This window comes from Eubacterium pyruvativorans, from assembly GCF_900102225.1.
Taxonomy (GTDB): Bacteria; Bacillota; Clostridia; order Peptostreptococcales; family Anaerovoracaceae; genus Aminicella; species Aminicella pyruvativorans.
In genome coordinates this window covers 1-51,750 of the sequence record NZ_FNBF01000012.1, presented here as the reverse complement: position 1 = coordinate 51,750, position 51,750 = coordinate 1, and the positions used below count along the sequence as shown (strand labels likewise).

Annotated in this window: 49 protein-coding genes and 2 tRNA genes; 11 read left to right on the top strand and 40 right to left on the bottom strand. The window is 55.0% G+C overall.

What is annotated here, in order from left to right; all coding sequences use genetic code 11:
* Positions 1 to 134: 134 nt before the first annotated feature.
* The 3 genes from BLQ24_RS05770 to BLQ24_RS05760 form a co-directional block, all read right to left on the bottom strand.
* Complete coding sequence (locus BLQ24_RS05770) at positions 135 to 722, bottom strand: PIN domain-containing protein (RefSeq protein ID WP_090163604.1); 588 nt, start codon at positions 720 to 722, stop codon at positions 135 to 137.
* A gap of 10 nt (positions 723 to 732) precedes the next feature.
* Positions 733 to 1,083: a hypothetical protein gene (locus BLQ24_RS05765; protein ID WP_090163603.1), complete on the bottom strand. Its 351-nt coding sequence runs from the start codon at positions 1,081 to 1,083 to the stop codon at positions 733 to 735.
* Positions 1,084 to 1,184: 101 nt separating this feature from the next.
* Entirely contained in the window at positions 1,185 to 2,321 is a 1,137-nt protein-coding gene (locus BLQ24_RS05760) for a D-alanyl-D-alanine carboxypeptidase family protein (protein WP_090163601.1), read from the bottom strand.
* Positions 2,322 to 2,519: 198 nt separating this feature from the next.
* Here BLQ24_RS05760 and BLQ24_RS05755 point away from each other — a divergent pair, with 198 nt between their 5' ends.
* The 3 genes from BLQ24_RS05755 (at position 2,520) to BLQ24_RS05745 (ending at position 7,493) form a co-directional block, all read left to right on the top strand.
* On the top strand, positions 2,520 to 3,023 hold the full coding sequence (locus BLQ24_RS05755) for an NUDIX hydrolase (protein ID WP_090163598.1): 504 nt from the start codon (positions 2,520 to 2,522) through the stop codon (positions 3,021 to 3,023).
* A 31-nt stretch (positions 3,024 to 3,054) separates the two neighbouring features.
* Entirely contained in the window at positions 3,055 to 6,408 is a 3,354-nt protein-coding gene (locus tag BLQ24_RS05750) for a glycosyltransferase family 2 protein (protein WP_176755868.1), read from the top strand.
* 287 nt (positions 6,409 to 6,695) lie between these two features.
* Positions 6,696 to 7,493, top strand: a complete 798-nt coding sequence (locus BLQ24_RS05745) for a S1C family serine protease (RefSeq protein ID WP_090163594.1) — start codon at positions 6,696 to 6,698, stop codon at positions 7,491 to 7,493.
* 50 nt (positions 7,494 to 7,543) lie between these two features.
* On the opposite strand, the gene BLQ24_RS05740 is transcribed toward BLQ24_RS05745, so the two are convergent.
* The 8 genes from BLQ24_RS05740 to BLQ24_RS05705 all read right to left on the bottom strand — a co-directional run bounded on the left by BLQ24_RS05740 (position 7,544) and on the right by BLQ24_RS05705 (position 14,238).
* On the bottom strand, positions 7,544 to 8,419 hold the full coding sequence (locus BLQ24_RS05740) for a response regulator (RefSeq protein WP_090163591.1): 876 nt from the start codon (positions 8,417 to 8,419) through the stop codon (positions 7,544 to 7,546).
* Positions 8,416 to 9,690 carry a sensor histidine kinase gene (locus BLQ24_RS05735; protein WP_090163589.1) on the bottom strand — a complete coding sequence of 425 codons (1,275 nt, stop codon included), beginning with the start codon at positions 9,688 to 9,690 and terminating at the stop codon, positions 8,416 to 8,418. The genes BLQ24_RS05740 and BLQ24_RS05735 overlap by 4 nt, the downstream gene beginning before the upstream one ends.
* Positions 9,691 to 9,921: 231 nt before the next feature.
* Positions 9,922 to 11,055 carry a YkvI family membrane protein gene (locus BLQ24_RS05730; RefSeq protein ID WP_090163587.1) on the bottom strand — a complete coding sequence of 378 codons (1,134 nt, stop codon included), beginning with the start codon at positions 11,053 to 11,055 and terminating at the stop codon, positions 9,922 to 9,924.
* A gap of 343 nt (positions 11,056 to 11,398) precedes the next feature.
* The gene (locus BLQ24_RS05725; RefSeq protein WP_090163585.1) at positions 11,399 to 12,100 is read right to left on the bottom strand and encodes a ferredoxin--NADP reductase; all 702 of its coding nucleotides are present in this window, start codon (positions 12,098 to 12,100) and stop codon (positions 11,399 to 11,401) included.
* 122 nt (positions 12,101 to 12,222) lie between these two features.
* Positions 12,223 to 12,843: a recombinase zinc ribbon domain-containing protein gene (locus BLQ24_RS05720; RefSeq protein ID WP_090163583.1), complete on the bottom strand. Its 621-nt coding sequence runs from the start codon at positions 12,841 to 12,843 to the stop codon at positions 12,223 to 12,225.
* Positions 12,785 to 13,606, bottom strand: a complete 822-nt coding sequence (locus tag BLQ24_RS05715; protein WP_090163581.1) for a recombinase family protein — start codon at positions 13,604 to 13,606, stop codon at positions 12,785 to 12,787. Before BLQ24_RS05715 ends, BLQ24_RS05720 begins: the two co-directional genes overlap by 59 nt.
* 2 nt (positions 13,607 to 13,608) lie before the next feature.
* On the bottom strand, positions 13,609 to 13,986 hold the full coding sequence (locus tag BLQ24_RS05710) for a hypothetical protein (protein ID WP_090163579.1): 378 nt from the start codon (positions 13,984 to 13,986) through the stop codon (positions 13,609 to 13,611).
* 3 nt (positions 13,987 to 13,989) lie between these two features.
* Entirely contained in the window at positions 13,990 to 14,238 is a 249-nt protein-coding gene (locus BLQ24_RS05705) for a hypothetical protein (RefSeq protein WP_090163577.1), read from the bottom strand.
* 859 nt (positions 14,239 to 15,097) lie between these two features.
* Between BLQ24_RS05705 and BLQ24_RS05700 the strand changes: the two genes are divergently transcribed.
* The 4 genes from BLQ24_RS05700 to BLQ24_RS09965 all read left to right on the top strand — a co-directional run bounded on the left by BLQ24_RS05700 (position 15,098) and on the right by BLQ24_RS09965 (position 18,126).
* Complete coding sequence (locus BLQ24_RS05700) at positions 15,098 to 15,376, top strand: hypothetical protein (RefSeq protein WP_090163575.1); 279 nt, start codon at positions 15,098 to 15,100, stop codon at positions 15,374 to 15,376.
* Positions 15,351 to 16,091, top strand: a complete 741-nt coding sequence (locus BLQ24_RS05695; protein WP_090163573.1) for a DUF6017 domain-containing protein — start codon at positions 15,351 to 15,353, stop codon at positions 16,089 to 16,091. The genes BLQ24_RS05700 and BLQ24_RS05695 overlap by 26 nt, the downstream gene beginning before the upstream one ends.
* Positions 16,092 to 17,177: 1,086 nt before the next feature.
* Positions 17,178 to 17,678 (top strand): helix-turn-helix domain-containing protein, encoded by a 501-nt coding sequence (locus tag BLQ24_RS05685; RefSeq protein ID WP_143004261.1) that lies wholly within the window; start codon positions 17,178 to 17,180, stop codon positions 17,676 to 17,678.
* Positions 17,668 to 18,126, top strand: coding sequence for a hypothetical protein (locus BLQ24_RS09965; protein WP_143004260.1), 459 nt, complete (start codon positions 17,668 to 17,670; stop codon positions 18,124 to 18,126). The genes BLQ24_RS05685 and BLQ24_RS09965 overlap by 11 nt, the downstream gene beginning before the upstream one ends.
* 446 nt (positions 18,127 to 18,572) lie before the next feature.
* On the opposite strand, the gene BLQ24_RS05680 is transcribed toward BLQ24_RS09965, so the two are convergent.
* From BLQ24_RS05680 to BLQ24_RS05640, 9 genes are all read right to left on the bottom strand, one after another.
* A tRNA-Lys gene (locus BLQ24_RS05680) sits at positions 18,573 to 18,648 on the bottom strand.
* Positions 18,649 to 18,855: 207 nt separating this feature from the next.
* Entirely contained in the window at positions 18,856 to 20,253 is a 1,398-nt protein-coding gene (locus tag BLQ24_RS05675) for a sodium-dependent transporter (RefSeq protein ID WP_090163567.1), read from the bottom strand.
* Between the two features lie 341 nt (positions 20,254 to 20,594).
* Positions 20,595 to 20,670 (bottom strand) — tRNA-Lys (locus BLQ24_RS05670).
* A gap of 166 nt (positions 20,671 to 20,836) precedes the next feature.
* Positions 20,837 to 21,580 (bottom strand): beta/alpha barrel domain-containing protein, encoded by a 744-nt coding sequence (locus BLQ24_RS05665; RefSeq protein ID WP_242869599.1) that lies wholly within the window; start codon positions 21,578 to 21,580, stop codon positions 20,837 to 20,839.
* A 54-nt stretch (positions 21,581 to 21,634) separates the two neighbouring features.
* Entirely contained in the window at positions 21,635 to 23,320 is a 1,686-nt protein-coding gene (locus BLQ24_RS05660) for a HAMP domain-containing sensor histidine kinase (RefSeq protein ID WP_090163565.1), read from the bottom strand.
* On the bottom strand, positions 23,313 to 24,014 hold the full coding sequence (locus tag BLQ24_RS05655; protein ID WP_090163563.1) for a response regulator transcription factor: 702 nt from the start codon (positions 24,012 to 24,014) through the stop codon (positions 23,313 to 23,315). Before BLQ24_RS05655 ends, BLQ24_RS05660 begins: the two co-directional genes overlap by 8 nt.
* A 90-nt stretch (positions 24,015 to 24,104) precedes the next feature.
* Entirely contained in the window at positions 24,105 to 24,767 is a 663-nt protein-coding gene (locus BLQ24_RS05650; protein ID WP_090163561.1) for an HAD family hydrolase, read from the bottom strand.
* A gap of 45 nt (positions 24,768 to 24,812) precedes the next feature.
* Entirely contained in the window at positions 24,813 to 25,394 is a 582-nt protein-coding gene (locus tag BLQ24_RS05645; RefSeq protein WP_090163559.1) for a hypothetical protein, read from the bottom strand.
* Between the two features lie 39 nt (positions 25,395 to 25,433).
* On the bottom strand, positions 25,434 to 26,060 hold the full coding sequence (locus BLQ24_RS05640) for a cysteine hydrolase family protein (protein ID WP_090163557.1): 627 nt from the start codon (positions 26,058 to 26,060) through the stop codon (positions 25,434 to 25,436).
* A gap of 153 nt (positions 26,061 to 26,213) precedes the next feature.
* On the opposite strand from BLQ24_RS05640, the gene BLQ24_RS05635 reads away from it, so the two are divergent.
* Positions 26,214 to 27,401 carry an aminotransferase class V-fold PLP-dependent enzyme gene (locus BLQ24_RS05635; RefSeq protein ID WP_176755867.1) on the top strand — a complete coding sequence of 396 codons (1,188 nt, stop codon included), beginning with the start codon at positions 26,214 to 26,216 and terminating at the stop codon, positions 27,399 to 27,401.
* Between the two features lie 289 nt (positions 27,402 to 27,690).
* Here BLQ24_RS05635 and BLQ24_RS05630 read toward each other — a convergent pair whose 3' ends face one another.
* From BLQ24_RS05630 to BLQ24_RS05540, 18 genes are all read right to left on the bottom strand, one after another.
* A complete protein-coding gene (locus BLQ24_RS05630) occupies positions 27,691 to 28,299 on the bottom strand; it encodes a peroxidase-related enzyme (protein WP_090163553.1) in 609 nt (202 codons plus the stop codon).
* A gap of 33 nt (positions 28,300 to 28,332) precedes the next feature.
* The gene (locus BLQ24_RS05625) at positions 28,333 to 29,103 is read right to left on the bottom strand and encodes a cyclase family protein (protein WP_090163552.1); all 771 of its coding nucleotides are present in this window, start codon (positions 29,101 to 29,103) and stop codon (positions 28,333 to 28,335) included.
* An 878-nt stretch (positions 29,104 to 29,981) separates the two neighbouring features.
* Positions 29,982 to 31,952 (bottom strand): oxidoreductase, encoded by a 1,971-nt coding sequence (locus tag BLQ24_RS05615; protein ID WP_090163548.1) that lies wholly within the window; start codon positions 31,950 to 31,952, stop codon positions 29,982 to 29,984.
* 30 nt (positions 31,953 to 31,982) lie between these two features.
* The gene (locus BLQ24_RS05610; RefSeq protein ID WP_090163546.1) at positions 31,983 to 32,432 is read right to left on the bottom strand and encodes a hypothetical protein; all 450 of its coding nucleotides are present in this window, start codon (positions 32,430 to 32,432) and stop codon (positions 31,983 to 31,985) included.
* Between the two features lie 228 nt (positions 32,433 to 32,660).
* Positions 32,661 to 33,056 carry a 30S ribosomal protein S9 gene (gene rpsI / locus BLQ24_RS05605; protein WP_090163544.1) on the bottom strand — a complete coding sequence of 132 codons (396 nt, stop codon included), beginning with the start codon at positions 33,054 to 33,056 and terminating at the stop codon, positions 32,661 to 32,663.
* A 20-nt stretch (positions 33,057 to 33,076) separates the two neighbouring features.
* Positions 33,077 to 33,505: a 50S ribosomal protein L13 gene (gene rplM, locus BLQ24_RS05600; protein ID WP_090163542.1), complete on the bottom strand. Its 429-nt coding sequence runs from the start codon at positions 33,503 to 33,505 to the stop codon at positions 33,077 to 33,079.
* A 309-nt stretch (positions 33,506 to 33,814) separates the two neighbouring features.
* Positions 33,815 to 36,187, bottom strand: a complete 2,373-nt coding sequence (locus tag BLQ24_RS05595) for an HAD-IC family P-type ATPase (protein ID WP_090163540.1) — start codon at positions 36,185 to 36,187, stop codon at positions 33,815 to 33,817.
* Between the two features lie 33 nt (positions 36,188 to 36,220).
* Positions 36,221 to 36,769: a TetR/AcrR family transcriptional regulator gene (locus BLQ24_RS05590; RefSeq protein WP_090163538.1), complete on the bottom strand. Its 549-nt coding sequence runs from the start codon at positions 36,767 to 36,769 to the stop codon at positions 36,221 to 36,223.
* A gap of 198 nt (positions 36,770 to 36,967) precedes the next feature.
* Positions 36,968 to 38,299 carry a tyrosine--tRNA ligase gene (gene tyrS / locus BLQ24_RS05585; protein ID WP_090163537.1) on the bottom strand — a complete coding sequence of 444 codons (1,332 nt, stop codon included), beginning with the start codon at positions 38,297 to 38,299 and terminating at the stop codon, positions 36,968 to 36,970.
* A gap of 54 nt (positions 38,300 to 38,353) precedes the next feature.
* Positions 38,354 to 38,992 carry a uracil phosphoribosyltransferase gene (upp, locus tag BLQ24_RS05580; protein WP_090163535.1) on the bottom strand — a complete coding sequence of 213 codons (639 nt, stop codon included), beginning with the start codon at positions 38,990 to 38,992 and terminating at the stop codon, positions 38,354 to 38,356.
* A 35-nt stretch (positions 38,993 to 39,027) separates the two neighbouring features.
* Positions 39,028 to 39,474, bottom strand: a complete 447-nt coding sequence (rpiB, locus tag BLQ24_RS05575) for a ribose 5-phosphate isomerase B (protein WP_090163533.1) — start codon at positions 39,472 to 39,474, stop codon at positions 39,028 to 39,030.
* Between the two features lie 80 nt (positions 39,475 to 39,554).
* Complete coding sequence (locus BLQ24_RS05570) at positions 39,555 to 40,565, bottom strand: L-threonylcarbamoyladenylate synthase (protein ID WP_090163531.1); 1,011 nt, start codon at positions 40,563 to 40,565, stop codon at positions 39,555 to 39,557.
* 25 nt (positions 40,566 to 40,590) lie between these two features.
* Positions 40,591 to 41,655: a peptide chain release factor 1 gene (prfA, locus tag BLQ24_RS05565; RefSeq protein WP_090163529.1), complete on the bottom strand. Its 1,065-nt coding sequence runs from the start codon at positions 41,653 to 41,655 to the stop codon at positions 40,591 to 40,593.
* A gap of 481 nt (positions 41,656 to 42,136) precedes the next feature.
* Positions 42,137 to 42,337 carry a 50S ribosomal protein L31 gene (gene rpmE / locus BLQ24_RS05560; RefSeq protein ID WP_090163527.1) on the bottom strand — a complete coding sequence of 67 codons (201 nt, stop codon included), beginning with the start codon at positions 42,335 to 42,337 and terminating at the stop codon, positions 42,137 to 42,139.
* 187 nt (positions 42,338 to 42,524) lie between these two features.
* Entirely contained in the window at positions 42,525 to 43,424 is a 900-nt protein-coding gene (gene prmC, locus BLQ24_RS05555; protein WP_090163525.1) for a peptide chain release factor N(5)-glutamine methyltransferase, read from the bottom strand.
* Positions 43,425 to 43,490: 66 nt separating this feature from the next.
* On the bottom strand, positions 43,491 to 44,522 hold the full coding sequence (locus BLQ24_RS05550) for a DUF1385 domain-containing protein (RefSeq protein WP_090163523.1): 1,032 nt from the start codon (positions 44,520 to 44,522) through the stop codon (positions 43,491 to 43,493).
* Positions 44,523 to 44,534: 12 nt separating this feature from the next.
* A complete protein-coding gene (gene rho, locus BLQ24_RS05545; protein WP_090163521.1) occupies positions 44,535 to 46,229 on the bottom strand; it encodes a transcription termination factor Rho in 1,695 nt (564 codons plus the stop codon).
* Between the two features lie 316 nt (positions 46,230 to 46,545).
* Positions 46,546 to 46,983 (bottom strand): helix-turn-helix transcriptional regulator, encoded by a 438-nt coding sequence (locus BLQ24_RS05540; RefSeq protein WP_090163520.1) that lies wholly within the window; start codon positions 46,981 to 46,983, stop codon positions 46,546 to 46,548.
* A gap of 236 nt (positions 46,984 to 47,219) precedes the next feature.
* On the opposite strand from BLQ24_RS05540, the gene BLQ24_RS05535 reads away from it, so the two are divergent.
* Positions 47,220 to 47,477, top strand: coding sequence for a helix-turn-helix transcriptional regulator (locus BLQ24_RS05535; protein ID WP_163427833.1), 258 nt, complete (start codon positions 47,220 to 47,222; stop codon positions 47,475 to 47,477).
* A gap of 91 nt (positions 47,478 to 47,568) precedes the next feature.
* Here BLQ24_RS05535 and BLQ24_RS05530 read toward each other — a convergent pair whose 3' ends face one another.
* On the bottom strand, positions 47,569 to 49,161 hold the full coding sequence (locus BLQ24_RS05530; RefSeq protein WP_090163516.1) for a ClC family H(+)/Cl(-) exchange transporter: 1,593 nt from the start codon (positions 49,159 to 49,161) through the stop codon (positions 47,569 to 47,571).
* A 16-nt stretch (positions 49,162 to 49,177) separates the two neighbouring features.
* Positions 49,178 to 49,621 carry a YwiB family protein gene (locus tag BLQ24_RS05525; protein ID WP_176755866.1) on the bottom strand — a complete coding sequence of 148 codons (444 nt, stop codon included), beginning with the start codon at positions 49,619 to 49,621 and terminating at the stop codon, positions 49,178 to 49,180.
* 172 nt (positions 49,622 to 49,793) lie between these two features.
* Here BLQ24_RS05525 and BLQ24_RS05520 point away from each other — a divergent pair, with 172 nt between their 5' ends.
* Together BLQ24_RS05520 and BLQ24_RS05515 are read left to right on the top strand one after the other, a co-directional pair.
* Positions 49,794 to 51,365, top strand: a complete 1,572-nt coding sequence (locus tag BLQ24_RS05520; RefSeq protein ID WP_090163513.1) for a S1C family serine protease — start codon at positions 49,794 to 49,796, stop codon at positions 51,363 to 51,365.
* An 81-nt stretch (positions 51,366 to 51,446) separates the two neighbouring features.
* Positions 51,447 to 51,750: transposase (locus tag BLQ24_RS05515; protein WP_143004259.1), on the top strand; the 304-nt coding region annotated here is incomplete at its 3' end.

Below are 51,750 nucleotides of genomic sequence, written 5' to 3'. Positions count from 1 at the left end.
AGGTCAATCGCACCCCAGGCTTCCGCACCCGCCCGGACGACCGACTGTTGCCAGGTCGATCGCACCCCAGGCTTCCGCACCCGCCCGGACGACCGTTTCCAGAACAGATCGCCGCCCGGGCAGGCCATGCAGAATTACTTTCCTTTCTTGTTCTTGATGAACGGTTTAATCGCCTTGTAGTACTCGCTGGACAGTTTGTTGTCCTGGCTCTGGAAGGCGCGCATCAGGGCGTTATTGATGCCCTGCTTGGTCTTGTAGCGCTGGATGATGGTGACGATTTTCGACGCAGTCTCCGCATCGCCAATAACCGATTCCACCGAATGGAGGAGGGATTCTCTCTCGTCCTCTGCGCTGGTGCCGGTCAGATCCGCCGCCATGGACACCATGTAGCCCCGGTCGCTCCAGAAACGGCAGACACTCTGATAACCTTTGTCCTTGCTGACGATGTAGTACTGTTCTGTCTGTTCGTTGGCATCATTTTCGGCAATGACATAGCCCAGATAGGTGGCCAGCTGGAAGTCCAGTGCGTTCTTCGAACCCACCCCCACGTCCTGGAACCGGAAATCGGCCCGGCAGTCGTTGATTTTCCGGTGCATGCGGAACGTCATTGTGTTGGCGTTTTCGCTGTAGAACAGGCAGACCACATCATCCTTCGTCAGTTCGTCGATGCCGTTCATACCCTCGGACTTAATATTTTCGTAATCAATTAAATATACACTCATAATCTCGCAATCAGTCGATATGGACGACGCCCTTTCTGCCTTCCTTCATCCGGGCGGCACGGCTCTTCAGGCCTGCTGCCGCTTCTTCGAAGGCGTCCCGGGCGGCGTAGATATCCACACTGTTCTTTGCCTCCTTCACTTTCGCAATGTATTTCTCGGAAAGAGCCTTCAGGGCAGACCGGTCCGCCTTCCGGAACGCCTGCGGCTTCACCGAACGGATCGCATTGATCGCCCGGTTCCTCAGTTTCTTCTGCTCCGCCACTTTCTGATGATGGCGCAGCGCCAGATAGATGATCAGTGCCGCACCGCCCGTCAGAACGCCGGCAGTAACCAGCCCGATGATCAGATTTTTCTTTTCCATGTCCTCATCTCCTGTCCGAATGACAACGATTTCCGATACGTCGATAAGATAATTAAAGATATTTTACCAAATACGGCGGACAGGGTCAATGCAGGCCCGTGCTACCGGACGCCGGAGGTCCGGATGTAGCTGTAGAGTTTCCGGGTCGCCTTCCAGCGGTTTTTTGCATTCAGCACCACGGTGATATACTTCCGGCCTTTGTACTCATACACGCCGGCATAGCAGTCTCCGGCGCCGTAAGTCGTTCCGGTCTTCCCGCCCAGGTATCCCGGAATGTTCTTCTTCAGCAGGTCGTTGGTGGTGGTGATGTAATTGATCCGCTCCGGATGATTCAGCGCCCGGAACTGGTACTTCTGCATCCTGACAATTTTCCGGAACGCAGCGAAATCCATGGCCCGCCGGTCAATCAGAGCCAGGTCATACGCTGAGGAATAGTGCCCCGCTGTGTCCATGCCGTGAGGGTTCATGAAGTGGGTGTCCTTCAGTCCCATCTCTCCGGCGGTGCGGTTCATGAGGTTGACAAAGGTGGAAATGTCCCCGGTCGTCCCGTATGCAACCCCCGCAGCGGCGTCATTGCAGGACATGATCAGCATGGCCTTCCAGAGGTCGCTCATCAGGAAGACGTCTCCCTTCTTCTTCCACATGAGACCCTCCGGCGTATCCACCACTTCCTTCGTGAACCGGACCCGCTCGCTGCCGGTGGCCCGGCTCATGGAAACGATGGCGGTCATCATTTTCGTGGTACTGGCATTCGGGAGACGCTGGTGCATGTTCTGCCCGTAGATCACCTGCTTCGTCTTCATGTCCATGATCACCGCCGCCTTCGTGTTCAGCCCTTCAATGGAGCGGAGATTCATGGCCGTGATCCGGATCTTCTCACTGTCATACCCCCGGGCGCCCAGCACCCGCGGCAGATGAATGCGCCATGTGGTGTACGTACGGTCCGCCCAGTTCCGGGGGAACACAACCGTCAGTTTCGTTACATTCCGGCCCTTTGTCCGGAACGTCTTCCGGGTGACCCAGGTCTTCCTTTTGGAATCATATTCCTGAAGTTCCACCTTCCGGTTCTTCGCCGGAGAGATGGTGATCCGGTCCCGGATGATCCGGCCGGCGTCAATGTTCCATTTTGTCTCCACCCCTGTGACCACCGTCTTGGCCTGGAGCAGAAAGAAATAGGTTCCGCCGACGATCAGGCCCAGGACAACCAGCGTTATACCGATCAGATTCTTGCTTTTCATTCGATCTATTCTCCCAAAAGGGTGAAGACACCCTGTTCTGATTTCTGAAACTCATGATACAATCTAATATAATATCGCTTCCGGGCGGGAAAGTAAAGTCCGGCGAACATGCGGGACAGCTTCCCGGGAAGCACAGATTCCGAATCGCATTCGGATTGCAATTGAGAAAGCAGGAATATTCCGGGAAGGAAGGTATATATGAACGCAGGACTCAGCACATTGTGCTATATCGAACAGGACGGGAAGTGGCTGATGCTCCACCGCACCGTGAAGGAGAACGATGTGAATCACGACAAATGGATCGGGGTGGGCGGCCACTTCGAGCAGGATGAAAGCCCGGAAGAATGTATTCTCCGGGAAGTGCGGGAGGAGACGGGCTACACGCTGACGTCCTGGCGTTTCCGTGGCCTGGTCACCTTCATATCCGGCAGCGGCGTCACCGAGTACATGCACCTCTTCACGGCCGATGCCTTCACCGGCACCCCGATCCCCTGTGATGAGGGCGTGCTGGAGTGGGTTCCGAAAGAAGAGGTGCCGTCGCTGGAGCTGTGGGAAGGCGACCGGATCTTCTTCCGCCTGCTGGACGAAGACCGTCCGTTCTTTTCCCTGAAGCTGGTTTATGACGGCGGTGACAGGCTGGTGTCCGCCGCCCTGGACGGAAATCCGATGCCGCTTCCCGCCGGACACGGAAATGCGGTATAATGAACATATATATGGTTTCGGAGGTAAATGCATGAGATTATCAGTCATCATACCGGTATACAACAGTGAGAAGACCCTCAGGGCCGCACTGTCCTCACTGAAACGCCAGCGCTACGGCGATTTCGAGGTTCTCTGTGTGAACGACGGATCTACGGACGGATCCGCCGAATTGATCGACTCCTTCGTACAGGCGGACGACCGGTTCCGGAGAATCGATCAGAAGCACACCGGAGCCTGGGCCGCCCGCAATGCGGGACTTCGGGCAGCGAAGGGCGAATTCGTCACCTTCCTGGATGCCGATGATATCCTGCCGGAGGACAGTTTTTTTCACATGCATCAGGTCGTCACGGTCTACGACTGCGACCTGGTGATCGGCGGCGTGACCCGGGTGGACGGCGTCACAGCACGGCGGGACCGGCCGGACAGCCTTCTGCCGAAGATCGTTTCCCGCCTGGATCCCCGGCGCCTCACGTTCCGCCAGCTGGAAACCCTGTCCACAGACGGAAAGTGGTTCCGCCGGGCATTCCTTCTGGAGAACCGGCTGTCCTTCCAGCCTTATTCCTACCTGGGGGACGGAGTATTCCTGATTGATGCGATCCGGTGCACAGAGAAGATCTTCACATCGGCGGGCACGGCTGTTCTGAGCCGCACCGTCATTCCGTCCATGGGGCGAAATGTGCTGCAGTCCGTGAACCGGGATCTGATTCAGAGTGCGGCGGATGCGTACCGGGAACTTCAGGCCCGGACGGCGTTCCTGGGGCCGAAGTTCCGGGAGGAGCTGCAGTTCCGGTTCCTGCGGGATGTGCTGCTGGACCGGTTTTATCGCAGAATGTGGAAGCTGCCCCAGGACTGTCTGGACGAACTGGCCGCACTCATCAATGATCAGTTCCGGAAACTGAACGAGGCGGCCCGCACCCGGCTGATCTACCACGAATCGGACATCATGACCTACGACGGCGTCATCACCCGCCGGGAGATGACGGCGAACCCGCTGATCACAGTGGCGGTGAGCGAAGAAATGTCTCTTCCTTATGTTCCTGACTTTCTGGCGAACCTGTATGACCAGGCGGAGCCGTCTTTCCGCATCGTGCTGGACCGTTCCCTGGAGCCGAAAGTCAGCGAATTCTACCGGCAGCAGCCCAATTTAACCTTTGCCGATCAGTATGCCATCCGGGAAGCCCTGGAAACCGCCAGCAGCCGCTTCATCAGTTTCGTGGACTGCGACGTGTACTACGATCACTGGTCTCTGTATGCCATGATGCGGGCCATGCAGCAGGACGATGCCCTGGATTTCACCGGACTTCAGCTGAAGAATGTGGACCTGTACGGGCATGCCGCACCGGGTCCGGTTATGGAATGGGCGTTCCAGAACAACATCCGGGCGCTGGACCTCTTCTTCGCCGGAAAGATGTTCCGCACCGCCGCCATCCGGGAACTGCCTCTGGACATGAAGGCGTTCTATCAGCATCTGCACCACCGGAAGATGCCGGAACCGGCCATGATCTCCATGATGTCCGACGCAGAGCTGCTGGATGTGGCGGAGGAATTCGATCCGGCTTCCGTCAAAAAATACCGGCAGGCGCACCGGGTTTCCGACGAGAAGGCGAATCCGTTCCAGAACCTGGTTTCTGAGGCTGTGACCGCCCTGAAGAAAATGGGATCCCACAGTCCTGATGCAGAAGAGAAGACAGACCGGGAAGACCGGGAAACACCGGTGGGATATTATCTGAATGAAGATATCGATCCGTCTGTGATTCTGATTGACACCGAAGACGGTGACCTGAACTGGTGCGTCCTGAACCTGCTCTACCAGCTGGAAAAGCCGGAATTCGACGGAATCCGGGCCTGGTTCGCCCTCCACGGAAAGAAGCGGGACGTGTCCGAATCCATTCTGTGCGCCGGCTTCTCCCGCACACAGCCGGTGCGGAAGGATTCTTCTGAATATGTGCAGCTGGCCTTCTCCGCCGGCACGATTCTGTCCGACGGTTCCATGCCGGACTGGTGGATCCGGAAACACCGCCAGAACTACGTCTGCCTGTTTTACCGCACCTACCCTTCCCGGGTGGAGGACGGCACCCGGTCCGTACTGGAGGAACACAGCTTCGCTTTTCCGACGCTGACAGATCCCGCTCCGAAAATCGACGGCCGCACCGCCGATACCGCCCATGACATGGTCATGGCACAGACCCTGGTCTTCGAGGGCACCGAACCGGCTGCCCGGCTGACGAGGGATTGTGATGCCTTCCGCCTGACGCCGGCCCGGGCCATTGTGCTGGACCGGAAGGAGTCCTGGCAGACAAAATCCGAGACGCTGCTCCGGTCGCTCTTCCCGGACCGGTTCCCGGAAGGAGAGTACGACGGAAGCACACCACTTCCGGAAGGCCCGCAGGAGGATGGATCCGGGCCGGAGGGCGGAGTCCCTTCCGTCAGAAAGGAGCCGCTGCAGGTGACCCCTGTCAACGACGAGGTTCCGCCGTCGCTGTTCCTGATCCTGGACAGCCTCAAGCCGGGAGACGCCGTCAACCTGCTGGCGGAACTCTATCCGTACACCCGGTTCAATGAGCACGTATTCGTGTCCTTCCCGGAGGATTACATGAGCGTTCACGCCTACGAAGCGGCGGACCGAAAGGCCGCCGAGCAGGCCGAAGCCGCCCGGGCCGAACGGATTGAGGCCGCTATGAGCGGTGCCGAAGCCTGGAGCGGCGGAACGCCGGAGGAAGCCGGAAGCCAGGCGGAAGACCGGGCAGAGGGCTCGGATGATGAAACGCCGGACGATCAGGAGAGCCCACTCATTCGAAAAGGGGCGGACAGTCAGGCGGAAACTGCCCCGCAGGAAAGCGCCGGAAGCCAGGCGGAAACCGCCCCGCAGAAGGATCAGGCGCCGGAAGAAGAACCGGCGATCGATGCGATGGCCGATACGCTGCAGCTGACCGACACGGAACTGGACCGCATCGTCCATGCCGAAATGCTCCGGGGATATGCGGAGGATACGCTGGAAGAATACCAGAACAACGTGGAAATCATCCGAAAGTCCAACATCTTCATGACGAAGGGACTGCCGCTGAATGAACAGATCGAACGCCGGCGCCTCTTCGGCGATCTGCCGGTCCGTCAGTTCGTGCTGATGGATACGGCGGATCCGGAGAGAATCCGGTCATTCTCCCGGACTGGTGATGCAGCGGCGCTGATGATTCAGTCTGAAGCAGCACGCAGGATCACCAACGACGATCAGGAACTGATCGAGGCCATTCAGTTGATGTACCGCTGCGGCGGCGGCATTTACACCATGAGCCGGGAGATGGCGGAAGCCGTGGGCGGAACATTGAAAATCAAGATTCATATCCTGGCGGATGCCGGAGCGTTTTTCCGCTGCTTCATACGGTGAGGCGGGGCGGAAAGCCGGATTGCCCGACCACAACAGAGAGAAACCGGTGCCTGAACGATCAAATTATCCTTCGGGCACCGGTTTCTCTCATCAGTCAATGATCAGCATTTTTTCACCGAAATAACAGAATATGAAGCGACGTGAACAGACGGTGGATGTTTTCTGACCATTCTCTCGCAGACGTACCACGGCCGCTTCATCCTCCTGCAGTATGATGATGTCATCCGAAACAGCAGACATTATTCAGCAGGCGCTGCGGGCGCACAGAATACATCAGGAGGTTTCTTATGACAATGGGAAAGATGCAGCTAAAAAAACGCACTCTCGCTCTGATTCTTGCGGGATGCATGACGACCAGCGCGGCAGCGTCCGTCGGCGGGATGGTTCTCTATTCGAAATTCGGCAGCAGCGGAAGCAGCGGCAACACCGGGAACTACACCCTGACCGCCGCCAAGACCACCCTTTCCACCGACAGCATCGTAAAAAAAGCGAAGAACTCCGTAGTTTCCATTACGGTAGAATCCCAGTCTTCCGGTCCGTTCGTCTCCGCAGGAAGCACTTCGAGCAGCGCCGGATCCGGAGTGATCATCAGCTCAGACGGTTACATACTGACCTGCGAACACGTGGTGGACGGGGCGACCCGGATCACGGTGACGTTAAACAACAAGAAGGAGTACCAGGCCACTCTGGTGGGAACCGACTCCTCCAATGACCTGGCCGTGATCAAGATCCGCGCTGCCGGCCTCACCGCCGCCACCTACGGCGACAGCAGCAAACTGGAGGTGGGAGACACTGCCGTGGCCATCGGCAATCCGCTGGGGCAGCTGAGCAACACCGCCACCACCGGCATCATCAGCGCACTGGACCGCAAACTGACCATCGGCAATCAGAAACTGACCCTGCTGCAGACCGACGCCGCAGTGAATCCGGGGAACTCCGGCGGAGGACTCTTCGATGCCTCCGGCAACCTGATCGGCATCGTGGAATCGAAATCAACCGGCTCTGACGTGGAGGGTCTGGGCTTCGCCGTTCCGATCCGCACCGCCGCAGCATCGGCAAAGAAAATCATTCAGGCGGCCCGCTAACTGCCTCCGGCGGCACAGGCTCCTGACGCAGCGGCGGATACACTGCCTGCTTAGTGGCTGCACATACTGACCAGCGCAGTGAGGAACTTCTTGATTTTCACATTCCCCCGCTGGTCGGACTTTCCCTGAATATAGTCCATCTCCTTCCGGACCTGTTCGAAATCGAACAGGCTTCCGGAATAATCGGTGAACACCGGATTCGTGAAGTCGTCTGCGCCCATGCTGGCGATGGTGGTCAGCCCCGAAGCCGCTGTGCGCCGGATCCGCTGCTCCATGGATTTCGGAGAGTCTGAGAAGGCTTCGCAGATTTTTTTCACCGTCAGGCCGGCCATTTCCTCTTCATGATTCGCATACCGCTCCACCACCCGGATGATATCGTCATATCCCACGGCACCGATCATCCCGAGCTCCTGAAGAATCCGGCGGGCCCGGTCCCGGGCATCCTGCCGGGCAGCGAGTTCGCCGGAAGCCGCTTCTTTCGAATCCGCTCCTTCCGACCTGTCCGGTTCTCCGGCGCCGGCGAACAGATGCTTCATCTGATCCATGGTGCGCTTCATCCGCTGCTCGTCCACCACATTCTCGATCACTTTCGTCACTTCAATCGCATTCACCGGCTTCTGGATGAAATACCGGACCCCTGCTTCATAGGCCTTCGCAATCATGTCCTTGGAGGAAACCTGGGAAAGCATGATGAACTCCGTATCCCGGAAGGACTGCCGTGCCCGCTTCACGAATGTGATGCCGTCCATTTCCGGCATCAGCAGGTCCACGATCACAATGTCCGGCCGGGAATACGCCAGGTCATCCATCGCTTCCTCCGGCGATTCGGACATGCCGCAGACCTCCCCCAGTTTCTTCCCTTCGATGATAATCTTCAGAATGCCGGTAACGGACACATCATCATCCAGCAGATAGAAACGGGTCATTCCACCACCTCCATGGCATCCTTCGGAATCCGGATCTCGAAGGCGGCACCGCCGGATCCCTGCCGGAGGCGGATGGTGCCGTGGAGAGATTCTTCCACAATGTCCTTCACAAGGCTCAGTCCCAGCCCCCGGTTCACCATGCCGGTTTCCTCATTGAATTTCGTGGAGAAACGAGGTTCGAAAACCTTGTCACGGAACTCTTCCGGTACCCCCGGCCCGTTGTCCTGAACCGTATACAGATAATGATCTCCGCCGTTCTGTTCGGAAATGGTAATCACACACCTGCGATTATCCGACGCCTCCACCGCATTCGCAATCAGATTGTGGAACACAGACAGGAACAGGTACGGTTCCTTCGCCGCCAGTTCATCCTCCTTGGACAGCGTGATGATCGGCCGCTTCCCCTGGGCTTCGAATTCATCATTGACCGAATGGATCAGTATGACGAACAGCTCTGTCATTTTCAGCACATCCGATTCCGTCTCGTCCTCCATGGATTCCGAAAGCCCCCGCAGAATCAGCAGATACTCTTTCTTTACTTCATGAATGTCCTTCGCCACCTTCAGCGCACGGTCCGCATAGGCGTCCTGCCCCCCGTCCTTCAATTCACTGTACAGACGGTAGGAGGTATCCATGGTCTTCTCGATCTGGTCCACATTCTTCTTCATCCAGAGCATTTCTCCGTTCAGCCGGGAGATCAGCATGATCAGACGCTGATAACGTTCCGCATGATTCCGGTTCAGCAGCAGCACCCGGTACTGATTCAGGGAGCCCAGAATGATCAGAAGCAGCATCCCCCTGATGAAAGCAACCAGCATCAGACTCAGCTGGTTATTCATCGTATACGCCGTCGTTTTCATACGGGCGAACAGTTCCAGGGAGTTCGCTCCGTAATCAATCACCATCACCAGCGGAATGAAATACCGAAGCCGGATATTCTGGCTCCGCAGACGGTCGAAGATGAACAGTGCGATGCCGAACACAACATAGAACATGGTTTCCGGCAGATACTGTGCCGCCACATCAGCTATGCCGGCCCCCGTCACATAGTCCCTGAGCACACGGGTCCCGAATACACCGAAACCCGACAGGATGGAAACCGGGAGAATCTCCGCATCATCCAGCAGATACAGGAAGGCCGGAAGACACACCGGCGCCACGGAAATCAGAAACCGGGTGGAAGAAAAAATATGAATGTTGATCTGTGCCATTACGATGACGATCAGTGTCAGAAACACAGTGTTCTGGACTGTTGTCCGGATGGATTTCATGTCATTACCCTCTTTTCTTTCGCTGCGCCGGACCGGAGTGCCCGGCTGTCCCTGAAATTATCTCATTCTGCGCCTGCATGGTCAACCCCGGAGGCAAAACCTGGGAGAGAACGCCTGCACGTATTTTTTGTCCTCCAGATAGGGAAAAGCCCCGGAAGCTCACACTCCTCCGGGGTTTCCATTTTCAGATGATCTATTACAGCAATCCCAGAAATACAGCGCTCTCCAACGCTATACCGCCTTCTCCTCTTCGAAAGCCACTTCTGTTTCTGTCTCTTCGTTCTTCGCCTTCATCTGCTTGTTCAGCTGGTGGTTGCGGACTGCAATGAAACCGAACAGAACCACACCGATGTAACCGCTGACCGGGTAGATGATGTTGACCAGAGTCTTGAAGCTGGTCATGCCCAGCACCAGGCCCAGCGCCGTCAGACCGGCAGCGATCAGAACCGCCTTCTTCGTTCCGTCCTCTGCGAACATTCTCACATTGCCCCACAGCATCGGCACGGTGGTGGTGTAAATACCGCAGCAGATGATGACGGAGAAAATTGTGGCGAAAATCGGGCTGATCCGGGAAGCCAGCACCAGCGTCGGAACGGCCTTGGAATACACTGCACCGATGTTTGCCATGATTCCCAGGTTCATGGTCAGGATCGCCGCACCGAAGAGCACGCCGCCCAGCACGCCGCCCCACAGCGCTTCCTTCGGGGAATTCGCAGTCTTTCCCATGCTGGTGGTCAGGAACATAACGACGATTGCGTTAAATCCCGGATACAGAATGGAGGACCAGAGCCATCCGCCCTGGGTCTTCGTAATCGCCAGTGTCGGGATGACAGAGGAGGCCTGCGCCAGGCCGTCCATATTTGACAGGAAACTGTAGATACCTACGCCTACCGCAAACACAATGATCACTGTACCCAGTCCGCCCAGCACATCCGTGATCTTGGACAGACCGAAGATAACCGTGATGAACGCCAGCAGAGCCATGCCTACTCTTCCCACCAGCGGGTTCAGGCCGAAGTACTCGGACAGCGTGGCACCGGCTCCGGCGATCATGATGACATATACGCCGTACAGGAACACCTGGAACACAATGGAGAAGAACTTTCCGAACTTCTTGCCGAAATAAAACTCGGAGATCTCATTCGGATTCTCCATCTGCATTTCCTGTCCGTGCTTCATGAACATTCCGCCGACCCAGGCAAAAATCACTGTGGTGACGATCGTTCCCACCACACTCATAATTCCCTGGCCGGAGAAGAACTGCATGATCTCCTGGCCGGTTGCGAAACCGGAACCGATCGCACAAGCGACGAATGCCCCTGCATACTTGATCACATTCGCGATACTGAAACTCTTGTTGTTCACGGCGATACCTTCCTTTCTTTTCCATTATTCTGACAATCAGAATTTCATCCACCACAACACAACATTCTGACAATCTGAGAGACTCTCTGCATCAATACTTCACTGTGGTTCTATGCTATTTCTGCGGTTTCGCCTGACTTCAAAAAGTTTCAAAATTATTCTTATCATTAAGCACGGTATTTTATTATGATAAAGCTCTTGTCTTTTAGTAATACTTAATGATTCTCCAACAATTCGTGACGGGCGCACAGCATCACCCCGGAACAGACGTGCCGGCCCACCCGCCTGCCCACAAAAAAAACGGGGCGCTCCTGCGCCCCTTCCCCCAGTTTCCTGCGGCGAATCAGTCGTCATATCCCATGAATACATCGGTCTTGATGTTTCCTTCCGGCACACCCAGTCCCTTAAGCCGCTCTGTGTAGGCCTCATTCATCCGCGGCGGACCGGCAATCAGGAATTCCGCATTCTGTCCGTGTTCCTTCGCATAAGCGTCCACCCGATTTCCGACTTCATCTGAATCGGTCAGAAGATTGATCTCCAGACCCGGAACCCGCGTACGGATCTCCTCCCAGAGTTCCTGATACGAGAAATTCCCGTCCCGCTCCGAATAGAGCACCGTAACCGGATGGCCCTCCTTCGGATGCTCCATATAACTCCGCAGAATCGACCGGATCGGCGTCACGCCAATGCCTCCCGCCACGATCATCGTGGAAGAGAAATTTTCTGTGTCCATATCGAAGCTGCCCCGCGGTACCGCCACCTGCATCACATCCCCCACCTTCAGCTGATGCAGCAGCACTTCCTTGAAACTGGTGTGCAGCTCTGTAATCCGTGTGGTGAACATCAGGAAACCGTCCTCCGGGGCCGAGGCGATTGTGAACACTCTGGTGTCCCGGTCCCCTTCCTCTACCGTATATCCCTTCAGCTTCCACAGCACATGCTGTCCCGCCTTCCACTGGAACCCTTCCGGAATTTCCATAACAAAACTGTAGGCATCCCCGATCTCACGCCGGATTTCCGTTACCTTTGCATCAAAAAAATTCATCTGTTCACCTCCACGTTCCCTTAACGTTGTCATACTATTCTCATACCCAAAATCCGGTGCACGTGAAACAGAACATTTGACTTTTCTTCGAAGAAAAGAAAAAACTCCGGCAAAACCGGAGTTCACAGTGGTGGAGCACCAAGGGCTGTAGTAGAACCTTTATTATCAAAATAGCGTTCTACCTCAGCAGCTTCGCGCTTGTTCGCTCCTTTTTTATTTGAGTTTTTCAGCAATAATCGGAAATGATCGTCATAAAGGTAGATCCTGTCTATCAGTGAGTTTACAAGCACCTTATTGAAGGTTTCATCCACAATAGAAGCCTCTCTTATGCCTATAAGGAAGATCCTTGCAGCAAATGGATCGACCGGCTCTTGCTTTGTTCTCTCTGCGTGGAGCTGCTTCTTCAGATTATCCAGTTCATTTTCACGCTGCTGAAGTCTTTCATTTACCATGGCTGAAGCTGTTCCGTCTTCTATCTGATCGATAAGGCGGTTGATCTTCTTCTCGGTCTCCCTGATATCGGCCTCAAGGCTGACGATTAAGGGGCTCTCCATATCCAGTCTGTTCTGTTTTTCAATGCCTTGGATAATTGTGTCGATCGCTTCGTCGGTAAGCATCTCCCGGCATGCATCAAGAACAAGCGACTCAATGAATTCCTTCTTTACGTTCCTCTTGTCGCATTTTTTAGGCGCATTGGGGCAGGTGTAGTACCTGTAAATCCTGCCGCTGGATCTTTTTCTCACCGAGGATCTCCTGAACTTTGTCAAAGAGCTCGTCGCTTACTATTCGGGGAATAGCATTCGGAAATTTCATATCTCCGTAAACATAGGTACCTTTATAGCGCTCATTGCGGAGAATGCTCTGAAAAGAGTTCTTGCCGAATGAGTTGCCTCTTACGGTTTTGATACCCCGTTTGTTGAGATCCTTCATGATCTCTGTGCCTACCTCGCCTGCGGCGGTTCGCTCAAAGATCTCCTTGACTATAGGAGCGGTCTTTTTATCAAGGATATAGTGACCGTCCTTATCTATTGCGAATCCGTAGGTCAGATTTCCGCCGTTGTATTTGAACTGAGCGGCTCTCTGGCGCATGCCTCTGGTTACCTTCTCGGACAGCTGCGCGCTGTACCACTGCCCCATCGTAAAGAGCATGCCTTCCTGAATAACGCCGGAACTGTCCGAGGCGATATTCTCCTTGGCAGACACGACCCTTACACCATTCTGAGCAAGGATCTTTTTATAATAGCCGGCATCAGTCATGTTGCGGGCAAAACGGTCCAGCTGATAGACAAGGATAACTTCAAAATTACCCCATTCGCTGTCTGCGACCATATGCAGAAATTCAGGACGCCTGTCAGAAGTAGCAGACTGCGCACGGTCTATATATTCATGTACGATATAAAGGCCATTCTTTTCAGCATCGCTTCTGCATTCCGCAACCTGCCCCTCAATGGACATCTCGGTCTGGTTATATGAACTGTATCTGGCGTAAATAACAGCGTTCTTCATCTTTACTTCAGTACTTCACCCATCGCTGATAGCGTGATCTTCTTATACGCGTTAGACTTGTCATTCGGGTGCGGTTCGATCGCAACAATTGTTATATCTCCCTGACCGGGTCCGTAAGTCCAGAATATCCTTCCTGCAGCCGGTGTTTTGTTCTCAAGATATGATTCCCATACCTTTTGACCATAGCGGGCTGTCAGAGAGGAGATCTCATGCGAATTCAGCCCCGGATAACGTGGATCATTCGCAAGCAGGACAAGAGCTTTACCGATCTTTTTATAAAGCGTGATTTCTGTCTTGGAAGCGGTCTCGGAGTCGACCTTGGCTTCAAGGCCATCCCAGAATTCTTCCATCTCAGGGATTCCCATTCTTATTGTAAACATTGCTTACTCCTCAAACTTTGAAAGATCGATCGCCTTGCCTGCCTTGCCTGCCTTAACGTTCTCCATGGACTTATCCATCATTTCGAGCGTGTTCTCTGAAACACGAAGCGGCTCTACCAGCTGCCTTGGCTGGAGCAGGATGCTGCCGTCCGTGTAGTGCTCTACATGGTAGTACTCGTATGGGCTTTCACGAAGAGTGAGACGCTTCTTTGAATCTACTTTTGCGTCATATTCTCTGATTGCTGTGCTCATTGTACATTCCTCCTCATATGGGTCAATGGGAAATCCCACAATGATTATACTTCCATGTTCTATAGCAGTCAAGATACCGTACAGAATGATTCTACGGGGTTGATAAGAGTATAGCACTTCTGTATAATATGACCAAACATCTGTTCGATTTTAGACGCTTTTATCACCTTTCTTCACACAATTTTTTTGATGAAAGCAGTCTATCGCTGCATATCTCAGCAGGACTTGACAAGGCTTGCAACAGATTTGCTGTTGTGTTATCCTGCAATACTTCCTTCGTGGAGTATCTGTGATAACAGATCAACAGATGATAATTGAATACCACCATTATCAGGTGCTTTTTCTGGGATATCGGGAAACCGTGAGCATGCAGGGCCGGTGCGCCAAGACCCCACTTGAAAGCAATATGGAATCCTCCCGCAATGCGGGTCGCTCCTTGTTGCAAGGGCGAGCGATAACACCATGGGTCCAAAAGGAAGATGGCGACTTCAATGTGCGATGACAATCCCAGGAGACAATGATACTTCCGTCTTGACATATTTACATGGGGCGGCCCGAGGAGATCCTTCGGGAGGCTTAGAGGCCTATGAGGGAGAGAGCTCACTCCTGCCTGATAGTGTTCATGGGAGGGAGCCCATGCACCCGGATAAGGGGAAGCAGCAATTCTTATCACGATTTTTCCGTTTACAAAAAAATTGTAGCCGGCTTACATGATTTATTCTGATTCACGAATAAAAGTTACGAGGTTTTGTCGTGCAATCAGAACCGGTCATGTAGGCCGGCTTTTTCGTTTTTTAATAACAGCCTTCCTTAATCGATATCACATTTTTCAAGATACTCGAGGAAGGAGGCTCAGAGTATGTATCAACTGAGTAAAGAACAAGTGAAGATGTTTGTAAGGGTGATGATGCCGATCCTTTACAGCATGAAGGATGCGGCTGGATTCTACAATGCACTGGACTGTAATAAGCCTGTGGAACAGCAGCATCAAATGGGGCATCGCCATGACTCGCCAAGGATAGCCCGTCTCAAACAGAAGGCGGCAATGACAGAGTCGGCGACCAAGAACTCGGCAGAAACAGAAGTCTGGAAGTCCGGAAGGGAGGTGGAATATGAAGGTGATCAAAACAGGAGTTGAGTCAGTTGACGATCTGTATGGCATTGAATTCACAGGCAATATGATCCCGCACAGCTGGTATGCGGCTATACAGACTGAAAACGGCAGACCGGATCTCGCGGCGATAGTCATACTTGCGGAGATACTGTACTGGCACAGGCCAACGGTGGAACGCACCGCAGATGATGCTGCAGTAATCGTGTTAAAGAAAAAGTTCCACGCGGACCTTCTGCAGATGAGTTACGCACAGATTGAGATCACATTCCCAGGCTACGACCCTTGTAAGAAATTTCCTACAAGGGTATCGGCTGAAACCGACAAGGTCATAGGAGAAAACCGACAAGCTTGTCTGTCAGAATCGATGACAAATACAAAGATTACTACAGAGATTACAGACACAGATTACACATCATTCTATCAGCAGGAGCGGGCGAAGGTTAGGGATCAGGTCGAATACGAGTATCTGATCTTGGACAGAAAGAATGACAAAGGGATGATAGACAATCTGATCGATCTCATAACTGATGTGAATATGTCGAGCAAACAGTTTCAGAGGATTAATGGCGAACCTATTCCGACTGACATTGTCAGGGAGAGGCTCAGCTGTGTAGACAAGGACGTAATGGAATCGGTGGTCGACATAATCAAGCTGGCGACCAAGCCGGTAACAAACTTGAGAGCTTATCTGCTAACGACATTATTTAACGAGCCGGTCATTTATGAGACCGGGATATAGATGCAGGTAACACAGGATATGTACAGAAGGGAGGCGGAAGCATGGCAGAGCTGACACCAATAAAAGCTATACGAGCCAAGTGCATCGACTGCAGCTGCGGGCAGCTGAAGGAAGTAAGAGAGTGTCCTATCACTCGCTGCCCGCTGTATCCGTATAGGATGGGTAAACGTCCTAAAAAGGATGCCAAGGTCGACACTGAAAAATGATCAAAAAAAGTTGAGCTAGCTAACGGTTTTTTCGAAAATCGGTCGCTGAGAGAGACATTTTTCGAGGGGTATAGAGTACCGTGCTGACTGAACCATGAGCAGCCGGCAGGAGCCGCGCAGGAGCATATGAGGTGTACGCAGCAGGCGCATCACAGGAGCACATGGCAGGAGTCATACAGGAGCATGTGGACTGCAGCCACAATGTAGCCACACGTACTCCTGCCAAGACAGGTATGGAAAAGGAACATCAAAAAAAGCATTGCCATTAAGGCCTCGCCGTATGAGAGCGCACCACCCGAGGGCCTGCTGGCGGTCAAGAGTGAGCTGATTACCAAGCCGGTTTCTGAATCGATCAAAAAATTCGATGGCAAAAGGGAGCCTGATAAGTATGACAGCATTATCATAAAAGCTATACTTATTATCACAGAAATGTGCAGGTCGATGAGCAAATACGGCCGTGAATCATGGGCCGAAGCTTGGGGCAACACACTTGAAAAACTGATGCAGTATGCTATCGAAAGGGCTGGACTCAGGATATATGATCCGGTTAAAGACAGACAAAATGATAGAGACGCAAGATGATTCGTTGATGGTACAGCAGATTTACAACGATGTTTTAAATAGTGATATTTCCGGTATTTATGAAGAAAAAACAATTTTTAACAGAAAGCCCAAGGAAGACGGGGATTTCGAGGATCGCTTAAAGATTAGCAGCACATATAAATGTGCAAAAGGTAAATATGTAAACTCTAGTTGCGAGAATGTAACGTTCTATATGTTGTAGAAGAAAGGCTGTTAAGTGTATATTAGTGCTGTGCACACAGCAAAGGTTATCACGAAAAATGGAATTCAGCTGATTATTGTGTTGGGAGAATTCAACATGAAGTTTGGAGAAAAGCTATACAAACTAAGAAAAGATAATTCAATGTCTCAGGAAAAACTCGCTGAAAGGCTAAATGTGTCGAGACAGGCAATCTCAAAGTGGGAACAAAATGTCGCTGTTCCTGATACCGATAATATAGTATTAATAAGCAAATTTTTCCAAGTTCCTGTTGAATATTTATTGTTCGACAAATATGACTCTGTAGATCAGATAAAACGTACAGAACAAAAGGATAGTCTTCAAGGGGAAAAGACGACACATAAATGCAATTCAACTACGATAATCATTATAGGATTCATATTGCTATTAGTAGCTGTTGTTATGTCGTTTGTGTTCCAATTCTTGTCATTGCAGATTAAAGGAGAGTGTTTTTCGAATGCTCTTGAGTATTTAAAGCATCTTCCGATGATTTTGGTAGTTGGACTTGGCGTTGGGCTAGTGGGTATAGGGATATATAAAAAGCGTTCAGAAAGTAGGGCAAATTCAAATGAGAGATAAAAGGATATCCTCGTTAATAGCTGGATTGATAGCGATGCTAATTATGCTACCTGCACCCGCTTATGCATCAGTTGATACACTCGTACCTGCGAAAGATAGCGAGGTTTGGAATGTAAATCTTGAGGAGGATGAAACAGAATATGATATCGAAAAGGATGGGAATGCTAAGACGGATGGGTACACATATTGGAAAATAACCTCAAAAACAGTATCAAGCCATCCTTACGGAGACTGGAGGTTAGGTCCAAGAGGTACTGGCCCGGGGACTGTAGCCCTTAATAACTCAAGCGGGTGCAATATCTCTGTGAAAAACACCATATCTGGTTCATATACAAGCATTGCAACAATTGCAGCATCTCTGGGGGGTCACAATAGGGGTTTCAATAACTCATTCTTGTGGCTATTCTGTAACGCCTCCAAGTGGCGTAAGGTGGCGCATTATTTATAGGCCACAGTACACAAAGTATAAAATAGTTCAAAAGGAATACTACAAGGTGGATGGGCACTCTACACCAACGGGAAATACTAAAACGTGCTTCGTTAAGGTCTTTCTTTCGTGGGACTATGATCATAGGGTAGAGTAACGCACCCACAATCCATTATTCGTGTTCCTGCGATGATAAGCATTTATTAAGCTACGCATCATAGAATCCAAATTGATAGTGATAAAACTGTAATATTTCGCTTAATCAAGGAAGAGATAAACGCCTTGGACACATGACTCCAAGGCGTTTATGTTGCGCGCGGAGAGATTAAAACCCGCTACTTACTGATATATAGATCGCTAAAACGAAAAACAACGGCCTACCAGCCGTTGATTCCGTATTCCCTATTGAACCATATCTCTACTGCGAATCCTCGCTTGTAGTGATAAAGGTTCGTTTTGGACTTTGGTGGTGGGTTATCAGGGGTTCGAACCCTGGACACCCTGATTAAGAGTCAGGTGCTCTGCCAGCTGAGCTAATAACCCATGTATTACCCTCTCACCTTTCTCGTGAGAACATCGTTAATATTACCACCGTCCGCAGAGTGTGTCAAGACTTTTTTCCTTTCCCCCACTTCTGCGTTTACGTCTTTTTCCTCCGATTTCCGTTCCTCCTCAACCGAAGGAGCCGCCCCGCAGGACGGCCCCCTATCATGTTAGTGTGTATGTTGTGTCTCAGTTCATTAAATAGTCTTAACTGAAGATGCCCAGTCCGAAGAACCCGTCAAGCTGTCCCAGCAGAACCAGAACCATGGCGATCGGAACGATGAACTTCATGCAGAAGTCGAAGAATCCCTTCATCTTGAATTCACTGGAGAGCTTCACTTCTTCCTCTACGTAACCCTTCTTCAGCCATCCGAAGATAATTGCGCAGACCAGGGAACCCAGCGGCATCATGATACCTTCCGATACCAGGTCGAACGAATCCAGCCAGCAGCCCTGTCCGAAAATCTGCGGGAATCCGTTGGCGCCCAGTCCGTCGCAGGAAATGAACAGACCTTCAATCAGAACAACGATACCGGCGATGAGAGTCGCCTTAGTACGGGTGATACCGCTTCCTTCCTTCATGTCCAGAATGGTGGAGCCAACTGCCTCCAGCAGGGAAATGGAGGATGTGATCGCTGCGATGAATACCAGGAAGTAGAACAGGAAACCGAAAATCGGTCCCACCGCTCCCATAGCGTTGAATACAGTCTGCAGGGTGATGAACAGCATGCCCGGGCCCGCCGCCGGATCCAGTCCGCTGGCGAAGGTTGCCGGCATGGTTGCCATAGCTGCCATGACCGCAATCAGTGTGTCGAAGAACGGAATCAGCAGAGCACTCTGTTCCAGATTATCATCCTTCTTCAGGTAGGAACCATAGGTTACCATGATACCCATACCCAGGGACAATGAGAAGAACATCTGCCCGCCTGCCGTGGCAAGCACACTGATCCACCCGGCTCCCTTGAATACCTCGAAGTTCGGTTTGAAGACAAAGGACAGTCCGGCGCCCGCTCCCGGCATGGTGCAGCTTCTGATGATGACGATCAGCAGCATGAAGAACAGTGCCGGCATCGCAACGGTGGTAAATTTCTCAATACCGCCGGAAACACCGCCGTTAACGATGATGATAGTCAGAATGGTGAAAATCAGGGTAAACAGACAGGTCTGTCCCATGTTCGACGTAAATGCGCCGAAGTACTTCGCCGGATCCGCATCGCCGATTCCCCAGGAAGCATGAAACAGGTCACCGATATTCGCAACGGAATATTTAATACAGTAACCGCCCAGCATACAGTAGAAACCGAGGATCAGCAGCGGGGACAGCCAGCCCAGCCAGCCGACCCATGTGTACTTCTTCGACACGGAACGATAAGCATAAATAACACCTTTTCCGGTCTTGCGTCCCAGCGCAAGCTCCGCAAGCATGATAACAACACCGACGAGGACAACCAGTATCAGGTAAATCAGCAGGAAGGCGAAGCCCCCGCTCTTTCCCATCTTGTACGGGAATCCCCACAAGTTTCCGAGTCCTACGGCAGAACCCACGGCAGCCATCAAAAATCCAAATTTGCTGCCCCATTGGCCTTTCGAATTAGCTTGTTCCATAACTCTCTCCTCCTACAACACTAACACTAAGTTGTAGAATCATTGTATATTTCTGAATATTCAATGTCAACGGCCCCAAGTAAATTTGTATGAATTTGTGTGCAGTGATATATTTTCATAACTTGATTAAAAATTATTTGTTGTTAAATCCAACAATTATTTATGTTTCACACAATCTTTTATCCCGGCGTTATGCAGCTGCACAATTTTTTCTGCATCTAAAGCGAGGGGATTTCGGTGAAAACTCACCTGCAATTTGCCCCGGACAGAGAAATGACTCGCAGCGTCACACCTGCATGTGATACAGAAAAGACCTCCGGGAAACCGGAGGTCTTCTACTATGGTGGGTTATCAGGGGTTCGAACCCTGGACACCCTGATTAAGAGTCAGGTGCTCTGCCAGCTGAGCTAATAACCCATAAATATTCAAATCGTCCGTGCTCTCTCAATCACGTTTATTATGTTAACATCCGGCGCATCTTCTGTCAACGATTTTTTCGTTGTCAGCGAAAAAAATCGTATTCCCGGGGTGTGCGGCAGCGGCTGAGCCGCACACCCCGGGATGCTTCCGGAAAACCTGCCGTTTACACCATCCGCAGCATGTCCCGGATATCTCCCTTCTCGTTTTCCGCCGACTCCGGTGAATCCACCACATCATCGTGGAGACGGTAATCCGCCATGATCTCGCTGAAGATCTTCGCAATCGACGGCGGTGTGTAGACGATGCTGTTGGCACCGGCCTTGATGGTCTGGGCGATGGTCTCTTCGGTCGGTCCGCCTGTGGCCATAATGGCCACATTCTTGAAGTGGCGGCGGATTTTCGAGACCACTTCCGCAGTTTCCTTTGCCGCAGACACATTGAGAATCTTCACGCCCGCATCCAGCCGGGACTGAATCTCGTCCCGGTCATAGTCCACCACAGTTCCGATGATCGGAATGTCGATGACCCGGTGAATGAGATGGATGTTGGACACGGACATCGGTTCATTGACCACAACGGCATAGGCCCCCTGGGCCTCCGCATCCTGGGAAATCAGCGCCGAACGGAAGCCGTTCGTCAGCCCACCGCCCACACCGACGAACACCGGAATGGAGGAGGCGCTGATAATCGCCTGGGAAATCACCTGCTGGGGTGTATACGGATAGACCGCCAGTACGGCGTCCGCATCGCAGTTCCGGATCACGGCGATATCCGTGGAATAGATCACTGATTTAATCCGCCGTCCCAGAACCACCATGCCCTTCGCATCGTGGATACATTCCGGAAGATGCATCGCTTTCGCGCGCAGCGTACCGGTGATCCTCGGAATTTCTTTTTTTCTTGCCATTGGACTCACACCTCCATATTCTTTCTACGCCCGGCGGGCGTACGCTGAAGTCAGCTATGACTTGATAACCGTTCCCACGCCGGGGGTCGGCCGGAGTTTCGGCTCCTCCGGAGAACCGGCGGAATCCCCCGCTTCTCCCGGCCCGGCAGACGGACCGCCGGATGCGCCATCCGCCGGATCACCCGCCTTCTGTCCGGTCTCTGATTCCGCCTTCACTTCGGCAGTTTCTTCCTCTTCCGCTTCGGCCTTCGCCTCGGCTTCCGCCGCCTCTTCCTCTTCCTGCTCTGCGATGGCGATCTGCGTCTCCGCCTCGGACAAAATCGGGATCAGTATCTCGGTCGTATAGATTTTCTCCTCTTCCATGGCGTGGAAGCTGCCGCCGGTATCCTCGATAATCTTCTTGCAGGTTTTCACGCCGATCTTCGTGCTCTCCACTTTCTTCGCTTCTTCCGTGATGTGGTTCTGGAGAATCAGCTTGATCTTGCCATTGATCACATTCGCCTTGATCTCAATGTTGAAGTCAGGGTTGGCATATTTCATGATGTTGGAGAACAGGTTGTCGAACACCCGCTGAATCCCGGAAATATCCGTGCGGATCATGACCTGTTCCGGCACCTGATAATTGAAATTCGTGTCGTAATCGTAATCGATGATCTCGGAAATATGCTCCGCCAGCAGCTGACGGAACAGGATGCCGGCGTCCACAACCTCCAGCTCCTCCGGGTCCTCTTCCCGGGCGCCGAACACCAGGAAATAATTGAACAGCTTGTCCGAAAGGCCCTTCAGCTGGAAGGCCTTGTCCCGGCAGGACTTAATGTAACGGGACAGATCCTCCAGGGTCTCGAACCGTCCGCTGTCGATAATGTCCAGGTAGCCGATCAGAGACGTCAGCGGCGTCCGGATATCGTGGGACATGGAGGTGATCAGCTGCGCATTCGCATCCTTCGCCGCCTGCTCCGCCAGACTTCTCTCCTTCAGCGCCTGCTGCATGCGGTTGACACTCTCCGCGAGTTCTCCCAGTTCATCGTGAGGTCCCACGGTAACCTGGGAGTCCATATCCCCGTCCGAGATCCGCTTCACATCGGCTGCGATGTCGAAGGCCCGGCGCAGCACCGCCTTGTTGTACTTCAGAATCACCAGGAAGAATGTCAGCACCGCCAGGATGATACTGACGATCAGAATGAACCGGATCCACGCCTGTTCGTAGTAGACATTCATGTATACGTAGCAGGAATTGTCCCGGAACCGGATAATCCGGTTGAATGTGTCTCTGGTAAAATGCTGGGTATCGATCTTCGGCTTATTTTCGATCCGCGGCTGGGCACTCCGGGTATCTTCATTCTGCTTTCCCCCCAGATTCACCCCGTCTCCGCTCACGGTGCCGTCGGAGTCCACGATCCAGCCGCCGGAAAACACCTGTCCCTTGCTGTTATACACAATGAGCTCGGTGTATTTCTTGTCATCCATCCATTCTTCCAGCAGCTCCTTGTCGGTGGACTTCACGCCGTTATCCCGGATGTATGTCTTCAGCTCCTCATACCGCCGGTCCACGAATTTCTTCTTCATGAAATCGGCCTGAAAAACATTCTTCGTGACCACCGTCTGCAGCAGACTGCAGGCACCCAGCACCGCCACAGTAAGACCGGCCGCCAGCAGAATCACAATGGTCAGTTTCAGATTCAGCGAAACGAACCGATCGCTGTGCAGTTTCTTCTTTACAAATTCCAGAATCTTACTCAATCCGATATCCCTTCCCCCAAACCGTCTTGATTATCTTCGGCTTGCTGACATCGTCCTCCAGTTTCTTCCGGAGGTTCAGCACGTGAACCATAATGGTGTTGCCGGCGGAGGTGAGATAATCCTCCCCCCACACGCTTTCATAGAGATCCTTGTTCCGGACCACTTCGCCCCGGTGCTCCATGAAATAGCGGAGAATATCGAATTCCTTGTCCGTGAGGTTAATCCGGACGCCATTCTTCTGCACGGAGCGGGTCCTGACATCCACAATCAGGTTATCCGCCAGCACCTCACTGCCCGGCCGCTCTGCCCGGGGCGCCGGCTTGTCATACTCGGTATGCCGGCGGATCAGTGACTTGATCTTCATCAGCAGCTCAGTCTGGGAGAACGGTTTCTCCAGAAAATCGTCGCCGCCGGTGGTATAAGCCTCCACCTTGTCTCTGTCCTGGGACTTCGCCGTCAGGAAGAGAACCGGAACCGAGGATTTCTCCCGGATCCTGCGGCAGACTTCGATGCCGTCCATATCCGGCATCATAATATCCAGAATGACGATATCGAACGCCATGCTGTTCACTTTCTCCAGGGCCATAGTGCCGTTCTCGGCCTCGGTCACATCATATCCCTCACTGCTGAGCAGAACGCTCAGGACTTCTCTGATATTCGGATCATCGTCGACGATGAGTGTCTTGCTGTGCATAGTGCCTCCTTCTTCTGTCGGTTCTGTCAAATCTTCCGGTACGCTGTTATTTTACTTCGAATGAAACGAAATGTACAGATACCGGCCGCCTTACGCTAAGACCAGTTCCTCCAGACCGTTCACATAGTAGTCCGCCGTGCGCCGGATCTCCGGCTGATCGGCCTCACTGACAGAATCATAGACGCCCACCGTACCGTAGCCGAAGGATTTCGCCGCCTTCAGCGCATAGAGTCCGTCGTCAAACAGGTAGGTTTCCTCCGCCGCTGTGCCCATGCGGCCGGCGGCCGTACGGTAGATCACCGGCTCGGATTTTGTCGTCTTCATATCCCCGGCGCTGTAAATCCCCTGAAAAAACCGGTGAAGCCCGAGCCGCCGGAACGCATCGTCGATGCATCGTCCGTCCGTGGAGGTCACCACCGTCATCGGAATGTTCCGGTCCGCCAGCGCCTCAAGCAGCGCCACCGCCCCGGGCTTCGGCATCGCCTCCTCCCGGTAGAAATCCTCCATTTCCCGGGTGACCCCCGCCGCCACTTCTTCCCGGGACAAAGAAAGACCGTAGTGGTCGATCAGATACTGCGCCCCGGACAGGGCCGTTTCAGCAAAAAGGATGTCCCCCAGCCCCGGCTCCGCCTCGATCCCGAAACGGGCCAGATACCGGGCGCCGTCGTCGTGCCAGGCGGTCATGGTGTCCAGCAGTGTGCCGTCCACATCGAACATCACACCCTTCAGATTCATTTCACTAATCTTGATCATCTTGGTTATCTCCTGCCATCCCGCCCGGAGTGAAGCTCCCTGCGGTTAATTCACTTTCGCATATGCGTAATACATTCTGAATCCCTTGCCGTCCCGCTGTCCGGAATCCCGCAGCAGATACTTTCCATTTTCGCTGATGCCCAGCACCGTATCCGCCGACAGATCCTTGGAGGAATTCAGCGACCAGTTCCCGCCGGCGGAAGTTTTCCCGCCCTCCGGGTTCGTCATGGAGGAGGTGTATGTCCCGTCCTCCCGGATCACATACTTTCCGCTGACGCCGCCGGTGCCCTCCAGACTGCCGTCCCGCATCAGAATGCCTTTCATGACCCAGGTTCCGACGTACCTTGCCTTCACCTTGGATTCCTTCTCACTGCTGTGATTCTGCATCGCCCCGGAAGAGGCCGCCGGATCATCCGGATCCGCATTCTTCGCCTGTTCCTGTTCTTTCTCTTCCTGCGCCTTCTTCGCCGCCTGCTGCTCCGCTTCGCTCTTCTCTTCTGTCTTCTTCTGTTCTGTCGTCTTCCCGGACTTCTTCCCCTCTGAAGCCCCCTTCTTCGAACTGCCGCATGCCGCAGCGGACACCATCAGCGCCGCTGTCAGAATCAAAACCAATACTCTCTTTTTCATAATATACCCCCTTCCGATCCCTAAGGACCACTTCCCATTCTACAATACAGTGCTCAGATCGGACAACCGGATTATGACGGCGCCGGCCCGCTCCATGTCCTCCATGTTGGACCGCTGGATTTCCGGCGTATTGGAAGAGCAGCAGGGCTCCAGAACAACTACATCGTAATTCAGCGATATACCGTCGTAGCAGGTGGAGCGGATACAGTTCGGCGTGGTTGTTCCCAGCAGGACGATTGTCTCAATCCCCTCTTCCCGGAGCTGCCGGTCCAGGTCGGTGCCGAAGAATGCGCTGTATCTTTTTTTGATGATCGTCCGGTCCCCGGGTTCCTTCCGCAGCCCGTCCGGCTGCTCCACAGAATTCAGTCCGGTGGATCCGGGGGCCAGCACACCGGAAATCCCCAGGGATTCCAGCGCTTTCCGGCGGGGTTTCTCCATATCGGAGCCGTCAGCGGCATATTCCCGCTCCACCCACCATATCCGGGCTCCCGCCCGGCGGGCCGCATCCAGTGCACAGCGGATCGCCGGGACAGTGGCTTTCGCGCCGGCAATCCGGAGTGCAGCCCCCGGCTCAACGAAAGCTTTCTGCATGTCGATCACCAGGAAGGCAGTCTTCGACCCTTCCGGGCGCGCACCGTCGGAATTCGTATTTCGGATCTGTTTCATGGAATGCTCCTTTTTTTCTGCCCGTGGAAAATCATCTTTTTCATTATACTTGATTATACCCCGGGAAGGCAGTCCGGTCACCCGATATCCGGAAGGCGCTTTCCTGCATTCCAGTGGTGCTGTATAATGAACCAAACAGGAGGTACGCAAAAAATGATTTATCTGGACAATGGAGCGACCACATTCCCGAAGCCGGAGTGTGTCTACGATGCGGTGGACCGGTTCAACCGGACTGCGGCGGTGAATGCAGGCCGGGGGGCCTACCGGGCGGCCCGGGAGGCCACGGAGATGATCCGGCGGGTGAAGGACCGTCTCATCAGCCTGGCCGACGCCCGGGAGCAGGCAGAGGTAGTCCTCACCCCTTCCGTCACAATCGCACTGAATCAGATCATCTGGGGGCAGAACTGGAAAGAAGGAATGAACGTCTACATTTCTCCCTATGAGCACAATGCGGTTTCCCGGCCTCTGGAACTGGTCCGGCGGCGCGAACGGGTTAACGTCCGCCTTTTGCCCCTGAAGGAAGACCTGTCCGTCGATCTGGATGAAACAGCCCGGATGTTCCGGGAGAATCCTCCGGACTTCGTCTGCTGCACAGCCATTTCAAATGTGACGGGATACGTTCTGCCGGCGGAGGAGGTGCTGGGTATGGCGAAGGACTACGGGGCGTTCACCGTTCTGGACGCCGCCCAGGCCATGGGCCTGCTGCGCATCCGTTTCGCGAGGATGCATGCGGACTGCATCGCATTCGCCGGACACAAAACCCTCTACGCCCCCTTCGGCATCGCCGGCTTCCTGATCCGAAGCGGCGCTGATCTCCGGGAATTCATCACCGGCGGCAACGGCATCCGTTCCACCTGCCTGGATATGCCGTCCTACATGCCGGAGAAGATGGAGTCCGCCAGCATGGACACCCCGGCCATCGCCGGCCTGGACGCCTCGCTGGAGTGGCTGAAACATCACGATACCTGGAAAACCGAGGCGGAGCTGACTACCTACCTGCTTCCTCGCCTGGCGGAAATCCCGGGGGTCACCGTCTATCCGGCGCCCGGCGGACCGGAGCGCCAGGCCGGCGTGATCTCCTTCAATGTGGAGGGGTTCCGGGCCAACGAGGTGGCGGCCATTCTGGACCGGGAGGCCGGCATCTGTGTGCGGGCCGGGCACCACTGCGCCGCTTACATCCATGATTTCCTCGGAGACGAGAAGTATGATGGGACGATCCGGGTGAGTCTGGGGGCTTTTTCGACAAAAAAAGACCTGGATGTGCTCCTCAAGACGCTGCGGTCCATCGACCGGGCGCAGCTGAAGGGCATCGATGCGGGAATTCTGCGGGGAAACTGCTGACGATATCTGCTGACGAAATCCCCGGAATGCAAACCGCCCGGAAAATCCGGCATTCATAACGCCTGAAAAACGACATTCACGTCGCCGGAAGCCCGACATTCACGCCGCCCGGAAACCTGCAAAAAAAGAGCTGCCGCCCGCACGCCGAAACGATCGCCAAACGATCCGTCCCCTCGTGCGGACAGCAGCCCTGTTTGAATTCCTCCCGAAAGTTCTCCGATGACATGATCCCGCAAATTTCTCCTATCCTGCGGCAGCCCCTCACGGTCATGTCCCACGGATACGTCGGTTATTTCTCGAAATCCCGATTATGCTTGAAGTGCCCCGGATTCACCGTCGGTGCAATCGTGCTGACCCAGCGGTTGGTGTAGTTGAAGAAGCCTGCCACGTACGCCGCTTCCAGGATCTGGTGATCATCCAGTCCCACGGCCCGGAGCTTATCGATCTGCGTCTGGTCGATATCCCGCGGGTGGGCGGTGACAAACCATGCGTATTCGCAGAGAGCATAATCCACCTTCGACAATTCTCCCTTGCAGGAACGGTAATTGCCGGAGAGTTTGTCCACCAGGGAAGCGTTCTGCCACATGCCCCGGAGGTTATCCCCGTGGGTCTGCAGGCAGTAGGTGCAGCAGTTATAAGAAGAAACCACCACTCCGATCATTTCCTTCTGGGCGTCGGTCAGATAGCAGGAGTCGTTATAGAGGGACCCCTTGAAATTCAGGAAGCCGATGTACTCCTTCGCATTCAGCGGCAGGATCTTGAAGAGGTTATTGATAAACCCCCAGTTCTTCATCATCACTTCCACATTATGATCGAATACGGCGTACTCCTCGTCCGTCATCTCCGATCTGTCCGGTTTCTGCAGCCGGGAAAGCTGTTCATCAAATTCCAATGCCATGTTCCACATACCTCCACTATTTCGTAAAAAAATCTATTCCACCGGAACGATCGCAAACGCTCTCGCCGGATATCCAACCCCATCCTTCATCTTCGGGAAAGCCGTAACAATCAGGGAACCTGTCGCCGGAACCTGGTCAAGATTTCTCATAACCTCGATCTGGAAACGGTCAACACTCAGAATGTACTGCTCACCCGGATACGGATAGGCATCTTCCTTCGTAGTAATCGTCGCCGGGTCCGTGTCCGCCGGCTCATGACCGATGGAGCCGATGTTCCGCTCTTCCACCAGGAACTTGATGGCGTCCAGACTCCAGCCCGGATAATGCGGCTGGCCGTTTTCATCCTTGTTCTCCAGGTCCGCCTTCTTGTACCAGTCGGAGCGGAATGCCACGAAAGCGCCCTCCGGAATGCGGCCGTTCTCTGCCTCGAAGGCCTTGATATCATCCACCGTCAGCTGATAATCCGGATTCTCGGCACATTCCTTCGACTTGTCAATCACCACCAGCGGGAAAACCAGTTCCTCCGGCTCGAACTCCGCCAGTGTGCGGCCGTCACCATGGAAATGCTTCGGTGCGTCCACATGGGTTCCGTACTGTGTGGCTACCGAAACCTGGAATACCTTCATCGGCGCCAGCTTATCCGGGTCCGTCCCTTCTTCGTAACTGAACAAAAGATCATTCTTCAGCGGTTCGAATCCGAACCAGTGCGGTGTTTCCGGACTGAGCTCGTGCGTCAGATCAACGAAGCGGTACTTCGGCCCCTTCAGCTCTGCAAGAAAATCCCATAATTTCGTGTTCGCCATTTTTTCTCCTCCTTCTTCAGGAATCCCGACGGGATCCCCCTTATCCTGTAGAATAGCGGTATATACATACTTAACCTATGTGTGATTGAATTTATCACAATTCGTGCTGTTCGTCAATGATTTTCTACATTAATTGTGGTAATAAACAATTTACACCTCATTCTACCACATTCTCTGCCGCGATTGTGATCACAGGATGTGGATGTGATATTTTTCGGACAGGCGGGGCGGCCGACTGAGCAAGCGGGCAGAGATGGGCGGGCGATCAGAAAAGGTGCTGCGGACGGCCGGGTTGACAGACGATCAGAAAAGGTGCTGAGGACGGCCGGGTTGACAGATTGTATACAATCCATGATGAATTATTTCATGCATACGGTGCAAGGTGCGAAATTGGACTTTTCTCTGATTCCGCACCTGAAAATCGATATTCGGGGTGCGAAAATCAAATTTAATTCCGATTAATTTATGAGCGTCCTCCCGGATGGTGCGAAATGGACCTGTTTCCTCATTTCCGCACCCTATCAACAAAAGGAGGTCGGATGAACATTCATTGTCATGTATGAGTTATCTGTTTCACAGCAGGGCTCCTCGTTCAGACTGCTGTGTTCATAATTTTATTTGAATACATATTCGTCCCCACAGGGTCTACAGAAAAATAATGCTGATGAAATAATCCGGGCAAATGCAGAGCAGGTGCGAAATCCAAGAAAATGGAAATTCCGCACCTGCTCATTTCCGGCCGCCCCCTCGAATCGAGAAAGGCAGGGCCGCCCAGGTGCGAAATCCAGAAAAATGGCGATTCCGCACCTGCTCAACTTTACGAGCACCCGCTCACGACCGCATACGCAGCTCACGAGCATCCGCTCACGACCGCCTCATCAGTCGTCGTAACTCCAGCCTTTGATGAAGCCAGCCTTCGTGGCATCGCCGATCCGGCCGTCTTTCTCAGCGCTGCCCACCGGGATCACCCGGTCGAATACTTTTTCGTAAGCCGCCTGCAGGCCCTCGGCCGGATGGCTCCCCAGAGAGAGGACCACCCGGTCTGCCCGGACGACGGTTTCTGCGCCGGTTTCCATGTCCTCCAACCGGACACCGTCATCCAGTACCTCCAGCAGCCGGTGTCCCAGCAGGAAGGACGGTTTCTTACCGGAAAGCCCGCCTTCCCGGATTCTGCCCATCAGATCGTTCAGGATCACCGGGTACACGCCCCGGCCGGCTTCCTCCAGCATGTCCGCCACAGTGATGGACACGCCGTCATCCAGCAGTTTTTCTACGACTTCCAGACCGGTGATGCCGGTGCCGATGACCACGGCGCTCTCTTCCGGAACCACCCGCTTCCGCAGGATGTCCTCCGGTGTGCAGACAATCGGCTTCTCCACCCCCGGAATCGGCGGGACGGTCCACACAGCGCCGGCCGCCAGGAATACCGCCTCCGGATGAACTTCCTGCTCCACCAGTTCCGGTGTGGCCGGCACCCCCAGTTTCAGCGTTACATTCCGGAGTTCCAGTTCCCGCTTCATGGTCCGGGTGAACGGGGTGATAATCTCCTTGAAGCGGGCCTTGTCCGCCAGATTCATCCAGCCGCCCATCTGATCTTCCTTCTCGTACACGGTGACAGCGAAGCCCCGGTCCGCCAGGATTTTTGCTGCTTCCATGCCTGCCGGCCCCGCGCCGATGACCGCCACCGGACGGCCGCCGCCGTTCTTCAGCGGCCGGTCATAGATGTATTCGCAGCCGATTCTCGGGTTGACGGCGCACTGCACCGGAAGGTCCTTCCAGATGACCCGCTCCCGGCAGTACATGCAGCCGATGCAGCGGCGAATCTCGTCGTCCCGGCCGTCCCGGGCCTTGTTCATGAAGTCCGGATCAGCGAACAAGGAACGACCCAGACCCACGAAGTCGCATACGCCCTCTTCCAGCAGCTGTTCCGCAAACGCCGGATCCTTCACGGTGTTCGTGGCGATGACCGGGATCGACAGCGTATCATGGAAGGCCTTGGCCACATGCTTCTTCCAGCCCGGCTGGTAGGAGTACGGATCGCAGTTGGCATTTCCGTTCACTGCGGAGCCGTTGGAGATGTTGATGCAGTCGATGCCCAGTCCTTCCAGGTATTTTCCGATCCGGAGGCCGTACTCCAGATCCATCATATTCTCCAGCTCCGGGGTCATCTCATCTCCGCTGATGCGGACCGAAATCGGGAAGGCCGGGCCGCAGGACCGGCGGATCCCTTCGATGATCTCCCGGATCATCCGCATCCGGTTCTCGAAGGTTCCTCCGTATTCGTCGGTTCTGTGGTTATAGTGGGGCGAGAACATTTCCGCCAGCAGGTAGCCGTGGGCACCGTGGAGTTCCACGCCGTCATACCCCGCCTTCCGGCAGCGGACCGCAGCGTCGATGAACTTGCCCACGATTTCATGAATTTCCTCCGTGGTCAGTTCCCGGGGCACCGGCCGTCCCGGCCCCGCCGGGACGGCACTCGGTCCCACGATGCCATGCTCCAGGAGCGCCGGATTCGCCGTGGCGCCGCCATGATGCAGCTGGGCGAATATCTTACCGTCATACCGGTGCACCGCCTCCGTGAGACGCTCCGCACCGGACACCTGGGTCTCTTTCGTCATATAGAAGTTATGACAGCCGATGTTGCTGTACACATCATCGATGCCCACCGCTTCATTAATAATCAGCCCGACGCCGCCTCTGGCCCGTTCTGCATAGTACCGCACCATCCGGTCCCCGGGTGCGCAGGTGCCGTCATCCACCAGTGACGTGTGCATCGGCGCCATGACCCCCCGGTTGCGGATGGTCAGTTTTCCGATTTTTCCCGTCTCGAACAATTTCGGATATTTCATTGGTTACCTCCTGATTCGATTTCCACCCCGTTAATCTTTGTCCTTCTCACCGCAGAGAGAGTCCTCCGCTCCGTACTGCATGACCTCCGGGTGATGTTCATCCCGGGGCAGAAGCAGGAACTTCCGGATGGCGAATACCCCCGCCAGCGCCGCCACCAGGAACAGGGTTTCCAGTCCGTCCTGATGCTCCGCCACCATGCCTCTGGAAACGGTGAACAGAACGATCTCCACCACGCTGGCGGCAGAGTGCTTCAGCAGCATGCGGATGAACTCGATCCCGATGACCAGGTTGAAACAGTAGGCCAGAGAATTGCTCCAGAATTCCATGTCCCAGTCCGCCATCGGTGTCCCGGCCATGGTGAAGACGAACTTCACCCCCAGAATGAGGATGACGACCAGCAAAATCAGGGAAATCAACACCTCCGCCAGTTCTCCGATTCTGAGGATCCATCCTTTCGGTCCCGGTGTCTTATCTTTCATCACGATCTCCTTTCGCTGTCTCTCATCGATGCCGTCCCGGACCGCAAGTTTGTTGAATATTCTCCAAACTGTGCCGATCCACGATCTATTTCTATCATACCATAGGTCCCGGGACAAAAAGCAAGTCTCCTGCGTTCGGAAGACGGGATTGCATCACAAAAAAATCCCCGGCACACTGTGCCGGGGACCATATTCGTCCGTTTCCGTCCGTTCGTTCGAGAAATCCGATTAACGCTTGGAGAACTGGGAAGCCTTACGAGCCTTCTTCAGACCGTACTTCTTTCTTTCCTTCATTCTGGAATCTCTCGTCAGGAAGCCCGCTGCCTTCAGCGGTGCTCTGTATGTGTCTCTGTCCGCCTCGCAGAGTGCTCTGGAGATGCCCAGTCTGACCGCACCGGCCTGACCGGTGAATCCGCCGCCGTTCACCAGGGCGACCACGTCAAACTTGCCTTCTGCGCCCGCAACAGCGAACGGTCTGATCGATTCCTGTCTCAGCAGCTCTGTCGGGAAATATTCCTCCAGGGACTTCTTGTTAATGATAACCTTGCCCGTTCCAGGGAGCAGTCTTACTCTGGCGACGGAAGATTTTCTGCGGCCTGTGCCGATATACTGTGTCTTAGCCATTGTCTATATCCTCCCTTTCCTTAGAATTCCAGTGTTTCCGGCTTCTGCGCCTCGTGCTTGTGGTCCGGACCCGCATATACATGCAGCTTCTTGAACATCTGTCTGCCCAGCTTGCCGTCCGGGAGCATGCCCTTCACTGCGTGACGGATTACCTCTTCCGGCTTGTTCGCCAGCATATCCTTCAGCATGACTTCCTTCTTTCCGCCCGGGAATCCGGAATAGGTCACATAGAGCTTGTCTGTCAGCTTCTTGCCGGTAACCGCGATCTTCTCTGCGTTGATCACGATGACATTATCGCCGCAGTCCACGTGCGGTGTGTAAATCGGCTTGTTCTTTCCTCTCAGAATAGTAGCAACCTGAGAAGCCAGTCTTCCGAGTGTCTTGCCTTCTGCATCCACAACGTACCACTTACGTTCTACTTCTGCAGGCTTAGCAATGTAAGATTTCATAGTGTAAGTCCTTTCTACCTACTGGGATGACCCTTCCTGTCCGCCGCCCGGAGGGCGCCCGGTTCCGAAAGAGAAATCTGTTTCGGTCCTGCCTACTGAGATCCCGCCCTGCCAACGGCTTCGGCCGGATCCTGGTCGGCATCTACTAAATGGTTGGTTTAGCCCGCCAGGCTCCGGAGGTTCCCCACCCTGCCCGCGGTATGATGCACTTTCTGCTGAAAGCACTCGATAATTATATAGCACGAAGCCGGGGAAATCAACTGATTTCTGCGGCTTCGCAGGGATAATTCTTTGTTTTTGCGCCGGTCCTTACTGCTCCTCTTCCGCAGCCCGTTTCGCTTCCCGCCGGGCCGCCCGCCCCCGCTTCGTCAGGAAACTGCCGCAGAAGTCCGTGAAAAGGTAGAAATACCGGAATACCGCCTCCATGGCCAGCAAGAACAGAATCATCAGCATCACACACACCAGGTTCATGGCGCTGATGCCGAACAGGTCGTAGTGGAACACGATCATATACCAGAACCCGGCCACCATCACCACCATCATACCGAGATGGAGACGGTTCATTGGCTGGGACACCTTGGCCAGAATCAGGAATTCCCCCAGTGCCACCAGCCCGGAGGCCGCTGTGGACACACTGGGCTGGCTGATATGAAGGATCTGTCCGAACACCACCAGCCCGCTGACCGCCGCAAACACCGTGATTCCCGCCGGCAGGGAGGTCCTGAACACATTCCACAGGAAATTCCCCTCAATCCGGTCCCGGTTCGGCTCCAGAGACAGTACGAACGCCGGAATACCGATGGTGAACATGCTGATCAGCGTGATCTGGGACGGCGTCAGCGGGTACTGCAGCACACTGACCACAGAGAACATGGCCAGCAGGAAAGAGAAAATGTTCTTTGTCAGATACAGCACCGCCGTCTTCGTGATGTTATTCACCACCCGGCGGCCTTCCGCCACCACCTGGGGCATGCGGCCGAAATCCGAATCCATCAGCACCAGCTGCGCCGCATTGGAAGCCGCCTCGGACCCGGAGGCCATGGCGATCGAAGTATCCGCATCCCGGAGCGCCAGGATGTCGTTCACCCCGTCCCCTGTCATGCCCACGGTCCGGCCCTGCTTCTTCAGCGCCCGGACGATCTGCCGCTTCTGGTCCGGCGTCACCCGGCCGAATACCGTGTACCGCTTCACTGCCTTCTCCACATCCGCCGGCGTCTCCAGCGTGCGGGCGTCCACATAATCCTCCGCCCCGGCGATCTGCGCTTTCTTCGCCACATTGGACACGGTCACCGGATTATCGCCGGAAATCACCTTCACGTCCACGCCGTTTTCCGAAAAGAACCGGAAGGTATCCGGCGCCGCCTCCCGGATCGGATTCTCCAGATAGATCAGGGCCAACGGGGTCACCGGAAGGGAGAGAGGCTGTCCCTCGGGAATCTCCCGGGTGAAGACGAAGGCCAGAACCCGGCATCCGTCTCTGCCCTTTTCGTCCACCTGCTCCGCCAGATTCCCGTAAGCGTTCCCCAGCACGTATTCCGGTGCGCCCAGCACGAAACTGCCGTCCTCGAAGGTGACGCCGCTGTACTTGTACCGGGAGGAGAACGGACATACCGCCTGAGGCCGCCTGCCCGAATGCTCCGTGAAGTGATCCTGCAGCGCCGCCATGGTGATGTTGTCCCGGCTCATGGCTGCCGCCAGGTCGCCGACAAAAAGTTCCAGGTCTTCCCGGTCGATATCCTGCCGGAGCGGATCCATCCCCGCCACTTTCATTTCATTTTCCGTGATGGTCCCGGTCTTGTCCACACAGAGCACATCCACCCGGGCCAGGGTCTCGATGCAGCGCATATTCTGCACCAGAACCTTGTGCTTCGCCAGCCGCATGGCGCTCACCACCATGGCAATACTGGCCATCATATACAGCCCTTCCGGAATCATTCCCAGAACCGCCGCCACCATGGCGATGATACTGTCCCGGAATCCCAGTCCCCGGACGAACATCTGCTGGTAGAACAGAAGTCCGCCGATGGGAATGATCAGAATGCCGATGACCAGAACCAGCCGGTCCAGAAGCCGCACCATCTGGGAGCGGGAATCATGCTTGGACTGCTTCGTGGCCTCCTTCGTCAGCCGGGAGATATATGCGTCCTTTCCCACCGCAGTGAGACGGGCCGTCGCCTCTCCGGACACCACGAAACTGCCGGACATCAGCGGGTCCCCGGGCCCTTTCTCGATCTCGTCAGACTCTCCGGTGAGCAGAGACTCATTGACCTGCAGGGCCCCTTCTTCCACTTCCGCATCCGCCGGAATCTGATTTCCCGACCGGAGCAGAATCCAGTCGTCCAGCACCAGCTCATCCGGCGGCACCTGCCGCAAAACGCCGTCCCGCCAGACAGACACCCGGGGCATGCTGCCGAACTTCAGCTGATCCAGGGTGTTCTTCGAACGGATCTCCTGCCAGATACCGATCCCCGTGTTGGCAAGAACAATCAGCATGAAGGATAAATCCTTGAACGACCCTGCCAGAATCAGCAGGGCCGCCAGTACGGTAAATATGAGATTAAAATAGGTGAGGATATTCCCTCTGACAATCTCCGACACACTCTTCGTCGATGTGTCGGCGGCCTCATTGGTCAGGCCCCGCGCGGCGCGGTCCTGCACCTCCCGTGTAGTCAGTCCGGCCATACTGCCTCCTTAAATGTGCTGCAAATATGCGGCCTAAAATATTTTCGATGCCAAAACGGCGAAATGCTTCTTCATCTTGCTGCGGTTGAAAGATTCATGCCGGAAGAAATTATACCCGATCAGCCCGAAATAGTTCCCCGTGAGCATAATGGCGATCTCTTCCCGTTCTTCCTCCGGGAAGGCCGGATCCAGATTCTCCTCGATCATATCCAGGAATTTACTGAACGTCTGCCGCTCGGAATCCACAATCAGAATGGTACTGATGAGACGGGTGGTCAGCACCGGGAAATCGCAGGTGTCGTCAATCAGCCGGTTGAACATGGCCATGATCAGTTCCCGTCCGCTGAGCCTGGTGGTGACGTAATAATCCATGATGCTCTGAAATTCCTGTTCCGCCAGGGCCAGAAGCAGATCATTGATGGTCGGAAAATGATTGAAAATCGTGGTACGGGACATCCCTGCCTCCTCGGCGATATCGTTGAACGTCACCCGTTCCATGCCTTCCCGCTCGAAAAGGGCCTTCGCCGCCTCCATGATCACTTCTCTGTTGCGTGCCTTCTTTCCCCAGACTCTGCCGGCCATAGTCCCAATCCTTTCCAGTATCAATACACTCGCTCACAATTACTTTACTTTTGTTCAATTATCTCATCATTCATATTCATTTTCAAGAACTTCCACCCGGCGCCCCTTATTTCGAATTATTCGCACAAGCCTGCAAAAAAATCGGCGGGGCCCCGGCGGACCTTTCGGACCGCCGGAGCCCCGCAACGGGGAACCGTCCTATTTCATCTTCAGCCGGACGACTTTCTTCTTTCCTTTGCGGATGAGGATCCCCTCTTCGCCGATCATGTCCTCCCGGACGGCGAAATCCTTGTCGGTAATCTTCTCTCCGTCGATGGTGACACCGCCCTGCTCGATCGTGCGGCGGGCATCGCTGTTGCTGGACGCCAGACCCAGTTCCTTCAGGATCGTCCCCAGACCCTTGCCTTCTCCGGCGAACTCGCTCCGCTTCATTTCCTCCGTCGGGATGTTGTCAGAGTCCGCTGCACCGCCGAAGGCAGACCGGGCCGCTTCCTGGGCCTTCTCCGCCTCTTCCTCGCCGTGTACCATCTTCGTGACCTCGTAGGCCAGAACTTCCTTCGCCTTGTTGATCTCGGAACCCTGCAGGGAAGAGAGCCGCTCCACTTCATCCATCGGCAGGAAGGTCAGCATGCGCAGGCACTTGTTCACATCCAGATCGCCGACGTTCCGCCAGTACTGGTAGAACTCGTACGGGGAAGTTCTGTCTGCGGACAGCCAGAGGGCGCCCTTTCCGGTTTTCCCCATCTTCTTTCCTTCGCTGTTGGTCAGCAGGGAGAAGGTCATGCCGTACACATCCTTGTTGATCTCCTTCTTCGTCAGGTTGATACCCGCAATGATGTTGGACCACTGATCGTTGCCGCCGAATTCCATCTGCACGTTGAAGTCTCTGGCCATAACATAGAAATCATAGCCCTGCATCAGCATGTATCCGAACTCGAAGAAGGACAGACCGTTCTCTCTGGCCATTCTCTGTTTGAATGCTTCGGAACGGAGCATGGTGTTGACATTGAAGTCCTTTCCGATCGTTCTCATGAATTCCACGAAATTCAGGTTGCGCAGCCACTTTCCGTTGTTGACGCTGATGGCCTTCCCCGGATCCGGTTCCTTCGTCAGATGACCCGGCACGAAAACACCGCCGTTGCCCACATACTGGCACTCGTCATCGAACGGCAGGAAACGGTCGAACAGCTTCTTGAACTGTGCGCAGTTATAGTCGATGGTCTCGGTGTCCATGAGCTTTCTCATGTCGGTCCGGCCGGACGGATCGCCGATCATCCCCGTGCCGCCGCCGATCAGCGCCACCGGTGTGTGACCGTACTTCAGCATGTAAGACAGAATGATGATCTGCATGAAGTGACCCACATGCAGACAGTCCGCCGTCGGGTCGAAACCGATGTAGAAACGGATCTTCTCCCTGGAGAGCAGATCCCGGACAGCATCCTCATCCGTGACCTGTTCTACGAATCCGCGCTCCTTCAGCACGTCGAAGACATTGTCGTGCTGACTGATATTGTCAGGAATATTAATCATATTGCAACCTCACTACTCTAACCTGAAATAACTGAAACCGCAGACGGCCGGAGTCTACTTCGTTCCGTACAGTCTGTCCCCGGCATCTCCCAGTCCCGGAACGATGTAAGCATTCTCGTCCAGATGATCATCCTTCGCAGCGATGTAAATATCAATCTCCGGGTGGGCCTCATGCAGCGCCCGGATGCCTTCCGGTGCAGCAATCAGGCACATGAACGTGATGTTCTTCCCGCCCCGCTGCTTGATGAAGTCGATGGCTGCCACCGCACTGCCGCCGGTGGCCAGCATCGGATCCACTACGAAGATCTGTCTCTTCTCCACATCCTTCGGCAGCTTGCAGTAATACTCATGAGGTTCGTGCGTCTCCGGATCTCTGTACAGACCGATGTGTCCCACCTTCGCATTCGGCACCAGCGCCAGCATGCCGTCCACGAATCCCAGTCCGGCCCGGAGGATCGGAACGATGGCGATGTCCTCCCCTTCCAGCATCTTCGTGGTCGTTTTCGTAATCGGCGTCTCGATTTCCACATCCTTCAGCGGAAGATTTCTCGTCGCCTCGAATCCCATCAGCATCGCCACTTCCTGGGCCAGCTCACGGAATTCCTTCACACTCGTTTCCTTCATTCTCATCAGCGAAACCTTGTGCTGAATCAGCGGATGATCGAATACGTAAACCTTTCCTTCTCTTTCCATAATAGTCCCTCTCCTGTGATTGCCTCTGTCCGGTTCTACATCTCGTTCAGCATCGCGACCCTGCGCGCGTGACGCTGACCACTCTCTGTTTCTCCCGCAAAAACGGTGTCCAGCCATTCATCCGTCATGCGGACCGCCAGCTCCGGATCCGTGGTCCGGCCGCCCATGGCCAGCACATTTGCGTTGTTATGTTCCTTCGCCAGATGCGCCGTCTCCACAGAGGTCACCAGCGCACAGCGGACTCCGTGCACCTTGTTCGCCGCAATGGAAATCCCGATGCCCGTGCCGCAGAAGACCATTCCCAGATCCCCCCGGCCGGAAACGACGGCCTCACCGCAGGCCTTTCCGTAAACCGGATAATCCACTGACTCCTCACTGTGGGTGCCCAGATCCTCCACCTCGATGCCCCGCTCCTTCAGATGAGCGGCGACCTTCAACTTCAGTGCATAACCGCCGTGGTCACTTGCTACTACGATTTTCATACATCCCTCCTGCAATCTATCTGATGCCGTCCCGGCGGCTTTCCCCTTCCGCGGCGACAAAAATCGACGTGATATCCGTTCTAATCCACCTTCCGGATATTGAACCCGGCCGATTTCAGCATCCGGTTCATGACGGAGAAGCCGACGCCGTTCTCCGGCAGCGCCGCCGCCAGAATGACATCCACACCTTCCCGGTCCGCCTCCCGGAGGCGGGCAAAGAAGTGTTTCGCAGCTTTCCGTTCCTCACCCGGTTCATAATCGATGACGCAGACATTCTGTCCCAGCTGCTCCCGTTCCAGACGTTCCGCATCCATGGCCCCCCGGACCTGCTCCGGGTCCTTTCCCTCGAAGATGATCATCGGCGCCTTCGGCGCATAGTGCCTGTACTTCTGTCCCGGCGCTTTCGGCCGAAAATGCTCCGCCTTCTCCGGATCCGGTTTCCGGTTCAGGGTCGGATCCAGCAGAATCCGCTTCCCCAGCGCCCGCTCGAAATCCGCCCGGGTGAGAATGCCCGGCCGGAGAATCATCGGAATCGATCCCGTCATATCGATAACCGTGGATTCAATTCCCACCTGGCAGGGACCGCCGTCAATGACCGCCTCGATCTTCCCTTCGAAGTCATCTATGACATGCTGCGCCTCTGTCGGGCTGGGCTTTCCGGAGATATTCGCACTGGGCGCCGCGATCGGGCACCCGGAGCGGCGAACCAGTTCCCGGCAGGAAGCCCCCCGGGGCATCCGGATTCCCACGGTGTCCAGGCCTCCGGTGGTCACCTTCGGGATGATCTCCTTCGCCGGAACAATCATGGTCATCGGTCCCGGCCAGAAAGTCTTCATCAGGATCTCCATGTCCTCCGTGACCTCTGCCGCCAGCTCCCGGATATCCTCGTAATCCGCAATGTGAACGATACTCGGGTTATCCGCCGGCCGTCCCTTCACCTTGTAAATTTTCAACACGGCATCCGGATTCAGCGCATCGGCCCCCAGACCGTATACCGTCTCTGTGGGAAACGCCACCAGACCGCCGTCCCGGATAATCTCCGCTCCGCGGTCGAAATCCTCGTCCGTTTCCTTCAGATGAAGTGTTTTCATTCTATCATCTCCAAAAAATAATCTATCAGATGTTATTCATCTTCTTCGCCTGATCATCCGTGATCAGCGCATCGATGATTTCATCCAGATCTCCGTCCAGAATCTGATCCAGCTTATACAGCGTCAGGCCGATTCTGTGTTCGGACACTCTTCCCTGCGGGAAGTTATAGGTACGGATCCGTTCACTCCGGTCCCCGGTTCCCACCTGTTCTCTCCGGTCCGCCGCAATCTTCGCATTCTGCTCCTGCAGCATCATGTCATAGACACGAGCCTTCAGAACCTTCATGGCCTTCTCCCGGTTCTTGATCTGGGACTTCTCGTCCTGGCAGGAAACCACGATGCCGGTCGGGATGTGGGTCATACGGACCGCCGAGTCTGTCGTGTTGACGCACTGGCCGCCGTTTCCGGTGGCACGGAACACATCCACCCGGACATCATTCGGATCAATGTGCACTTCCACGTCATCCACCTCCGGCAGCACCGCCACGGTAGCTGTGGAAGTCTGGATCCGGCCGGAACTCTCCGTAACCGGAACACGCTGCACCCGGTGTACGCCGCTCTCGAACTTCAGGCGGGAATAAGCTCCCTTCCCCTTGATCATCATGTCGGCTTCCTTCACGCCGCCCAGACCGGTGTCACTGTAGCTGAGCATCTCGGTCTTGTATCCGTGACGCTCCGCATAACGGGTGTACATTCTGAGAAGATCCGCTGCGAACAGCGCCGCTTCCTCACCGCCGGCGCCGGCACGAATTTCCACGATGACGTTCTTCTCGTCGTTCGGGTCCTTCGGAATCAGCAGGATCTTCAGTTCCTCTTCCAGAACCTCCAGATTCTTCGTCTGGTCCGACACTTCCGCCTTGGCCATTTCCCGGAGCTCTTCGTCATCTTCGTTCTCCAGCATCTCCTTGGCGAAGGACAGCTCTTCTTCCGCCTTCCGGTACTCTCTGTACTTCTCCACCACCGGGCCGATCTCGCCCATTTCCTGCATATATTTCTGCCAGACAGACTGATTCGCAATGATTTCCGGATCCGCTACCTGTCTGGTCAGTTCGTCGTAATGATCGACGACTGCGTCCAGCTTCTCAAACATATGGTTGATTCCTCCATTCAGGCATTTTAACTAATTAATTGTACCAAAAAAGGCCTGTGCCTTCAACGTTTATCGCACAGGTTTATACCACAGCCGCTGGGTTTCTAACCGGCCGCCGGCCGCTGCCGCTCACCTGCGGATACGTTCCCCGGCCGTTTCTGAAGCAGCACACTATTTAACTCCAGGGTGGAAGCCAGTGCATTCGCACGGCTCTTAGCATCTTCCTAAAAGCAGCAGGCAGCCTGACTGACGGGCTTCGAAAACGCGCCATATTGCGGGCCATGTTTTTCAGTATTTAAGTATTCTCTTAAACAATATGATATGCTTTTCAGATCTTTCAATCCTTTTCACTCATCTTTTCGATATTCAGTGCACTGCGCAAGACGAAAAGAGCAGTGCATATATCTGCTTGCGCCGGCCCCTTTTCTATCACAAAAAAGAGGAGCGCCTTCCGGCACTCCCCTGATCGGATTCGTGGTTATTAGTCCAGATTGTACTTCTTCTTGAACTTCTCAACACGTCCACCACGGTTGATGAACTTCTGCTGACCTGTAAAGAACGGATGGCACGCTGAGCAGACATCAAGTCTCATTTCATTCTTCGTAGACCGAGTCATAAACGTATTTCCGCATGCGCAAGTTACTTTACATTCCACGTACTTAGGATGGATTCCTTCCTTCATGCTGTTACCTTCTTTCTTCTGAGGCAGATGCCCCAACGTTATACTGTCTCCGCATTTACTGCAGCCTTGTCAGTTTACCATTTAAATCTGCCGTCGTCAATGGTTTTCTGCGGCTTCCGACGGCCGGTTCCGGCGCAATCTGCATCCGGTTTTCTATGCCTTCGGCAGCCTTCCCGGCGCAGTCCGGCTAACGGAGAACGGCGAAGATCACCCGGTCCAGCCGGGCGAGATCCTTCACACAGGTGATCTGCTCGAACTTCCCGGCGGACTCCAGAAGCCGGGTCACGTCCTCCCGCTGATCCCAGCCGATCTCCATCATAAGGACGCCCTGCTTCTTCAGGAACTCCGGCGCTTTCACGGCAATTCTCCGGTACAGATCCAGGCCGTCCCCGCCGCCGTCCAGCGCCAGAACCGGCTCATGCTCCCGGATTTCCCGCTGGAGACGGCCGATCTCCGCCGTGCGCACGTAAGGCGGATTGGAAATGATCATGTCGAACTTCCGCTTCCGGAACCGTCCCTGCCACGGGTCCAGCAGATCTCCCTGCTGGAATTCCACCTGCACCCGGTTCCGCTCCCCATTGGTCCTCGCCACAGAGAGCGCCTCTTCACTGATGTCGGAAGCACAGACTTTCACCGGCGTCTTCGCCAGCTTTGCGACGGACACGGCAATGGCGCCGCTGCCGGTGCACAGGTCCAGCACATCCCAGCTTTTCCGGGGGGACAAAGTCAGATCGTTTCCGTTCAGTTTATTTTCATCAATGACGGACAATGCGTTCTCCACCAGAATCTCCGTGTCCATCCGGGGAATCAGAACGCTTTCATTCACCTTGAAGGTCAGGCCCATGAAATCCTGGGTCCCCACAATGTACTGCAGCGGCCGTCCGGCGCACCGCTCATCCAGCAGCCGGAAATAGTGTTCACAATGCTGGTCCTGCAAGACGATCTGGTACTCCAGGATCAGGCGGGAGCGGGGAATATTCCGCAGAAAACAGTACAGCAGCTTGCTGTCCGTCTCCGCATCGTCAATTCCGCATTCCCGAAGCTGCTTCTCACCCAGGGCGAGAAGCTCCTTTACTCGCATACTCATTGAAAAAAAGCCAACCCTTCCGGGCGAACGTTCGCCCTGTTATACTTTGTCCTCACCGAAACCGTATCACGCATCCATGGCACGTTCGCTGGTCCGGTCAATCTTCACTTCTTCTATAATACGGGCGTCGGCATCACAGATGCCCTCCACGCAGGGCTCCTCCGCCGACACCAGCACCGCCTTCAGAGACGTCATGGCCACCTCCACCATATCATCCGTAGGCTCCGCCGTGGTGAGTTTCTGCAGGTAGAGCCCCGGCAGACTCAGCAGTTTCACCAGAGCCCCGTCGGAGCGCCCCGCCCAGCGCAGCACCTCATAGGACAGCGCCGCCACCACCGGGATCAGCAGCAGCCGGGACAGGATCCGTTCCACCAGGGACGGCCATCCCAGCAGGGAGAACAGAACCAGACTGATGACCATGACGAACATCAGGAAGCTGGTGCCGCAGCGCGGATGGAGCGTATAGAACCCCCGGGCGTTCTCCGGGATCAGATCCAGTCCGTTTTCGAAGGTGTGGATAGACTTGTGTTCCGCTCCGTGGTACATGAATACCCGGTGGATGTCCTCCATCTTCGAGATCAGGAGGATATATAATATGAACAGAATGATCCGGAAGATCCCTTCCGCCAGGTTCAGCAGGACGGTGCTGTGCACGAACCGCCCCAGCAGGTCCATGGCCGCAGTGGGCATCAGGATGAACACGGCGATGGAGAAGACCAGGGCCAGGATGACGGAAACTGCGATCATGGCGTTCCAGATTTTTTTCTCACCGAAGCGCTCTGTCAGTTTCTGCTCCAGCTTTCCCGGTTCCTCCGCTGTTTCCCCGGAGAAGTAATCCAGAGCATCCGCCGAGAAGGTGATGATGCGGGTGCCGGTGACCAGAGAAGACAGGAAGGACACGACACCCCGGATCAGCGGGAGTCTCGCCCACCTTCCGGCAGCCCGGTTCTTCATCGTCTTCAGGTACATGCGGCCGTCCGGGAGGCGCAGCGTCACCGCAGTGCGGTCTGTCCCCCGCATCATCACTCCTTCCAGTACCGCCTGTCCCCCGATCGAGGTGGGGCAGGCATCTTTCAGAAAAATCCTGCTCAGATCCATTCAAAAAACTCCTTAGTCGTTGAAAATCTTCTTGATAATCTCCACAAAATCCCGGTTGCTTCTCGTATGGGCCAGGTTGTCAATAATGTCTTCGGTGACCTCCTGGGTCGGCCGGTTCGCCATGGCCCGCCGGATCAGCCATACCGCCTCCAGTTCCGACTGGGACAGCAGCAGTTCTTCCCGCCGGGTGCCGGACTTGTAGATATCGATCGCCGGGAAGATCCGTTTCTCCGACAGCTTCCGGTCCAGATGCAGCTCCATATTGCCGGTGCCCTTGAACTCCTCGAAAATCACATCGTCCATCCGGCTTCCGGTGTCCACCAGAGCCGTGGCCAGAATGGTGACGCTGCCCCCTTCCTCGATGTTCCGGGCTGCGCCGAAGAGCCGTTTCGGTCCGTAGAAGGCGCCCGGATCGATGCCGCCGGACAGGGTTCTGCCGGAAGCCGGCACCACCAGGTTGTACGCCCGGGTCAGCCGGGTCAGGGAATCCAGCAGAATCACCACATCCTTCCGGTGCTCCGCCAGACGTTTCGCCCGGGCCAGAACCATCTCTGCCACCTTCACATGATGCTGCGGCAGTTCGTCGAAGGTAGAATAGATGACCTCTCCCGTGCGAAGGGTCCTCTTCATGTCGGTGACTTCCTCCGGCCGTTCATCCACCAGCAGAACGATGAGGTGAACATCCGGATAATTCTCCTCGATGCCGGCTGCGATGTTCTTCAGAAGTGTGGTCTTTCCGGCCTTCGGCGGCGCCACGATCATGCCCCGCTGTCCCTTTCCGATCGGCGCAATCAGGTCGATCAGGCGGGAACTCAGATTGAAGGAGCCATTTTCCAGCGTGATGCGCTCCTTCGGGAAGATCGGCGTCAGGTCCTCGAACTGGGGCCGGCGGATCGCCGTTCCCGGATCGTCGCCGTTGACCGTCTCCACATACAGCAGTGCGCCGAACCGTTCCCCGACCCGGGGCTTCCTGGAAATCCCCTTGATTTCGTCCCCTTTCTTCAGGTTGAACCGGCGGATCTGGGTCGGGGAGACATACACATCCTTGTCACTGGTCAGGAAATTGTCGAACCGGAGGAACCCGAAGCCGCCGTCCGCAATGTCCAGAATCCCGGTGACCTCCGGCCGCTCCTCCGGGCTGTAGTGCCGTTCCCGGGGCGTGTGCTCCCGGACTGCGCCGTCATCGTTCCCGGTCATCTCGTGGTCCCCGGCCGTTTCACCATGCCCGGTCGTTTCATGATCCTCGGCCGTTTCATGGTCTTCGGCCGCATCATGGTTTCCGGCCGTCCCATCGATTCCTTCCGGCGCAGCCATTTCCGGCTGCATATCCGTTTCCGGATGGTCTTCCCGGGCGAAAGATGCCGCAAATTCACTGTCGAACCCGGCATCCCCGTTCTCCGGCACCTGAAAGGCGGGTTCCACTGCGCTGCCTGGAGCCTCGGAATGACGGACCGTTTTCTTCCGGACGGAAGTGCGGGTGGTAGATGTGCGGGAAGCAGCGGTATGGCCGGGCGATGTTCGTCTGGATTCCTTCCGGGAGGACGCTGCGGTCCGGGACGAACGCCGCCGTGCCGGTTTCTTCTCCGCCTCACCCGCTTCCGAATGCTCCGCAGTCCTCCGGGACGTGCGCCGCCTCGTCGGCTTCTTCTCTGCCGCCTCCGCTGCTGTACTGTTTTCTGCCGTAACGGCCTTCTTCTCTGCCGGCATATGCCACCTCACATTTCTATACACTGGTTATGCGAAAAAACTCTTCGGAATGTCGTGATCGAACACCGGTCCACTCCTGGGCCGGCGGTTCCTGCAGACGGGACACAGGGGTCCGTTCTTCAGACTGGATTCAGAATGATTACAGATACGAAACTGCCCCGCTCCGTGTGGATGCCCCGGGCAGCTCTTCAGACTGGTACTATTCTATACCATCCGGAAAGGTTGTTCAAGGGAGGGCGCATGGTTCCTGCGCTGCCGGAAGGACAAAGAAAAACGGCGGAGCTCTCCCCCACCGCTCATTATCTGTATTCTCCTGTTATTCCTTCACTCCCACAGGCGCACCGCTCCGCTTTCGCATCGCCTGGGACACATCGAGAAGAATCCGGAGTTCCTCCTCCGTCATCCGGTTGATCTCGCTTCGAAGCAGCGCCCGGAGCTTCTGCACCTCTTCCCTGCTCTTCCCGTCATATTCAATCCGGCTCTCCCGGATAATCTGCTCCTCCCCGTTTTCCATCCGGAGCGGGGTACCGAATATCAGATCTCCCGGCTCTGCGTCCAGCGCCCGTACCAGCCGGAGAAAATGGTCAAAGGAAAAATTGTTTTTCCCGGTCTCCACCTTGGACAGGGAATTCGTTCCCACTCCCACCATGGAGGCCAGCTCGTCCTGGCTCAGCCCCAGGCGCTCCCGGGCAATCCGGATGCATGTTCCGATGCGGACAGAATCCTTATTCAGTTTTCGGTCCCGGTCCGCCATGGGGTGCCTCCTGCCGTTGTTCTCTCCTCATTCTGCAGCATACAACTTCAGTTTATGGCACTTTTCTGCCCCCGTGAACACACCTGCAGGTATATTCATTAACCTACAAGTATGAATTTTTTGTTCATACTTACAATTAATGGAATAATTTCCATGGCTTGGATTATAATTAAATCACGATAATTTATTAATAACACCCACCGATCCTCATGATTGAAAAAAGAAAGGACATTGACATGACAGGACCCTACGAATCCGATCTCTGCGCCCTGATCTCCAGAAATCTCCGTTATCTGCGGGTGCACCATGACCTGACGCAGTCAGAAGTTGCCTCCCGTCTGGACGTCAGCCGCTCCACCTACTCCCTGATGGAGCGGGGCAGGACGGAACTGACACTGCACCAGGCACTGGACCTGTGCCGTTATTATGACATTTCTGTCAGCCAGCTGGCCTGCCGGTCGCTTCCCCACTGCAGCTGCTGCGGCCCCCGCTGACAGAAAAAAGCAGTTGACCGTCCCGATGCCCGGAAGGCAGAACGGTCAACTGCTTATTTTCTTCTGTGCCGCCCGCCGGAACGGCATCTGATCACTTTTTGTCCTCACCGGGCGCCTTCGGCCCGGCACCCTCATAGGTCCGGCAGAGACGCTCCAGGGTCTCATTCACCTCCAGCAGATCCGCTTCATTACAGATGAGGGACATCTTGTCTCCGGCATAGACCCGGGTGCTGCCGTCCGGCACCGCCTCGATGCCGTTATGCAGCACGGAAACCACCAGACAGCCCCGGGGCAGTTCCATGTGGGCGATGTCGGTGCCGTCCATGTAACTTCCCATGTGCACGTCGGTTTCCGTCAGCACCTTCCGCCGGCGATACTGCTTCGGCGTCTCTCCCTGGCTGACCAGCAGCCGGTTCAGCAGCTGCTCGTAAATCGGCACCCCCTTCAGCATCTGGGCCGTGAACACCGCCAGCAGTGCCACCACGCTGAGGGAGAGGAAATTCTGAAAATTCCCGGTCATCTCCGTGATCAGAATAACGCCGGTGAGCGGCGCCCGGATCGAGGCTGCGAAGTATCCGACCATGCCGCACAGCACGAAGTTCGCCAGGTACGGCTGATCCCCGGGGATCCACCCGTCCACGAGGGCGTAGTATCCCCCGCCGAATGCCGCACCCATGACGAGGATGGGCAAAAAAATCCCGCCGGGCGTTCCGGAAGTGGTACAGCTGAGGGCAAAGCAGAATTTCAGCAGAGCGAACACGATCAAAACCCGGAAGGCCATGCCGCCCGCCGCAATCGACTCGATGGAATGGTATCCGGCCCCCATGATGTCAGGGACGAAGACCGCCACCGGCAGCAGCAGCAGAAACGGGATCAGCATCCGAAGATATTTATTGTGAATCCTCCCGTACTGCGTCTGCAGAAAATCCGTGACCCGGTTGAATCCAACCCCGGCTGCGCCGGTGAGGGCCCCCAGAGGCAGCAGAAACCAGTAGTAATGCACCGGCACGGCGCTTTGTACATTCAGCGAGACCACCGGACGGAGGCCGAAGATGTTAACCGTCACCAGGGAAGCCGTGATGGAGGCCGCCATGGTGGAGGCCAGGATCTCCTTCGAAAGGTTACTGTGCAGATCTTCCAGCGCAAACATGGTTCCGGCGAAGGGGGCACTGAATGCGCTGGCCAGACCCGCCCCGGCGCCGCAGGTCATGAGCAGTTTCTCCTCTGTCCCCATGCGCTGCATCATCCGGGAAATCATCTTCCCGCACATGGCGCCCAACTGAACGCTGGGTCCCTCGTTTCCCATGGACAGCCCGGTTCCGATGGCCGTCATGGTTCCCACCAGCCGGCCCGCCAGCGTGGTCGGCCACGGTTCCTCCATCTTTCCCTGCAGCTCCGCCTTCAGCTGCGGAATGCCGGAAGCACCGGCTGCCGGCTGAATCCACACAATCAGACACACCAGAAAAAATGCAGCCAGGACGATCATCGTCCAGACTGTGAATTTCTCCGGCGTCCATGCGCCGTTTCCGATGAAAGCTTCTCTGCGTTTTTCCAGCCTTCCCATCCCCAGCCTGAGGAGGGACACAACGAATCCGGCGGGAATCCCCACCAGTGCGCCTTCCACCACAATCCACAGCCGGAAATCTCTCGTGCGCCGAATTGTCCTGTCTGTTTCACCGATCATAACCGCTCCGTTTCATTCATTTCCGCTCCGCCCAGCCTTCTTCACCTTCTGCCGCCGGTTCCACCCGGATTTCCAGCGTATTCCGGCCCTCCACCAGACCATCCAGGGCGATGTGATAATCTACCGTCACAACCCCTTCCTCCTGCATCCGGTTTTCCACCCGGTTCGTCAGCAGTTCCATGTCGAAGACTCCGTAAGGCGTTTCATATTTCGAAGTCATCCGTTTTCCCGGTTCGAAATGCATCTCGGCACCCAGGGCCTGTTTCCCGATTCTCTTCATTCTCACACTGTCTCCGCCCAGGCGAAGCGTCGTCATACAGCCCGGGAATCCGGATAGTTCACTTTCATAGTAAACCAGATAGATATCCCCGTTTTTTTCATAGAGTTTTCCGTCCGTCGTGAATTCCATCCTGTCCTCCGACTCGGTGCCGATGAACTGCATCCCTGTGATTTTCAACATGATATCCTTCATATGACGATCCATTTCGTTTCCAAAAGCTAAAAATTACGTAAAAATTATTTTATCATAACCTTGACGTTATTAACACAGTATTTACATATTCAATTCCTATAATCGAGAACAGAGAAGCGGGAACAACTGCGAGGCTACAGCGAAGGAGGCTTGAAGCGAAATGGATATGAATGACAGAAACGACAGAGAGAATCGAATCGAAGGACTGCCCCGCGAAGATATACCGTCTGAAGACCGGGCAGGAGAATACAGGGCAGAAGGAAGCCGGGCAGATGAATTCCAGGCAGGGGAGCAGCCGGCCGGTACATCCGGCAGCAACTTCGTCATGCGGGATCCTGCACCGGCGGATTATCCCGGCGGTATGACGGGAAACACATATTCCGAAGGGCATAGCAGCGGCCGGGAAGAGCGGCAGTACACCAGTGCAGATTATAACCGAAACAACCGGGGGCATTACAGCTTCGGAGGACAGGACAGAAGTTCCGGAGACGCCGGGCAGTACAGTTACAGCGCCGGGCAGCACGGCTACGGTGAACAGAGCGGTTACAGCGCCGGGCAGTATGACACAGACAGCCGGCCTGACCGGGATCCGGGCATCGGCGGATACTATGGGACGCCCACGCCGCCGGGACGAGGCGGATCCGCAGTGATTAACCTGTCGAAGAAAGCGTTCGTGCTGATCCTGATCCTTTGTATGATCATCACCTCGGCACTGACCTTCGGCGCCATGGCTGCCTATGACCATTACCTGAGCGCAGGCAACAGCAGCGCCACCAACTATACCCTGACGAAATCCAACCAGAAACTGGACTACAAGAGTATCATCAAGAAAGCCCAGGATTCCGTTGTGTCCATCACTACAGAATCCGTCGCCACCGACATCTGGGCACAGAACTATGTGACAAAGGGCGCAGGCAGCGGCGTGATCATCCAGTCTGACGGATACATCGTCACCTGCCAGCATGTCATTGACGGTGCCAGAAAGATCACTGTCAAGCTGCACAGCGGAAAGACCTACAGCGCAGAGGTTGTGGGCGAAGACGCAGACAACGACATCGCAGTCATCAAGGTGAAAGCGAAGAATCTGAAAGCCGCTACCTACGGCGACAGTGACAAGCTGGAAGTCGGCGACAACGTCGTGGCGATCGGCAATCCGCTTGGAGAGCTGGGCGGCACAGCCACCGTCGGCATCGTCAGCGCAGCGAAGCGGAGCCTGAACATCGACGGAAAGACCATGGAACTGATCCAGACAGACGCTTCGATCAATCCGGGCAACTCCGGCGGCGGTCTCTTCGATGCATCCGGCAACCTGATCGGCATTGTGGAGGCGAAGTCCACCGGTTCCGACGTAGAGGGCCTGGGATTCGCCAATCCGATTGACAAGGTGGCGAAGATCGCAAAGAACCTGATCAAGAACGGCAGCACAACTTCCTCGAAGTCCACCGATTCCAGTACACCGAAGATCGGCGTCACCGTCGTCCAGCTGTCCGACAGCGAGGCGAAACAGTACGGTCTCGACACCGGCGGCCTGTACATCTCCGGCGTCTCCAACCGCAGCGCTTACAAAGCAGGCCTTCGGAGCGGGGACCGGATCATCTCCATGGACGGAAAGGAAATCTCAGACTATGACAGCCTGGCGGCGCTGCTGAAGAAGCATCACGCCGGTGACAAAGTGAAACTGCTCATCTCCCGGAAGGGGACGACGAAAACCATCACCACCCGTCTCTACTGATCCTGCAATACACAGAAGTAACTGAATCCTTGATATGAAAAAACCCGCGGGCCTATTGATATGCTCCCTTTATGAGAGACAGTGAAAAACAAAATCGCTGTTAATCATGAAGGGAGTTTTAAAATGGGTAGAAAAAATAGGAAGATATCTAATGAGACCAAAATCGAATATGCAAGGCGATGCTGTGAAAACAGAATCAGTCAGAGTGAAGCGGCTAGGCAGTTGGGGGTAAATGAATCTGTCGTTCGAGAGTGGGTGCACAGATACCGAGAGCATGGAGAACTTGCCTTTCTGGATACTGGTAGGAATCACGTCTACTCCAATGAATTGCGATTAGAAGCAGTTTGTAGCTATCTGAATGGCGAAGGCTCATTAAGTACAGTTT

What these genes read in the sequence shown, in the direction of transcription:
- upp (WP_090163535.1), bottom strand. Translation starts at nt 38,992, where the DNA reads ATGGAAAGAGAAGGAAAGGTTTACGTATTCGATCATCCGCTGATTCAG.
- BLQ24_RS05750 (WP_176755868.1), top strand. Translation starts at nt 3,055, where the DNA reads ATGAGATTATCAGTCATCATACCGGTATACAACAGTGAGAAGACCCTC.
- BLQ24_RS05760 (WP_090163601.1), bottom strand. Translation starts at nt 2,321, where the DNA reads ATGAAAAGCAAGAATCTGATCGGTATAACGCTGGTTGTCCTGGGCCTG.
- BLQ24_RS05745 (WP_090163594.1), top strand. Translation starts at nt 6,696, where the DNA reads ATGACAATGGGAAAGATGCAGCTAAAAAAACGCACTCTCGCTCTGATT.
- BLQ24_RS05520 (WP_090163513.1), top strand. Translation starts at nt 49,794, where the DNA reads ATGGATATGAATGACAGAAACGACAGAGAGAATCGAATCGAAGGACTG.
- BLQ24_RS09965 (WP_143004260.1), top strand. Translation starts at nt 17,668, where the DNA reads ATGAGAGATAAAAGGATATCCTCGTTAATAGCTGGATTGATAGCGATG.
- BLQ24_RS05770 (WP_090163604.1), bottom strand. Translation starts at nt 722, where the DNA reads ATGAGTGTATATTTAATTGATTACGAAAATATTAAGTCCGAGGGTATG.
- BLQ24_RS05590 (WP_090163538.1), bottom strand. Translation starts at nt 36,769, where the DNA reads ATGGCCGGCAGAGTCTGGGGAAAGAAGGCACGCAACAGAGAAGTGATC.
- BLQ24_RS05525 (WP_176755866.1), bottom strand. Translation starts at nt 49,621, where the DNA reads ATGTTGAAAATCACAGGGATGCAGTTCATCGGCACCGAGTCGGAGGAC.
- BLQ24_RS05595 (WP_090163540.1), bottom strand. Translation starts at nt 36,187, where the DNA reads ATGGCCGGACTGACTACACGGGAGGTGCAGGACCGCGCCGCGCGGGGC.
- BLQ24_RS05675 (WP_090163567.1), bottom strand. Translation starts at nt 20,253, where the DNA reads ATGGAACAAGCTAATTCGAAAGGCCAATGGGGCAGCAAATTTGGATTT.
- BLQ24_RS05540 (WP_090163520.1), bottom strand. Translation starts at nt 46,983, where the DNA reads ATGGCGGACCGGGACCGAAAACTGAATAAGGATTCTGTCCGCATCGGA.
- BLQ24_RS05705 (WP_090163577.1), bottom strand. Translation starts at nt 14,238, where the DNA reads ATGAGCACAGCAATCAGAGAATATGACGCAAAAGTAGATTCAAAGAAG.
- BLQ24_RS05535 (WP_163427833.1), top strand. Translation starts at nt 47,220, where the DNA reads ATGACAGGACCCTACGAATCCGATCTCTGCGCCCTGATCTCCAGAAAT.
- BLQ24_RS05695 (WP_090163573.1), top strand. Translation starts at nt 15,351, where the DNA reads ATGAAGGTGATCAAAACAGGAGTTGAGTCAGTTGACGATCTGTATGGC.
- BLQ24_RS05550 (WP_090163523.1), bottom strand. Translation starts at nt 44,522, where the DNA reads ATGGATCTGAGCAGGATTTTTCTGAAAGATGCCTGCCCCACCTCGATC.
- BLQ24_RS05630 (WP_090163553.1), bottom strand. Translation starts at nt 28,299, where the DNA reads ATGGCATTGGAATTTGATGAACAGCTTTCCCGGCTGCAGAAACCGGAC.
- BLQ24_RS05650 (WP_090163561.1), bottom strand. Translation starts at nt 24,767, where the DNA reads ATGATCAAGATTAGTGAAATGAATCTGAAGGGTGTGATGTTCGATGTG.
- BLQ24_RS05740 (WP_090163591.1), bottom strand. Translation starts at nt 8,419, where the DNA reads ATGACCCGTTTCTATCTGCTGGATGATGATGTGTCCGTTACCGGCATT.
- prfA (WP_090163529.1), bottom strand. Translation starts at nt 41,655, where the DNA reads ATGTTTGAGAAGCTGGACGCAGTCGTCGATCATTACGACGAACTGACC.
- BLQ24_RS05655 (WP_090163563.1), bottom strand. Translation starts at nt 24,014, where the DNA reads ATGCACAGCAAGACACTCATCGTCGACGATGATCCGAATATCAGAGAA.
- BLQ24_RS05755 (WP_090163598.1), top strand. Translation starts at nt 2,520, where the DNA reads ATGAACGCAGGACTCAGCACATTGTGCTATATCGAACAGGACGGGAAG.
- BLQ24_RS05610 (WP_090163546.1), bottom strand. Translation starts at nt 32,432, where the DNA reads ATGAAAGATAAGACACCGGGACCGAAAGGATGGATCCTCAGAATCGGA.
- rpsI (WP_090163544.1), bottom strand. Translation starts at nt 33,056, where the DNA reads ATGGCTAAGACACAGTATATCGGCACAGGCCGCAGAAAATCTTCCGTC.
- rplM (WP_090163542.1), bottom strand. Translation starts at nt 33,505, where the DNA reads ATGAAATCTTACATTGCTAAGCCTGCAGAAGTAGAACGTAAGTGGTAC.
- BLQ24_RS05530 (WP_090163516.1), bottom strand. Translation starts at nt 49,161, where the DNA reads ATGATCGGTGAAACAGACAGGACAATTCGGCGCACGAGAGATTTCCGG.
- BLQ24_RS05625 (WP_090163552.1), bottom strand. Translation starts at nt 29,103, where the DNA reads ATGGCGAACACGAAATTATGGGATTTTCTTGCAGAGCTGAAGGGGCCG.
- BLQ24_RS05570 (WP_090163531.1), bottom strand. Translation starts at nt 40,565, where the DNA reads ATGAAAACACTTCATCTGAAGGAAACGGACGAGGATTTCGACCGCGGA.
- BLQ24_RS05735 (WP_090163589.1), bottom strand. Translation starts at nt 9,690, where the DNA reads ATGAAATCCATCCGGACAACAGTCCAGAACACTGTGTTTCTGACACTG.
- BLQ24_RS05710 (WP_090163579.1), bottom strand. Translation starts at nt 13,986, where the DNA reads ATGTTTACAATAAGAATGGGAATCCCTGAGATGGAAGAATTCTGGGAT.
- BLQ24_RS05665 (WP_242869599.1), bottom strand. Translation starts at nt 21,580, where the DNA reads ATGGCAAGAAAAAAAGAAATTCCGAGGATCACCGGTACGCTGCGCGCG.
- BLQ24_RS05635 (WP_176755867.1), top strand. Translation starts at nt 26,214, where the DNA reads ATGATTTATCTGGACAATGGAGCGACCACATTCCCGAAGCCGGAGTGT.
- rpmE (WP_090163527.1), bottom strand. Translation starts at nt 42,337, where the DNA reads ATGAAGGAAGGAATCCATCCTAAGTACGTGGAATGTAAAGTAACTTGC.
- BLQ24_RS05700 (WP_090163575.1), top strand. Translation starts at nt 15,098, where the DNA reads ATGTATCAACTGAGTAAAGAACAAGTGAAGATGTTTGTAAGGGTGATG.
- tyrS (WP_090163537.1), bottom strand. Translation starts at nt 38,299, where the DNA reads ATGATTAATATTCCTGACAATATCAGTCAGCACGACAATGTCTTCGAC.
- BLQ24_RS05715 (WP_090163581.1), bottom strand. Translation starts at nt 13,606, where the DNA reads ATGAAGAACGCTGTTATTTACGCCAGATACAGTTCATATAACCAGACC.
- BLQ24_RS05725 (WP_090163585.1), bottom strand. Translation starts at nt 12,100, where the DNA reads ATGAATTTTTTTGATGCAAAGGTAACGGAAATCCGGCGTGAGATCGGG.
- BLQ24_RS05615 (WP_090163548.1), bottom strand. Translation starts at nt 31,952, where the DNA reads ATGAAATATCCGAAATTGTTCGAGACGGGAAAAATCGGAAAACTGACC.
- BLQ24_RS05645 (WP_090163559.1), bottom strand. Translation starts at nt 25,394, where the DNA reads ATGAAAAAGAGAGTATTGGTTTTGATTCTGACAGCGGCGCTGATGGTG.
- BLQ24_RS05685 (WP_143004261.1), top strand. Translation starts at nt 17,178, where the DNA reads ATGAAGTTTGGAGAAAAGCTATACAAACTAAGAAAAGATAATTCAATG.
- BLQ24_RS05765 (WP_090163603.1), bottom strand. Translation starts at nt 1,083, where the DNA reads ATGGAAAAGAAAAATCTGATCATCGGGCTGGTTACTGCCGGCGTTCTG.
- prmC (WP_090163525.1), bottom strand. Translation starts at nt 43,424, where the DNA reads ATGAGTATGCGAGTAAAGGAGCTTCTCGCCCTGGGTGAGAAGCAGCTT.
- rpiB (WP_090163533.1), bottom strand. Translation starts at nt 39,474, where the DNA reads ATGAAAATCGTAGTAGCAAGTGACCACGGCGGTTATGCACTGAAGTTG.
- BLQ24_RS05640 (WP_090163557.1), bottom strand. Translation starts at nt 26,060, where the DNA reads ATGAAACAGATCCGAAATACGAATTCCGACGGTGCGCGCCCGGAAGGG.
- rho (WP_090163521.1), bottom strand. Translation starts at nt 46,229, where the DNA reads ATGCCGGCAGAGAAGAAGGCCGTTACGGCAGAAAACAGTACAGCAGCG.